The 57,091-nt window shown below is 59.9% G+C and carries 53 protein-coding genes, 1 tRNA gene and 1 pseudogene (2 of these 55 cut by a window edge); 25 read left to right on the top strand and 30 right to left on the bottom strand.

The features are described from left to right. The 4 genes from FHT77_RS09355 to FHT77_RS09340 form a co-directional block, all read left to right on the top strand. Nucleotides 1-796, top strand: the 3' portion of a protein-coding gene (locus FHT77_RS09355) for a DUF3419 family protein (RefSeq protein ID WP_183754553.1). It extends 449 nt beyond the left edge of the window; only the last 796 of its 1,245 coding nucleotides appear in the window; the start codon falls outside the window, past its left edge; its stop codon occupies nt 794-796. 50 nt (nt 797-846) lie between these two features. Then, the gene (locus FHT77_RS09350; RefSeq protein ID WP_183754794.1) at nt 847-1,464 is read left to right on the top strand and encodes a class I SAM-dependent methyltransferase; all 618 of its coding nucleotides are present in this window, start codon (nt 847-849) and stop codon (nt 1,462-1,464) included. Nucleotides 1,465-1,594: 130 nt separating this feature from the next. Continuing rightward, nucleotides 1,595-2,392, top strand: a complete 798-nt coding sequence (locus FHT77_RS09345; protein WP_183754551.1) for a GH25 family lysozyme — start codon at nt 1,595-1,597, stop codon at nt 2,390-2,392. Between the two features lie 83 nt (nt 2,393-2,475). After that, the gene (locus tag FHT77_RS09340; RefSeq protein ID WP_183754549.1) at nt 2,476-3,708 is read left to right on the top strand and encodes a lytic murein transglycosylase; all 1,233 of its coding nucleotides are present in this window, start codon (nt 2,476-2,478) and stop codon (nt 3,706-3,708) included. Between the two features lie 491 nt (nt 3,709-4,199). On the opposite strand, the gene metF is transcribed toward FHT77_RS09340, so the two are convergent. The 5 genes from metF to FHT77_RS09315 form a co-directional block, all read right to left on the bottom strand. After that, entirely contained in the window at nt 4,200-5,099 is a 900-nt protein-coding gene (metF, locus tag FHT77_RS09335) for a methylenetetrahydrofolate reductase [NAD(P)H] (protein ID WP_016554539.1), read from the bottom strand. A 4-nt stretch (nt 5,100-5,103) separates the two neighbouring features. Beyond that, a complete protein-coding gene (locus FHT77_RS09330; RefSeq protein ID WP_183754547.1) occupies nt 5,104-6,126 on the bottom strand; it encodes a metalloregulator ArsR/SmtB family transcription factor in 1,023 nt (340 codons plus the stop codon). Between the two features lie 168 nt (nt 6,127-6,294). After that, entirely contained in the window at nt 6,295-7,944 is a 1,650-nt protein-coding gene (gene ettA, locus FHT77_RS09325; protein ID WP_183754545.1) for an energy-dependent translational throttle protein EttA, read from the bottom strand. Nucleotides 7,945-8,075: 131 nt separating this feature from the next. Then, nucleotides 8,076-9,881 (bottom strand): hypothetical protein, encoded by a 1,806-nt coding sequence (locus FHT77_RS09320; protein ID WP_183754543.1) that lies wholly within the window; start codon nt 9,879-9,881, stop codon nt 8,076-8,078. Nucleotides 9,882-9,956: 75 nt separating this feature from the next. After that, complete coding sequence (locus FHT77_RS09315) at nt 9,957-10,694, bottom strand: ribonuclease T2 family protein (protein ID WP_183754541.1); 738 nt, start codon at nt 10,692-10,694, stop codon at nt 9,957-9,959. Between the two features lie 158 nt (nt 10,695-10,852). On the opposite strand from FHT77_RS09315, the gene FHT77_RS09310 reads away from it, so the two are divergent. Genes FHT77_RS09310 through FHT77_RS09295 form a run of 4 tightly spaced genes read left to right on the top strand, consistent with a single transcriptional unit; the run spans nt 10,853 to nt 15,631 of the window. Then, nucleotides 10,853-11,782 (top strand): alpha/beta fold hydrolase, encoded by a 930-nt coding sequence (locus tag FHT77_RS09310; RefSeq protein ID WP_183754539.1) that lies wholly within the window; start codon nt 10,853-10,855, stop codon nt 11,780-11,782. Between the two features lie 16 nt (nt 11,783-11,798). Further along, nucleotides 11,799-12,755: a DMT family transporter gene (locus tag FHT77_RS09305; protein WP_183754537.1), complete on the top strand. Its 957-nt coding sequence runs from the start codon at nt 11,799-11,801 to the stop codon at nt 12,753-12,755. Nucleotides 12,756-12,773: 18 nt separating this feature from the next. Beyond that, nucleotides 12,774-13,976, top strand: a complete 1,203-nt coding sequence (locus FHT77_RS09300) for a CaiB/BaiF CoA-transferase family protein (protein ID WP_183754535.1) — start codon at nt 12,774-12,776, stop codon at nt 13,974-13,976. Beyond that, nucleotides 13,973-15,631 carry a thiamine pyrophosphate-binding protein gene (locus FHT77_RS09295; RefSeq protein WP_183754533.1) on the top strand — a complete coding sequence of 553 codons (1,659 nt, stop codon included), beginning with the start codon at nt 13,973-13,975 and terminating at the stop codon, nt 15,629-15,631. Before FHT77_RS09300 ends, FHT77_RS09295 begins: the two co-directional genes overlap by 4 nt. A gap of 39 nt (nt 15,632-15,670) precedes the next feature. On the opposite strand, the gene FHT77_RS09290 is transcribed toward FHT77_RS09295, so the two are convergent. The 3 genes from FHT77_RS09290 to FHT77_RS09280 all read right to left on the bottom strand — a co-directional run bounded on the left by FHT77_RS09290 (nt 15,671) and on the right by FHT77_RS09280 (nt 17,336). Next, entirely contained in the window at nt 15,671-16,015 is a 345-nt protein-coding gene (locus tag FHT77_RS09290) for a RidA family protein (RefSeq protein WP_183754531.1), read from the bottom strand. Nucleotides 16,016-16,088: 73 nt separating this feature from the next. Then, entirely contained in the window at nt 16,089-16,427 is a 339-nt protein-coding gene (locus tag FHT77_RS09285) for a TIGR01244 family sulfur transferase (protein WP_183754530.1), read from the bottom strand. A 69-nt stretch (nt 16,428-16,496) separates the two neighbouring features. Continuing rightward, nucleotides 16,497-17,336, bottom strand: coding sequence for a DUF4432 family protein (locus FHT77_RS09280; RefSeq protein WP_183754528.1), 840 nt, complete (start codon nt 17,334-17,336; stop codon nt 16,497-16,499). 232 nt (nt 17,337-17,568) lie between these two features. Between FHT77_RS09280 and FHT77_RS09275 the strand changes: the two genes are divergently transcribed. Further along, a complete protein-coding gene (locus FHT77_RS09275) occupies nt 17,569-18,924 on the top strand; it encodes a L,D-transpeptidase (RefSeq protein WP_183754526.1) in 1,356 nt (451 codons plus the stop codon). A 68-nt stretch (nt 18,925-18,992) separates the two neighbouring features. Here FHT77_RS09275 and FHT77_RS09270 read toward each other — a convergent pair whose 3' ends face one another. The 6 genes from FHT77_RS09270 to FHT77_RS09245 all read right to left on the bottom strand — a co-directional run bounded on the left by FHT77_RS09270 (nt 18,993) and on the right by FHT77_RS09245 (nt 26,531). Beyond that, on the bottom strand, nt 18,993-19,706 hold the full coding sequence (locus tag FHT77_RS09270; RefSeq protein ID WP_183754517.1) for a ParA family protein: 714 nt from the start codon (nt 19,704-19,706) through the stop codon (nt 18,993-18,995). Between the two features lie 232 nt (nt 19,707-19,938). Continuing rightward, entirely contained in the window at nt 19,939-21,084 is a 1,146-nt protein-coding gene (locus FHT77_RS09265; RefSeq protein WP_183754515.1) for an iron-containing alcohol dehydrogenase, read from the bottom strand. After that, nucleotides 21,081-22,466 (bottom strand): aldehyde dehydrogenase family protein, encoded by a 1,386-nt coding sequence (locus tag FHT77_RS09260; RefSeq protein ID WP_183754513.1) that lies wholly within the window; start codon nt 22,464-22,466, stop codon nt 21,081-21,083. The genes FHT77_RS09265 and FHT77_RS09260 overlap by 4 nt, the downstream gene beginning before the upstream one ends. 105 nt (nt 22,467-22,571) lie before the next feature. Further along, nucleotides 22,572-23,939: a glutamine synthetase family protein gene (locus FHT77_RS09255; RefSeq protein WP_183754511.1), complete on the bottom strand. Its 1,368-nt coding sequence runs from the start codon at nt 23,937-23,939 to the stop codon at nt 22,572-22,574. 144 nt (nt 23,940-24,083) lie between these two features. Next, nucleotides 24,084-25,631: an amino acid permease gene (locus FHT77_RS09250; RefSeq protein WP_183754509.1), complete on the bottom strand. Its 1,548-nt coding sequence runs from the start codon at nt 25,629-25,631 to the stop codon at nt 24,084-24,086. A gap of 126 nt (nt 25,632-25,757) precedes the next feature. Beyond that, nucleotides 25,758-26,531 (bottom strand): N-formylglutamate amidohydrolase, encoded by a 774-nt coding sequence (locus FHT77_RS09245; RefSeq protein WP_183754507.1) that lies wholly within the window; start codon nt 26,529-26,531, stop codon nt 25,758-25,760. Between the two features lie 176 nt (nt 26,532-26,707). Here FHT77_RS09245 and FHT77_RS09240 point away from each other — a divergent pair, with 176 nt between their 5' ends. From FHT77_RS09240 to FHT77_RS09210, 7 genes are all read left to right on the top strand, one after another. After that, nucleotides 26,708-27,580 carry a MurR/RpiR family transcriptional regulator gene (locus tag FHT77_RS09240; protein ID WP_183754505.1) on the top strand — a complete coding sequence of 291 codons (873 nt, stop codon included), beginning with the start codon at nt 26,708-26,710 and terminating at the stop codon, nt 27,578-27,580. Between the two features lie 180 nt (nt 27,581-27,760). Next, the gene (locus FHT77_RS09235; protein ID WP_183754503.1) at nt 27,761-28,864 is read left to right on the top strand and encodes an ABC transporter substrate-binding protein; all 1,104 of its coding nucleotides are present in this window, start codon (nt 27,761-27,763) and stop codon (nt 28,862-28,864) included. A 72-nt stretch (nt 28,865-28,936) separates the two neighbouring features. Continuing rightward, nucleotides 28,937-29,830, top strand: coding sequence for an ABC transporter permease (locus tag FHT77_RS09230; protein WP_183754501.1), 894 nt, complete (start codon nt 28,937-28,939; stop codon nt 29,828-29,830). Then, nucleotides 29,827-30,615: an ABC transporter permease gene (locus FHT77_RS09225; RefSeq protein WP_183754499.1), complete on the top strand. Its 789-nt coding sequence runs from the start codon at nt 29,827-29,829 to the stop codon at nt 30,613-30,615. Before FHT77_RS09230 ends, FHT77_RS09225 begins: the two co-directional genes overlap by 4 nt. Before the next feature lie 14 nt (nt 30,616-30,629). Then, a complete protein-coding gene (locus tag FHT77_RS09220; RefSeq protein WP_016554562.1) occupies nt 30,630-31,691 on the top strand; it encodes an ABC transporter ATP-binding protein in 1,062 nt (353 codons plus the stop codon). A 139-nt stretch (nt 31,692-31,830) separates the two neighbouring features. Further along, entirely contained in the window at nt 31,831-33,165 is a 1,335-nt protein-coding gene (locus FHT77_RS09215; RefSeq protein WP_183754792.1) for an MFS transporter, read from the top strand. Nucleotides 33,166-33,216: 51 nt separating this feature from the next. After that, nucleotides 33,217-33,522, top strand: coding sequence for an NIPSNAP family protein (locus FHT77_RS09210; protein WP_183754497.1), 306 nt, complete (start codon nt 33,217-33,219; stop codon nt 33,520-33,522). Between the two features lie 56 nt (nt 33,523-33,578). On the opposite strand, the gene FHT77_RS09205 is transcribed toward FHT77_RS09210, so the two are convergent. The 5 genes from FHT77_RS09205 to FHT77_RS09185 all read right to left on the bottom strand — a co-directional run bounded on the left by FHT77_RS09205 (nt 33,579) and on the right by FHT77_RS09185 (nt 38,918). Next, nucleotides 33,579-34,580, bottom strand: coding sequence for an ABC transporter ATP-binding protein (locus tag FHT77_RS09205; RefSeq protein WP_183754495.1), 1,002 nt, complete (start codon nt 34,578-34,580; stop codon nt 33,579-33,581). 12 nt (nt 34,581-34,592) lie between these two features. Further along, on the bottom strand, nt 34,593-35,675 hold the full coding sequence (locus tag FHT77_RS09200) for a Gfo/Idh/MocA family protein (protein ID WP_183754493.1): 1,083 nt from the start codon (nt 35,673-35,675) through the stop codon (nt 34,593-34,595). Continuing rightward, a complete protein-coding gene (locus FHT77_RS09195) occupies nt 35,672-36,514 on the bottom strand; it encodes a carbohydrate ABC transporter permease (RefSeq protein WP_016554567.1) in 843 nt (280 codons plus the stop codon). The genes FHT77_RS09200 and FHT77_RS09195 overlap by 4 nt, the downstream gene beginning before the upstream one ends. 10 nt (nt 36,515-36,524) lie before the next feature. Further along, nucleotides 36,525-37,472 (bottom strand): carbohydrate ABC transporter permease, encoded by a 948-nt coding sequence (locus FHT77_RS09190; RefSeq protein ID WP_183754490.1) that lies wholly within the window; start codon nt 37,470-37,472, stop codon nt 36,525-36,527. 186 nt (nt 37,473-37,658) lie between these two features. Next, nucleotides 37,659-38,918, bottom strand: coding sequence for an ABC transporter substrate-binding protein (locus FHT77_RS09185; RefSeq protein ID WP_183754488.1), 1,260 nt, complete (start codon nt 38,916-38,918; stop codon nt 37,659-37,661). A 521-nt stretch (nt 38,919-39,439) separates the two neighbouring features. Between FHT77_RS09185 and FHT77_RS09180 the strand changes: the two genes are divergently transcribed. From FHT77_RS09180 to FHT77_RS09170, 3 genes are read left to right on the top strand one after another with little or no spacing between them, the layout of a single operon-like run. Continuing rightward, nucleotides 39,440-40,324 carry an N-acetylglucosamine kinase gene (locus FHT77_RS09180; protein ID WP_183754486.1) on the top strand — a complete coding sequence of 295 codons (885 nt, stop codon included), beginning with the start codon at nt 39,440-39,442 and terminating at the stop codon, nt 40,322-40,324. Further along, the gene (locus FHT77_RS09175; protein ID WP_183754484.1) at nt 40,321-41,085 is read left to right on the top strand and encodes a GntR family transcriptional regulator; all 765 of its coding nucleotides are present in this window, start codon (nt 40,321-40,323) and stop codon (nt 41,083-41,085) included. Before FHT77_RS09180 ends, FHT77_RS09175 begins: the two co-directional genes overlap by 4 nt. A gap of 49 nt (nt 41,086-41,134) precedes the next feature. Then, on the top strand, nt 41,135-42,010 hold the full coding sequence (locus tag FHT77_RS09170; RefSeq protein ID WP_183754483.1) for a protein phosphatase 2C domain-containing protein: 876 nt from the start codon (nt 41,135-41,137) through the stop codon (nt 42,008-42,010). An 89-nt stretch (nt 42,011-42,099) separates the two neighbouring features. On the opposite strand, the gene metH is transcribed toward FHT77_RS09170, so the two are convergent. Beyond that, nucleotides 42,100-45,873: a methionine synthase gene (gene metH, locus FHT77_RS09165; RefSeq protein ID WP_183754481.1), complete on the bottom strand. Its 3,774-nt coding sequence runs from the start codon at nt 45,871-45,873 to the stop codon at nt 42,100-42,102. Nucleotides 45,874-46,045: 172 nt separating this feature from the next. Between metH and FHT77_RS09160 the strand changes: the two genes are divergently transcribed. Both FHT77_RS09160 and FHT77_RS32220 read left to right on the top strand, forming a co-directional pair. Next, nucleotides 46,046-47,305 carry an AGE family epimerase/isomerase gene (locus FHT77_RS09160; RefSeq protein WP_183754479.1) on the top strand — a complete coding sequence of 420 codons (1,260 nt, stop codon included), beginning with the start codon at nt 46,046-46,048 and terminating at the stop codon, nt 47,303-47,305. A gap of 136 nt (nt 47,306-47,441) precedes the next feature. Beyond that, a pseudogene (locus FHT77_RS32220) lies at nt 47,442-47,867 on the top strand (FAD-binding protein); the annotation flags it as partial. Here FHT77_RS32220 and FHT77_RS32215 read toward each other — a convergent pair. Further along, nucleotides 47,835-47,918, bottom strand: a complete 84-nt coding sequence (locus FHT77_RS32215; RefSeq protein ID WP_409527442.1) for a hypothetical protein — start codon at nt 47,916-47,918, stop codon at nt 47,835-47,837. The pseudogene FHT77_RS32220 and the gene FHT77_RS32215 sit on opposite strands and share 33 nt — an antisense overlap. Here FHT77_RS32215 and FHT77_RS32210 point away from each other — a divergent pair. Next, complete coding sequence (locus FHT77_RS32210; protein ID WP_409527441.1) at nt 47,907-48,695, top strand: D-arabinono-1,4-lactone oxidase; 789 nt, start codon at nt 47,907-47,909, stop codon at nt 48,693-48,695. The two genes, FHT77_RS32215 and FHT77_RS32210, sit on opposite strands and share 12 nt — an antisense overlap. A gap of 112 nt (nt 48,696-48,807) precedes the next feature. Here the strand turns inward: FHT77_RS32210 and FHT77_RS09150 are convergent, their stop codons facing one another. The 3 genes from FHT77_RS09150 to FHT77_RS09140 all read right to left on the bottom strand — a co-directional run bounded on the left by FHT77_RS09150 (nt 48,808) and on the right by FHT77_RS09140 (nt 50,962). After that, nucleotides 48,808-49,299 carry a heme-degrading domain-containing protein gene (locus FHT77_RS09150; protein ID WP_183754475.1) on the bottom strand — a complete coding sequence of 164 codons (492 nt, stop codon included), beginning with the start codon at nt 49,297-49,299 and terminating at the stop codon, nt 48,808-48,810. A 286-nt stretch (nt 49,300-49,585) separates the two neighbouring features. Continuing rightward, nucleotides 49,586-49,969 carry a hypothetical protein gene (locus FHT77_RS09145; protein ID WP_183754473.1) on the bottom strand — a complete coding sequence of 128 codons (384 nt, stop codon included), beginning with the start codon at nt 49,967-49,969 and terminating at the stop codon, nt 49,586-49,588. 249 nt (nt 49,970-50,218) lie between these two features. Continuing rightward, the gene (locus tag FHT77_RS09140; RefSeq protein ID WP_183754471.1) at nt 50,219-50,962 is read right to left on the bottom strand and encodes an SIMPL domain-containing protein; all 744 of its coding nucleotides are present in this window, start codon (nt 50,960-50,962) and stop codon (nt 50,219-50,221) included. Nucleotides 50,963-51,117: 155 nt separating this feature from the next. Between FHT77_RS09140 and FHT77_RS09135 the strand changes: the two genes are divergently transcribed. Next, nucleotides 51,118-51,193, top strand: a tRNA-Ile gene (locus tag FHT77_RS09135). A gap of 409 nt (nt 51,194-51,602) precedes the next feature. Next, entirely contained in the window at nt 51,603-52,445 is an 843-nt protein-coding gene (locus tag FHT77_RS09130) for an SDR family NAD(P)-dependent oxidoreductase (protein ID WP_183754469.1), read from the top strand. 174 nt (nt 52,446-52,619) lie between these two features. On the opposite strand, the gene FHT77_RS09125 is transcribed toward FHT77_RS09130, so the two are convergent. The 4 genes from FHT77_RS09125 to FHT77_RS09110 all read right to left on the bottom strand — a co-directional run bounded on the left by FHT77_RS09125 (nt 52,620) and on the right by FHT77_RS09110 (nt 54,504). After that, nucleotides 52,620-52,862 (bottom strand): hypothetical protein, encoded by a 243-nt coding sequence (locus FHT77_RS09125; RefSeq protein WP_183754463.1) that lies wholly within the window; start codon nt 52,860-52,862, stop codon nt 52,620-52,622. A 97-nt stretch (nt 52,863-52,959) separates the two neighbouring features. Further along, complete coding sequence (locus FHT77_RS09120; RefSeq protein ID WP_183754461.1) at nt 52,960-53,157, bottom strand: hypothetical protein; 198 nt, start codon at nt 53,155-53,157, stop codon at nt 52,960-52,962. A gap of 769 nt (nt 53,158-53,926) precedes the next feature. Further along, nucleotides 53,927-54,112, bottom strand: a complete 186-nt coding sequence (locus FHT77_RS09115; RefSeq protein ID WP_183754459.1) for a hypothetical protein — start codon at nt 54,110-54,112, stop codon at nt 53,927-53,929. Between the two features lie 203 nt (nt 54,113-54,315). Continuing rightward, a complete protein-coding gene (locus FHT77_RS09110; RefSeq protein WP_016554582.1) occupies nt 54,316-54,504 on the bottom strand; it encodes a hypothetical protein in 189 nt (62 codons plus the stop codon). Nucleotides 54,505-54,812: 308 nt separating this feature from the next. Here FHT77_RS09110 and FHT77_RS09105 point away from each other — a divergent pair, with 308 nt between their 5' ends. Further along, nucleotides 54,813-55,832, top strand: a complete 1,020-nt coding sequence (locus FHT77_RS09105; protein WP_183754457.1) for an alcohol dehydrogenase — start codon at nt 54,813-54,815, stop codon at nt 55,830-55,832. A gap of 383 nt (nt 55,833-56,215) precedes the next feature. On the opposite strand, the gene FHT77_RS09100 is transcribed toward FHT77_RS09105, so the two are convergent. Together FHT77_RS09100 and FHT77_RS09095 are read right to left on the bottom strand one after the other, a co-directional pair. Beyond that, nucleotides 56,216-56,785: a hypothetical protein gene (locus FHT77_RS09100; RefSeq protein WP_183754455.1), complete on the bottom strand. Its 570-nt coding sequence runs from the start codon at nt 56,783-56,785 to the stop codon at nt 56,216-56,218. A 207-nt stretch (nt 56,786-56,992) separates the two neighbouring features. Beyond that, on the bottom strand, nt 56,993-57,091 hold the end of the coding sequence (locus FHT77_RS09095) for an efflux RND transporter permease subunit (protein ID WP_183754453.1). 3,054 nt of this gene lie beyond the right edge of the window; the window shows 99 of its 3,153 coding nt (coding positions 3,055-3,153); its start codon lies beyond the right edge, outside the window; its stop codon occupies nt 56,993-56,995.

Raw genomic sequence — 57,091 nt, 5'->3', positions numbered from 1 at the left:
TAGCCGCAAGTTCGGTCGCCGGCGCGTCACCGTCTTTGACCGCAATATCTACGAAACCGGTCTGCTCGGACGGTTTATCGGCGCCGCCCATCTTCTCGCCCGCCTGCACGGCGTCGACCTCACGGAGATGACAAAGGCCCGTTCGCTGCGCGAGCAGCGCCAGTTCTTCGATGAGAGGATCGCACCTCTGTTCGACAAGCCGGTCGTGCGCTGGATTACCGGACGAAAGAGCTCGCTGTTCGGCCTTGGCATCCCGCCGCAGCAGTACGACGAACTGGCAAGCCTCGCGGCAGATCAGTCGATCGCCCCGGTTCTGCGGCATCGGCTTGAGAAGCTTGCCTGCCACTTCCCGATGCGGGAGAACTACTTTGCCTGGCAGGCCTTCGGGCGCCGCTACGCCCCCGAAGGCGAAGGCCCGCTTCCGACCTACCTCGAGCCTGTAAACTACGAGGTGATCCGAGCGAATGTCGATCGCGTCAACGTCCATCACGCCAGCTTCACCGAGCTTCTCTCTGGCGAGCCCGCTGCCTCGCGCGATCGCTATATCCTCCTCGATGCGCAGGACTGGATGACAGATGAGCAGCTCAATGATCTCTGGGCAGAAATCAGCCGCACCGCCCGTGAAGGCGCCCGCGTTATTTTCCGCACGGCAGCCGAAAAGAGCATCATCGAAGGACGCCTGTCGCCAGCGATCCGCAATCAGTGGACCTACATGGAGGAACGTTCGCTCGAGCTGACGGCGCTCGATCGCTCGGCAATCTATGGCGGCTTCCATATTTACAGGAAGACGGCGTGAGCGGGGTCGACACGAACCCGGTGGCCAAAGACGACGGCCATGCCGCCCTGATGGACGGCATGTACCGCTACCAGCGCCATATCTATGACTTGACGCGCAAATATTACTTGCTTGGCCGTGATCAGACGATCCGCAATCTGAATGTACCGGCCGGCGGCACGCTGCTGGAAGTCGGTTGCGGCACCGGTCGGAACATGGCGCTGGCCCATAAGTATTATCCGCAAGCTCGGCTCTACGGCCTCGACATCTCACAGGAGATGCTGATCTCCGCGCGCAAGACATTCGAGAGCAAGGCCACGATCCCGGACTTCCGCGTCGCCGACGCGACGGCATTCACGCCTCGCGAATTTGGCGTCAGCGGATTCGACCGGATCCTGATCTCTTATGCGCTTTCTATGATCCCCGACTGGGAGTGCGCCGTCGACTCAGCCCTTGCCGCTCTTGCCGCCGGCGGCGAGTTGCACATAGTCGATTTTGGCCAGCAGGAGCGACTGCCGGGCTGGTTCGCGCACTTTCTCAGGGCATGGCTGCGAAAATTTCACGTCTCGCCGCGCGCCGATTTGCGACAGGTTCTCGAGTCTCAAGCCTCTGAAAATCAAGCACGACTAATATTCGAAACCATTGGCGGCGGGTATGCCTGGCGGGCTGTCATTGTGACCAAACCTTGACATTTCGCTTGAAACTAACCGAATTTTTACGTTGATATGGGAAATAGAGGGGACATTCCTCGCTGGACACGTCTTTCACGAAGGTCGAGCTGTGGGGCAAAAAATCCATTCGTTTCGCGACGGAACACCTATGCGCCGGCTTCTGTTTTGCGTTTTGCCGTTGGCTGTCATGCTCGCCGGATGCACGTCATCGGGCTATGACTATCTCGAAACGGCGTCCGTAAAGCCGAAAACGCGCTTCAAGGACACCGACCCCCAGGACTTCGGAGCAAAGCATCCGGAGCAGCAGCCGATCCACGGCATCGACGTTTCCAAGTGGCAGGGCAATATCGACTGGCAGACGGTCAAGGGCTCTGGCGTTGCCTTTGCATTCATCAAGGCGACTGAAGGCAAGGACCGCATCGATCCGCGCTTCAACGAGTACTGGCAGCGCGCCCGCGCCGTCGGCATTCCTCACGCGCCCTATCATTTCTACTATTTCTGCTCGACGCCGGACGAACAGGCTGACTGGTTCATCCGTAACGTGCCAAAGGAATCGATGCGCTTGCCGCCGGTCCTCGACGCTGAATGGAATGCGGAATCGAAGACTTGCCGCCTTCGCCCGGATCCGGCGACGGTTCGCGCCCAGCTTCAGCGCTTCATGGATCGCCTCGAGGCCTACTATGGCAAGCGGCCGATCATCTATACTTCGGTCGACTTCCACCGCGACAATCTCGTCGGCTATTTCCAGGATTATCACTTCTGGGTTCGCTCCACCGCCAAGCATCCCGAGGTCACCTATGCCGACCGCCGTTGGGCCTTCTGGCAGTACACGTCGACGGGCGTCATCCCCGGCATCAAGGGACCGACGGACATCAATGTTTTCGCCGGATCGACGCAGAACTGGCACAACTGGGTGGCGGCGGTATCGAAGGACACAAATTCTTAGCAACGTCCGTCAGTCTTTCTTGCTTCCGTCACAATCATTTGGGAAATCGACTGAAATTCCATTTGATGACGAGGATCGAAACTATGTACCGCTCGCCCGCAAGCCGCACGGCACTTGCACTCCTTTTTGCCGCTGGTCTCGCCACCGGCGCCGCCGCAGAGACGCCGGCATCGAGTGCACCGGCTTCGCAGGCAGCAGCCCCGGCATGTGACGGCGACCTCTCCGACTTCCTCGCCGGCGTGAAGGCCGACGCAATTGCCGCCGGTGCATCGGCCGAGGCCGCAGACAAGGCGCTGGAAGGCGCGCAGATCGACCAGAAGGTCTTGAGCCGCGACCGCGCTCAAGGCGTGTTCAAGCAGACCTTCCTGGAGTTCTCGCAGCGCACGGTCAGCCAGGCTCGCCTCGATATCGGCCGCCAGAAGATGAAGCAATATGCGGATGTCTTCGCCCGCGCCGAGCAAGAGTTTGGGGTGCCCGCTGGCGTCATCACCGCCTTCTGGGCCATGGAAACGGATTTCGGCGCCGTGCAGGGCGACTTCAACACCCGCAACGCCCTCGTGACCCTCGCCCATGATTGCCGGCGGCCAGAGTTGTTCCGCCCGCAGCTGATTGCCCTCATCGAAATGGTTCAGCATGGTGACCTCGACCCGGCAACCAACACCGGCGCCTGGGCGGGAGAGATCGGTCAGGTCCAGATGCTGCCGCGCGATATCGTTGCCTATGGCATGGACGGCGACGGCGATGGCCACGTGCGCCTCAAGCAGAGCGCTCCTGATGCGATTCTGACGGCAGCAAAGTTCATCCAGCATCTCGGCTTCCAGAAGGGCCAGCCGTGGATCCAGGAAGTCACCCTTCCCGAAGGCCTGCCCTGGGAGAAGTCGGGCATCGGCGGTCCCCTGACGGCCGGCGAATGGTTTGCCCTCGGCGTCAAGCCGCGAGATGGGAACACCAACTTCGGTAACCTGCACGCCGACTTGATCCTGCCGCAAGGCCGCCTCGGACCGACCTTCATCGCCTACCCGAATTTCCAGATCTATCTCGAATGGAACAAGTCGTTCATCTACACGACGTCGGCAGCCTACTTCGCGACCCGTCTTGCTGGTGCGGAGACCTACCTCAAGGGCACGCCGGAGCAGGGTCTTTCCAACGACCAGATGAAGGAACTGCAGACCAAGCTCGGAACCCTCGGCCACGACGTCGGCAAGGTCGACGGCATCCTGGGTTCGGGCACGCGCGTAGCCATCCAGAAGGAGCAGCAGCGTCTCGGCATGCCGGCCGACGGCTGGGCAACACCGACACTTCTGAATTCCCTGTGATTACTGATTCAGCACGCTTAAAGCCGGGTCTCAGACCCGGCTTTTTCATTTGTTCCATGGTTTCAGAGACTTCGCCTAGCCTTCATCTTGCCGCATGTGTGAAGGCGGGATCGCTGACTTTAACGCCAAGTTAAAATCTGTGAATATTTTTCCGTCGCAATTTTACCAGTGATTTCATCACGTTGCCCGCAAGCCAGCATTGTCGATGTGACATTTTCGCCGCAGTGCAGTATAAAATCTGCTTTCCAAGCGACACATTCGCGACATATTATCGCGGCGTTAACGCAAGGAGACAGACATGGGACTTACACAATCCTTGAATGTCCTTTTGGTCAGCGCGGCGTTTGCATTCGTATTGACAATGCTTTTCATCTAAACGTCGTGCCGATTGAACAGTGCCGAGACTCCTGAGTAGCGAAACAGTTCAATGAATCGGAAAAGCGCATCCCACGGAGATGCGCTTTTCTTTTTGTCCTCTAATCTGGGCCAGCCTACGCGGCAGCGCCGGCCTTTCTGGCCCCTTCCCGGGTAAAGCCGAGATTGGTCAGCACTGCCGACACGAGAGGCGAGCGATTCATCGTATACAGATGGAAATCGGTGAGCCCGCGACGAGCGAGGTCTTCGATCTGCTCGGCCGCAACCTCGGCGGCAACCTTTGCTCTCTCTTCCGGCTTGTCGTCGAAGCCCGCAAAGCGCTCATCCAGAAACGCCGGTATCACGGTGCCGCAAGCGCCGGCAAACCGCTTCAGCTGCGTCAGGTTTTGGATTGGCATGATACCCGGCACAATAGGAATATTGACGCCGGCAGCCCGCACCTTTTCCAGATAGCGCTCGAAATTGTCGTTGTCGAAGAAGAACTGCGTCAGCGCGCGGGTCGCGCCGTTGTCCGCCTTTTGCTTCAGCATATCGATGTCGGCGGCGGTATCACGGCTCTCCGGATGCTTTTCGGGGTAGGCCGAGACCGAAATCTCGAAGTCGCCGATTTCACGCAGTCCGGCAACCAGCGCTGCTGCATTCGCATAGCCGCCGGGATGCGGCTGGTAGGGTGCGCCGACGCCGCCAGGGGCATCGCCTCGAAGCGCAACGAAGTGCTTGACGCCAACCTTGCGGAAGCTGTCGATCACGCTGTGCGTTTCGTCCTTCGTCGCGCCGACGCAGGTGAGATGCGACGCCGTGGCAAGCGGGGTTTCGGCGAGGAAGCGCGACACGGTCGCCAACGTTGGTGCCTTGGTAGTCCCACCGGCGCCATAGGTCACCGACACAAAGTCCGGGTTCCAGTCCTGCAGCTCGTTGACCGCGTTCCACAGCTGTCCTTCCATCTCTTCCGACTTCGGCGGAAAGAACTCGAAGGAAATGCCGATCTTGCGGCGCGCGTCGCTGTTCAAAGCCATTTCATTATCTCCCGGCAAGTATGGGTTCGGCGCCTTCACTCACGGCTGAGGCCATGAGGCGCCGAGGGTCGCGCGCAAGCCAAACAGTGACGGTGAGCCCCTGCCCGCTTTGATGACCCGGGTGAAGATCGACGACCTGCTCGACATCCAGCCCGGCCTTGCGCAGCCAGTCGGACATCGACTGATGCGAGAAGCCGAGGCGAACATGCGCGTGCTCGTCGCGAAGGTATTCCAGCCCGTGTGGGGCAAGATCGATGATAAGCAGCCGTCCGCCTGGCCGCAGCATGCGCGCGGCCTCGCCGATTGCGATCTCCGGCTGATCGAAGAAATGCAGCACCTGATGGATCGTCACCACGTCGAAATCCTGCGCCTCGAACGGCAGATTCAGGATATCGGCGTGACGAACGGATGCCTTGGTGATCCCTGACTTGTCGAGGTTGGCGCGCGCCACGCTCAGCATGTCGCGGCTGGCGTCCACGCCGATCGCCCGGCGATAGAGGCCAGATAGAAGCTCGAGGATGCGTCCTGTCCCGGTGCCCAGATCGAGAAGCGAGTCGATCGGCTGGCTGCCGAGCAACCGTATGACGGCGGCATCGACCTCTTCATCGGCGGCGTGCAGGCGGCGAAGCTCGTCCCATTCCGCCGCGTTGCGGCTGAAATAGGCCTGTGCGCGCTCGGCCCGCTGACGCTTGACCGTCGCCAGCCGTTCGCTGTCGCGAAGGACGACGGGGTCGTTCTCGGAGGCATGCGCCAGCAGGCTGCGCACGAAAGCGGCCGCTTTGCCATCCTGCCGAAGGCGGAAATAGGCCCAGGCGCCTTCCTGGTAGCGGTCGATCAGATCCGCTTCGCCCAGCAGCTTGAGGTGACGAGAAATACGCGGTTGGGACTGGCCAAGGATTTCCGTAAGATCGGTCACGGTCAGGTCGCCCGCCGCCAGCAGAGCCAGAAGACGCAGACGCGTCGGCTCGCCGGCCGCCCTGAGGACGTCCACCAAAGCATCCAATCCAAGTCTGATAGGCTCACCCATACCCGATCCAATCAACATATAAAGATATCTTTATGTGATTTGAATAGGTGTGGCAAGCTGGAATTCCATCCATTCACGAAATTAGCTGCTCGGATCACGACATAGGTGCGCGCAAAAAAAGCCCCGGCGAACCGGGGCTTTCATAGAGCTGGAGTCGCTCTTTGGCGATCAGCGCGTCAGGCGCTTATAGGTCACGCGGTGCGGATTGATCGAGTCGACGCCGAGACGGCGCATCTTGTCCTTCTCGTAGTCCTCGAAGTTGCCCTCGAACCATTCGACATGGCTGTCGCCTTCAAAGGCGAGGATATGCGTCGCCAGGCGGTCGAGGAACATGCGATCGTGGCTGATGATGACAGCGCAGCCGGCGAAGCTTTCGAGAGCGTCCTCGAGGGCTGCGAGCGTTTCGGTATCGAGGTCGTTGGTCGGTTCGTCGAGGAGGATGACGTTGCCACCCGCCTTCAACATCTTGGCCAGATGGACACGGTTGCGCTGACCGCCGGAAAGCGTGCCGACCTTCTGCTGCTGGTCGCCGCCCTTGAAGTTGAAAGCCCCGCAATAGGCGCGCGAGTTCACTTCGTGCTTGCCGAGCTTGATGATGTCGTTACCGCCGGAGATTTCTTCCCAGACGGTCTTGTTGCCGTCGAGCGCATCGCGGCTCTGGTCGACATAGCCGAGATCGACAGTCTCGCCGATCCGGATGTCGCCGCTATCGGGCTTCTCTTGGCCGGTGATCATGCGGAACAACGTCGTCTTGCCGGCGCCGTTCGGACCGATGACACCGACAATGCCGCCGGGCGGCAGCTTGAAGGTGAGGTTTTCGATGAGCATCGTATCGCCATAGCCCTTGGTGAGGTTCTCGGCTTCGATGACCACCTGGCCAAGACGCTCGCCAACCGGGATGACGATCTGCGCATCGCCGGGGCGACGGGCCTCTGCCGCCGCGACCAACTCGTCATAGGCACGGATACGCGCCTTGGACTTTGCCTGGCGGGCCTTCGGGCTGGCGGCCATCCATTCCTGCTCGCGGCTGATCGCCTTCTGGCGGGAGGCCTCTTCGCGGCCCTCCTGCTGCATGCGCTTGGCCTTCGATTGAAGATAGGCGGAGTAGTTGCCCTCGTAGGGGATACCGCGACCACGGTCGAGTTCGAGGATCCAGCCCGTGACGTTGTCGAGGAAGTAGCGATCGTGGGTGATCATCAGGACCGAGCCGGGGTACTGGCGCAAATGTTTTTCAAGCCAGGCAATCGTCTCGGCGTCGAGGTGGTTGGTCGGTTCGTCGAGCAGCAGCAGGTCGGGCTGCGCCAACAAAAGGCGGCAGAGCGCTACACGGCGCTTTTCGCCGCCGGAGAGCTTCTCGACCGAAGAGTCGCCTGGCGGGCAGCGCAGCGCGTCCATGGCCATTTCGACCTGGCTTTCGAGGTCCCAGAGGTTCTGGCTGTCGATGATGTCCTGGAGCTTCGCCCCCTCTTCCGCCGTCTCGTCGGAATAGTTCATCATCAGCTCGTTGTAGCGATCGAGGATCGCCTTCTTTGGAGCAACCCCCTCCATGACGTTCTCAAGGACCGTCTTGGAAGCATCGAGCTGCGGTTCCTGTGCGAGATAGCCAAGCGTCGCACCCTCGGCGAGCCACGCCTCGCCGGTGAATTCCTTGTCGAGACCAGCCATGATGCGCAGAACGGTCGACTTGCCGGCGCCGTTCGGACCCAGGATACCGATCTTGGCGTCCGGGTAGAAAGAAAGGTGGATATTCTCCAGCACCTTCTTGTTGCCGTACGCCTTGTTGAGGCCGGCCATATGATAGATGAACTGACGTGCCATTGATTGTTCGCTCCGCGGCGGGATTTAAGTTTGCCGCTATGTAGGCGAATTGGGCTCAAGGAGCAACGCGCGAAGGCTAAAAACCAGAGGCTTTTGTGGCCTTGCGGACATTTTGTAGAGGGACGGCGTCACTACCAAAGCTTCGCGTGATCTATGCGAAAGAGTTGGAAATCGCTCGGCTTCGCATAGGGAACCCTCTCGAGACCCGGCCAACTTTTCCCAGCCGCCAAGGCCGCATAGAGCGGAGCCTGCCGTAGATCGGCCGCCAGCGGAAATCGGCATACAGCCACATAGTCGAAGGGCTCCAACGCCGCGCGGCGGACCGCCGCGTCAGACGAGGTGAAGGCCTCGAACATGCGTCTCATACCGGGCGACGCACGGTGGAATGGCACTGCGCCGACAGAAAATCCTGCAGGACGTGCGAATAACACGCGCAACGCGATGCCCTGAGGAAGCGCAATTCGTCCCGCGGCGACCGAATTCAGAACACCGAAATCCTCGCCGTCGCAGTCGCTGGCCGTCATGTAATCGACCGCATCGAATACGTGCATCGGCGGTCGGATGACAAGGCAAAGAACCGCTGGTGCAAGAACGGATGCAAGGGCAAATCCGACAGCCACTCGCACTCCTCGCGTTGGCGATCGGGCATTTAGATAATAGGCAATCGCCGCTGGCAGAAACGGCGGTATGAGCGCAATCGGAAAGCGGATGTTCCGCAAGACGTCAAACGTCAGAAGCAGGGAGGCGAGACCCACGGCGAATGCAACCCCCACGCCGAATTTTTGCTGTCGTATCTGCGCGGCGACGTAAGGTGCAGCCAGAAGGGCACCGCAAGTGGAAAGCGCCAACAGCGCAACGGTGGAGTATTGCGCACTCTCGTAAAGGTAGAGGAAGCTGTTCTCCTGCCAAATGCGAGAGAACCAAAACGCGCGCGATACCGGATCGATCATCTGATAGGGGCCGCCGAGACAGCGTGGAAAATACCACGCAGCCAGGCCAAGGATGAATGCGCTTGACAGGCCCAGCCATAGGATTTTTGCGAAGATCGATGAGCGATCCGGCACCACCCAAACCACGCAGGACAGGGTGGCGGACATTCCGATCAACAAAAACAGATAGGGTGCGGAAAAGGCATCGCATTGCGTCGAAACGATGCCGTCCGGGCCAATGAAGGCAAGCGCGGCAGCAACGGCGACGGCACTCATTGCGGGACCGCTGGCAATAATCATCGCCCGCGCTTCCCTGACGCCGGCAATGTAGCAGAGGACCAGCCCGGCGTAGGCAACAACGACCAGCGGCAGGCATTCCAGTCCGATGACGACGGAGAGCGCCGCAGCGCCCCCCACGAGCGCGCCGCCCAACCGATCCCAGCGAACAAGACCGGACACCATAAGCATCATCGCGACCAGTTGGCCATCGTGGTGGTCAATGCGGCCCGGCGAGAATTCGAACACGGCAACCGCCATGAGAATTGTCATCAGCATCAACATCAGCAACGACGACAAGCGCGACGTCGGCTGATCGGCCATCAACCGTTTCACGGTGGACGCAACCGGCAGGCAGAAAAGGGCGAGCATCAACGGCGGCCAGATGCGGAAAGAGAAGGAGATAGCCTGATCGATGGGCATGAACGGCCGCAGCAACGTCGCTATTGCCGCGTAAGGTAGATCGATCAATCTCGACCAGGGCGAAACGTAAGCTTCGGGCATTGAAATGAACGGCAGCGTAAGATCGAACCACCGACCATCCGGCGACATCAGATACCGGATCTGCAACTCACGCATCTGGTCATCGAGATCACCGAGGAACAGCACCCCGTCGGCGAGATCGAACAGAACAATGGCAAGCCCTGTGATGTAGACTGTGAGAAAGGTGCGCAGAAATGGCCTGCTGTCAGGCAAGACCTTCAGGTCGGCTCGCGATAGAACTGCATCCATTCCGCACTCGCCCCAGCAAACAGCGGCCAGACATTAGTCCAATCCGATTAATATTCGGCTACATGAGCAAAAACACTAAAACCCAGCAGCGTCCACGACGCCCTGATCGCAGCCGAACGAGGTTCGCCCTGCCCCTTGAATGAGCTCGCGCAGGCTCGCTCCGCCATTCGAGGTGGCGTCCTCCGATAGGCCGATCGTGAGCTCGTCAATGACGCGGCCTCCGCCGCCGGCGCGCCGACAACTCATCTTGACCCGATCGCCGGCGCCCGGACCGAAGCTCTTGTCGAACGCAGCCTTGATCGCCGCCGCTGTCAGCGACTTGCCGACGTTGGCCGCGAAGAGATCGCGGACTGTCGAGGCATTCAGCTCATCGATGAGGCGAACCGACGTCGCAAAATAGTCGTCGGCACTCATCTTTGTGCAAGTACCGTGTTTGATCCACTCATGGCGCTCCAACCCGGATTGCGTTCCGGGCATCGCCTTCTCAAGCGCGGCTTTGGTCTCCGCCGAAAGCTCTACCTCAGGCAGTTTCTTCCAGTTGCCTTCCTTGTCCGCGGTCCGCAGCGTGCCAGAGACGTCGCAATAGTCCTTGCGCATCGGCCAAAGCCCGTGCAGCGAGAAATTGGTCGCATCAAACCTGTCCTTGGTCTGACTGCTGCATTCCGGCTTGCGCTGGTTGGTTTCACAGAAGGCCGGTTGCCAGCTGGCTGCCAAAATGAAGCGCGTCCTTCCACCCACATCCTGGGCTCCGGCTACGCCAGCAGCCGTGATCGCAATCAGGAATAAAGCCGTGCGCAGAAATGGATTACTCATCTTCCTCCCTCCCAGGAACAATTCATGAACAAGAAATCATGGTGGGTCTGTTTTCACAACCCTCAATCCCTAGGGTGCTAAAATCCCGTCGCATAAATATTTAGACGTGTTGCATTTCACGATCGATCTGGTCTTCTCCCGTCAACGGGAGGATGTGGATGTTTGCAGATACGCAACGCCTTGAAACGGCGAACGCCTCGCTTGCCTTTCACCATCAAGCAGCGCAGTCCGAGGCACGCGGGATTATCGTTGTTTCCCATGGTTTGGCAGAACACTCCAAGCGCTACGCGCGTTTTGCCGCAGCGATGGCGGCCCGTGGTTATCATGTTTTTGCCTTCGATCACCGCGGACATGGCGAGACGACTGCGGCAGATGCTCCGATCGGACGCTTTGCCCGCCGCGATGGTGTCAGGCAGGTGATCGATGACGTCTCTGCCGTACGCGACCGCGCTGTGGCACAGTATCCCGGCCTGCCAGTCATCGTTTTCGGGCATTCGATGGGAGGTCTCATCGCGCTGAATGCTGCTGTGACCCATCCCGAGAAATATGACGCCGTCGCCGTATGGAACTCCAACTTCAACCCAGGCGTCGCAGGGCGGGCAGCACAAGCGATCCTGCTGGCCGAACGGGCCTTGAAGGGCTCCGATGTGCCAAGCGGCATTTTGCCGAAGCTCACCTTCGGCACGTGGGGAAAGTCCATTGCCAATCGTCGAACGGAGTTCGACTGGTTAAGCCGCGACCCTGTCGAGGTCGACAAGTATATCGCCGACCCGCTGTGCGGCTTCGATGCCTCCGTTTCCCTCTGGCTCGATATCTTCGAACTGACGTTTCGCGCGCCGCAAACGCCGCATCTGGACCGTCTGTCGAAGCAGACACCGATCCATCTTGTTGGTGGCGGGCAGGATCCGGCGACGGATGGCGGAAAAGCGGTGATCTGGCTTTCAAACCATTTGAAAGCGCATGGCTTCTCCCGTATCACGACACAGATATATCAGGACATGCGCCACGAAACGCTGAACGAAATTGGAGCGGACGCGGCCCTCGCTGCATTCGCCGACTGGTGCGACGAAGCGATCGCAAGATCCTGAACTGAAGGATTTCGCGATGAGCCATGGTATTTCTTCCCGTCCCGTTTCTGCTTCAGAGGTTTCGACCGGCATTCTGCTGATGTTCCTGTCGGTGCTCGTGTCTCCGATCATCGACATCTTCTCCAAGCTCGCGATCGCCACGATTCCCGCGGCGGAAATCACGGCCGCGCGGTTTGTGGTGCAAGCGCTATGCATGTTGCCGATCGTTGTCTGGCGCGGAAGCTGGAAGGGCTTCTCGTGGCGTGCCAACATCTTTCATGCCATCCGCGGCGCCATCATAACGATCTCCATGGTGTCCTTTGTCACGACGCTGAAGTACATGCCGGTTGCAGACGCCATCGCGATATTCTTTGTCGAGCCGATCATATTGACGATCCTGAGCAGCATCTTCCTCAAGGAAACGATCGGTTGGCGCCGCTATACGGCTTGCGGCGTCGGCTTCTTCGGCGCCATGCTGATCATTCAGCCAAGCTTCCAGGAGGTCGGCTACGTGGCGCTCCTCCCCGTCGTCAGCGCCTTCTGCATTGCCATCTTCGCCTTGATGACACGCGTCCTTTCGCACCGGGAAGACCCATGGGCGATGCAGTTTCAGATGGGCGTCTGGGGTTTGCTGTTCTGCGCCATTCTGCTCGCACTCGGCAACGGCACGGGTTCCGACGTCTTTGACTCGGTGATGCCGGATGGCCGTGGCTACCTCTACCTGCTCGGCGTCGGCGTCACGGCGGCCATTGCCGGCATCTTCGGTGTCTATGCCTACCGCGCCGCGCCCGCCTCGACGTTGGCGCCCCTTCAGTATTTCGAGATCGTGTCAGCAACCATCTTTGCCTGGCTGGTCTTCGGCGACTTCCCGGATGCGCTCAAGTGGCTCGGCATCTTCATCATCATCGCCTCGGGGCTGTACATTATATGGCGCGAGCGGCGCTTTGCATCGAAGCCCGTATCCGATACACCTCAATCGGCCCTGGCGCCCTGATCTGCTCGTGGGAGGAACATGACGGACAATCAGCCCCAAAAGCCGCCGCTGTCGGGCATCCGCGTCATCGAGCTCGCACGCGTGCTCGCGGGCCCATGGGCCGGCCAGATGCTGGCCGATCTCGGCGCCGATGTGATCAAGGTCGAAAACCCGGATGGAGGCGATGACACCCGGCACTGGGGCCCGCCCTTTGTCGAGGGTGCCGACGGAGAAAACCTTTCCGCTGCCTACTATCACTCTGCCAACCGCGGCAAGCGCTCGATCACTGCCGATCTGAAGCGCGAGGAAGACCAGGCACTGGTTCGCCGCCTCATCGCCACGGCCGATGTGGTCATCGAGAACTTCAAGCTCGGCGGGCTCGTGAAATACGGCCTCGACTACGAGAGCCTGAAGAAGATCAACCCGAAGCTTGTTTATTGCTCGATCACGGGTTTCGGCCAGAACGGTCCCTATGCCAGCTTGGCAGGCTATGACTATATCGTTCAGGGCATGTCCGGCTTCATGTCGATCACCGGCGAACCGGACGGACAGCCGATGAAAGCGGGCGTCGCGATCGCCGACATCTTTACCGGCATTTATGCGGTCGCAGCCATCGAGGCAGCGCTGATTCACGCACAGAAGACCGGCGAAGGGCAGCTGGTTGATATGGCGCTGCTCGATGTCCAGTCAGCCGTGCTGGCCAACCAGAACATGAACTACCTGGTCTCCGGCCGCGCCCCGACACGGCTTGGGAACGCGCATCCGAATATCTCGCCCTATGAAGTCGTCCCCGCCGCTGATGGCTATCTGATTCTCGCGGTCGGCAACGATGGCCAGTTCCGCCGCCTATGTGCGATCCTCGGCCTCGAGGGTACTGCTGACGATCCACGTTTTTCGACGAACAAGGCGCGCGTCGCGAACCGTGACGAGGTCCGCAGGCTCGTTTCCACCGAAACGTTGAAATGGCAGAAAGCCGACCTTCTGAAAGCGTGTGAGGCCAACGCCGTTCCGGCCGGTGCGATCAACACCATCGAAGAAATGTTTGCGGATCCACAAATTGAGGCGCGTGGATTGCGGGTAGATCTCGCCGACGCAAAGGGTACGGTCATTCCCGGCGTCAGGACGCCGGTCGTGCTGGCGCAGACGCCGTTGCGTTACGAGCGGCCGAGCCCGCGGCTGGGAGAACATCAGGAGGAGGTTCTGGCGGAACTCGCCGAACTGGAGGGGAAAAGACCATCATGAAAAAGACTGGCGGAGAACTGATCGTCGAGGCCTTGAAAGCAAATGGGGTGAAACGCCTCTCCTGCGTGCCCGGCGAGAGTTTCCTTGCCGTACTCGACGCGCTCTACGATAGCGACATCGACGTGATGGTTTGCCGCCAGGAAGGCGGCGCGGCCATGATGGCAGACGCATGGGGCAGGCTCACCGGCGAGCCCGGCATCTGCATGGTAACCCGCGGTCCGGGCGCCACGAATGCCACCGCGGGGCTGCATATCGCCAGACAGGATTCCGTTCCAATGATTCTGTTCATCGGGCAAGTCCAACGCGACGCGAGAGAACGCGAGGCCTTTCAGGAGGTCGAGTTCCGCCGTGCGTTGACTGAGTTCAGCAAGTGGGTGGGCGAGATCGACGACGCGGCACGCATTCCGGAATTCGTCACCCGCGCCTTTGCACTTGCAACATCCGGTCGCCCCGGCCCCGTCGTCTTGTCACTACCCGAAGACATGCTCCGAGACGAGGTGGAGGCGCCGCGCGCCAAGCGCTATTCGCGTGTCGAAGCTCATCCCGGCCGCCGCCAGATTGACGACTTTTACTTGCGGCTACTGAAGGCCGAGCGACCGATGGTTATCGTCGGCGGCACGCGTTGGGATGGGGATGCGGTTGCCGACCTGAAAACCTTCTCGGAACGCTTCGCGCTCCCTGTCGGCTGCTCGTTCCGTCGGCAGATGCTGTTCGACCATCTGCACCCGAACTACGCCGGGGACGTCGGCATCGGCATCAACCCCGTATTGGCGAAAGAGATCAAGGAGAGCGATCTGCTGATCCTGCTGGGCGGACGGATGTCGGAAATGCCCTCTTCCGGCTATACGCTGATCGACATCCCTTACCCGCAGCAATCACTCGTCCACGTTCATCCGGATCCGTCAGAGCTTGGCCGTGTCTACCGACCCGACCTCGCAATCAGCGCGAGCCCGAGCGACTTCGTTGCGGATCTTGCTGATCTTGAGGCACCCAGCGAACTCAGATGGGCGGAACGAACAGCACGGATGCATCAGACCTACATGGCATGGTCGACGCCACCACAAACCGGGCCCGGCCCGGTCCATATGGGACCGATCATGGAGTGGATCGAGGCAAACACGCGCCCAGACACGATCTTCACCAACGGTGCCGGCAACTATGCCACCTGGCTGCACCGCTTCCATCGCTTTCGTCAATTCAACACCCAAGCGGCGCCGGCGTCCGGCTCCATGGGTTACGGCCTGCCCGCCGCAGTCGCCGCCAAGCAGCTTTTCCCCGACCGCGAGGTCGTCTGTTTCGCCGGAGACGGCTGCTTCCTGATGCACGGCCAGGAATTTGCAACCGCCGTGCGCTATGACCTGCCTATCATCGCCATCGTCATCAACAACGGCATCTACGGCACCATCCGGATGCATCAGGAGCGCGAGTACCCAGGGCGCGTCAGCGGCACCGATCTGACCAACCCGGACTTTGCCGCCCTTGCACGCGCTTATGGTGGCCATGGGGAGACGGTCGAGACGACGGAAAGCTTCGCAGCCGCTTTCGAGCGTGCAAGGGCGAGCGGCAAACCCTCGATCATCGAGGTAAAGCTCGACCCGGAAGCCATTACGCCGACGCGCACGCTGTCCGAAATCGCCCAAACAAAAAGCCGGTGAGCGAAACTCACCGGCCTTACAAATCGCGGTGCCGTCGACTTAGTCGAGGGCGGCCGTAACTGTGAACTCGACCTTGTACTTCGGCGCAGCAAGCTTGGCTTCGCTGGTTGCGCGAGCCGGCGTGTTCGCCGGATCGACCCAGGCTTCCCAGGCAGCGTTCATTTCTGCGAAGTAGGACATGTCGGAAAGATAGATCAGCGTCTGCAGGATCTTCGACTTGTTCGAGCCGGCTGCAGCAAGCAGACGATCGACTTCGGCGAGCGCCGACTTGCACTGTTCCGTGACGCTTTCGCCTTCGCCCACCTGGCCAGCGAGGTAGACGGTGTTGCCGTGGATGACTGCGCCGCTCATGCGGGCGCCGACGTCGATGCGCTTGATTGTCATGATTGTCTCCTATTGACGAAATGAAAGACGCCGCTGGATTGAAGCGGCGTCGAACCTGGATCAGTGATCAGTACTATGCGCGGATGTGGTGCGTCTTCTGATAGATCGCGGTCGAACGCGCGCCGGAACGGCAATAGCCGAGCATCGGACGCGGAAACTCGTCCAAGGCATCGACCATGCCCGCAATAGCCTCCTCATTGACGCCCATAGGGCCGACCGGCACATGCGCGATATCGAGACCGAGTTCCTTGGCGCGCGCTGCTACCAGCGCAAAAGGCGTCTGGTCGGGGCTTTCATCGTCCGGACGATGGCAGACGATCGATTTGAAACCCAAAGCCTTGATCTGGTCGATATCCTCGACCGAAATCTGCCCGGAAACGGAGTACTCGTCGTCGATCTGGCGAATGTCCATCGCTAATCCTCCTGAAATCGTGGGGTGAATGACTACGCCGCCCCATGCGCAGCGTCAACCGCAGATCACTCAAACGAAGGCGAAGCTGAGCGCATAATCGCGGCTCTCGCCGGGCTTCAGCATGACGAATTCGCCCGCCGCTTCCAACTCGGAGCGTGATACCCATCGATGCGACACCGGCTCGATGCCGAGAACATCGACAGGCGTCTTCTGATTGCGCCAGACCTGCAGGTGCGGCAGCGTCTCGGCAAGAATTCGCACTCTGAGAACCCTGCCACCAGTGGCAGCAATCGGGCCAAGCCGCACCTCGGCGAAGCCGCCTTCCGTTGCCGGCGCCTCCACGCAGAAGATGCCGCCCGGTTCCTCGCCGAAATTCCAAGGGAAGCCACCGCCATCGAGCATCTGGCCTTCGAGTCGGGTGCCCGCGTCGAACCACTTCCCACTGATGTTCATATGGTACATCAGGAAGGTCGGAACGACCTTGTCGCTCGTGTTGACGACCTTGTCTCTGAGGCTGACTTCGCCTGTCCCGCCGTGGATGAACCAATGGCGCTCGATGCGCACCGGCAAGCCTTCGACGGTTACGATATCGATGTCCGCCCTGCACTCGGCATTGCCATTCTCGAACTTCGTCCAGAGAACTTTGGCTGCATGGCCGGGGCCTGATCCATGCAAGGGATATACCTTCCCGTCGGCGCGGCCGGGTATGGGCTCACGATGACGGATATGATCCGGTCCGCAGGTAAAGAGGAAGCCCTGCACGGAATGCGAAATGCGCGAATCGCCGTCATCCGGAACCGCCTCCTTGGGAGCAACATCGACGCCGTTGACAACACATCCGCCGACATCCATCAGCGACGTCTCGTCAAGCATCAGTTTCGGCCCCTTAGCGGCGGCAAACTCGATCATCGTCCAACTTCCTCCCGTTCTGACCACCTTTGCACGGTTATGTCGCGCCGCCGAATTCGTCAATCGCGACCACACGCTGAGCGCACCGGAACCGACCCATGCCCCCAAATGTTTATGACCAAAGGAAAAATCACGGAGTTTTTATCTTTTGTTCAGCACGATTTCATAAATTCCACACTAGCGTCAAAATTCGCAGGTGTGTGTCGGCCAAGTCACTGAAGGGTCTAAAGACGTGAATCGCTTTGTAATATCGGGATTGTCTGCCGCAGCAGCCCTGCTGGCCATCGCTGTCGCGGCACCCTCTGCCGAGGCGCAGCAGTTTTATAATGGTCGCCAACGTGACGTCGTCTTCGTGGCGCCAAACGGTGATATCCTCGACTACATCCCTTCGGGCGCAGCCTACGCACGCGACCGGCGCGGCAACCGTGTCCTCATCGATCCCTACGGCAATGTGATCGCAACCGAGATGCGTGCGCGTGGCTACTACCCGCGCCCGCCGGTGCGCGACGCCTACAATGGCGATGGCTACTACGGAGACGATCCGTACGGCGATGCCCGTTACTCCGAACGCGGTGCAGTCACCGGCTCGATCCCACGCGACGCTGCGATCGACCGACAGCCGCTTGACGATCAGCCTTACCCGCCGGGCGGCGATAACTATGCGTCCATCGAGCAGGATCAGCAGACACCCGAGATGTTGGAGCCGAAGCCGCCCCAGGAGCCGGTGATCACGCTCAAGAACAAATCGAAGTCCGAAATTGTTGCGCTGCAGGTTTTCCTTGATCGCGCTGGCGTGTCTCCCGGCGCCATCGATGGCCGCATGGGCGCGAACGTCACCAAGGCAATCTATGCCTACCAGCAGATGGCCGGCGAGACGCTTGACCCCAACAACACCGATGCCATTCTCGAGCAGTTGCGGATGACGGGCGGTCTACCGCTCGTCAGCTACACGATCACGCCGGCGGACGCCGCCGGCCCTTACGTAGCGGAAATCCCGGAGGACTACGCCCACAAGGCCGCCATGTCGTCTCTCGGCTACACTTCGACAACCGAGATGCTCGCCGAGCGCTTTCACATGGACGAAGGTTTCCTGAAGGAAATCAACCCAGGCGTGGATTTCACCGTCCCCGGCACAATCATCAAGGTCGTTAATCCGGGCGACGCAAAGGCTGGAGCAGTTGCGCGCATCGTGGCAGACAAGGGCCGCAAGCAGGTCTTCGCCTATGACAACAGTGGCAACTTGATCGCCGCTTACCCGGCCTCGATCGGATCGACGGACACGCCCTCGCCCTCCGGCACCGTGACGGTCGAGCGCGTCGCCTTGAACCCGGGCTACACCTACAATCCGAAGATCAACTTTCAGCAGGGCGCCAACGACAAGATCTTGAATATCCCACCGGGTCCCAACGGACCTGTCGGCACGGTCTGGATGGCGCTCTCGAAGCCGACCTACGGCATCCACGGAACGCCGGAGCCGTCGAAGATCGGCCGCACGCAGAGCCACGGCTGCATCCGTCTCACGAACTGGGATGCCACCGAACTGGCGAAGATGGTCAAGCCCGGCGTCACGGTCGAATTCGTCGATTGATCCCAGGCGGCACCAACCAGAAAAAATGCGCCTCTACGGGCGCATTTTTCATTTGTCGATCAGGTTATTCAAGCGGCAGAGCGGATCAGGGGGCCAGTACTGCGCGCCGGCTCCGGCAGTTTGACGGGTACCTTCGCCATGATCTCTTCAGCAAAGCAGCGAGCGTTCTCGCGCGCCTTGTCGAGGTTGCTGACACGGGCTGGATCGAGGGAATGCAGCGTACCGCCGCAGTCGAAGAGATCGCGGAAGGCTGAGCGTTCGATGATCGCAGTATCGAGCACCGGCACCTGACGCTCGCTCAGCAGCGACTTGACGATCGAGAGTGCCCGCGTCGTTACCATCGAGTTGACGCGCGTGAGGACAACCGAGTGCCCGATGCGGATACCCGCCTTCTCATCGAGATATTGCAGCAGTTCGAGCACCTGCGCACCGCCGCGCGCGTCCATCGCGCACCCCTGGATCGGGATCAGCACGTGGTCTGAAAGCCCGATGGCCGTCGCCAACAGCGGATTGCGCGCGCCTGGGAGATCGATGATGAAGTAGTCCGTATTGTGCTTGTTTTCCGAAATGTGCAGCGGCAGGGACGCCGATGTGACGAAGTCGATCACCGAGATGTTGGGCACGTGGCCGGACACCTCATGCCATCGCGTGATCCAGTGCTGCGGATCGGCATCAAGGATGGTCACCCGATAACCTTTTTGGGCAAGCTCAGTGGCGAGGAGAAGTACGGCTGTCGTCTTGCCGGCGCCGCCCTTGGTGTTTGCGAAAGTGATGACTGGCATGGTCGGTCCTCGAAGGGAAAATGTGAGCCTCTCGATGGCTCTGTCGCGCACTCTCGGAAGCATCGTGCGGTTAATGCATCCTTTCTAATCATGGTTAACAACTTCTAAACGCGACACCTGAAATTGCGGCCAGCATTTCTTGCACTCAGGCACAATCACGACGCCATGAACGAAAAAGGCCCGGAAAGCCTAGGCTTTCCGGGCCAGTTCAGGTCCGCCTTCTTCTCTAAGTTCAGAAGCAATCCTTAAAGAGTGCCTTGGTATTTTCGAGCGTCATCTTGACCGGATTGCCGCCAGCGCTCGGATCTTCTATCGCCATGGCCGAAAGCTCATCGATTCGGTCGGGCTTGATTCCCATCGCAGAAAGGCTATCGGGAACGCCAAGTTCAGAGCGAAGCTGCAGCACGTAGTCGTAAAAACCGTCGAAACCGCCGGAAATGCCGAGATAGGCAGCAGCGCGCGCGATCTTCTCCTCGATCGCCGAACGATTGAACCGAAGCACCGCCGGCATCACGACGGCATTCGTCATGCCGTGATGCGTGTTGTAGACCGCCCCGATCGGATGCGACAGCGCGTGGATGGCGCCAAGCCCCTTCTGGAACGCGACCGCACCCATGGCTGCGGCCGACATCATGTTGGCGCGGGCTTCGAGATCGGTGCCTTCCTTGTAGGCGCGCGGCAGGTATTCCTTGGCGAGACGCATACCCTCAAGCGCGATGCCTGCCGACATCGGGTGGTAGAAAGGCGAAGAATAGGCTTCCAGGCAATGCGCGAAAGCATCCATGCCGGTGCCGGCGGTGATGATTTTCGGCATTCCGACAGTCAGTTCCGGATCAGCGATGACAACGCCCGGCAGGAACTTCGGATGGAAGATGATCTTCTTCACATGCGTTTCGGAATTGGTGATGACGCTGGCGCGACCGACTTCCGAGCCGGTGCCCGCCGTCGTCGGCACCGCCACGATCGGCGCGATGCCTTCAACGCTGGCACGCGTCCACCAGTCGCCGATATCCTCGAAGTCCCAGACGGGCCGCGTCTGGCCGGCCATGAAGGCGACGCACTTGCCGAGATCGAGGCCCGAACCGCCGCCGAAAGCGACGACGCCATCGTGGCCACCGTCCTTGAAAGCCTTGACACCAGCTTCGAGGTTCTTGTCATTCGGGTTCGGATCTACGTCAGCGAAGATCGCGCGACCGAGACCTGCGTCTTCGAGAATGTCGAGTGCCGTCTGGGTGATCGCCATCGACGCCAGACCGCGGTCGGTGATCAGCAGCGGGTTCTTCATGCCGAGGCTCTTGCAGGCGTCCGCCAGTTCCTTGATGCGCCCCCGACCGAGCTTGAAGGCTGTCGGATAGCTCCAGTTGGCTGTGATGTTCATGCTGTGACTTTCTTCAGATGGTAGGATTTCGGACGCGTCAAGTTTTGGAAGCCGATGATCGACAACGAGCCGCCACGGCCGGTTTCCTTGACACCGGTCCAGCAGAGCGCCGGGTCGAGATAGTCTGCGCGGTTCATGAACACCGTGCCGGTTTCGATCTCGCGACCAAGCCGCCCTGCCCGCTCCGGATCCTTCGTCCAGAGCGAAGCCGTCAGGCCATACTGGCTGTCGTTCATCAGGGCGATTGCCTCGTCATCGCTTTTGACCTTCATGATGCCGACAGCAGGGCCGAAAGTTTCTTCGCGCATGAAGGCCATCGAGTGATCGACGTTGACGAGGATTTGCGGCGCAAGATAAGCGCCACCATCGTCCTGCGGAAAGAGCTTCGGATCGACCAGCGCCTTGGCGCCCTTGGCGACCGCGTCTGCGATCTGCTCGCGGACCACTTTGGCGAAACGCTTGTTCGCCATCGGCCCGAGCGACGTTTCCGGATCAAGCGGATTGCCGAGCTTGTAGTTCGACACCCAAGCGACCGACTTCTCGACGAAGCTGTCGTACAGCGATTCATGCACATAAATGCGCTCGATACCGCAGCAGCACTGACCGGAATTATAGGTCGCGCCGTCCATCAGCGTATCGACCGCTGCATCGAGGTCGGCGTCTTCCATAACGTAGCCCGGATCCTTGCCGCCGAGCTCGAGGCCAAGACCGGTAAACGTGCCGGCCGCCGCACGCTCCATCGAGCGCCCGCCTTCGACCGAGCCGGTGAAGTTCACGAAGTTGAAGCTGGCGGCGGCAATTAGCGCCGACGTCGTCTCGTGGTCGAGGAATACGTTCTGGAAGACGTCCTCGGGAACGCCGGCCTCGACGAACGCCTGCACCAGCCGCTCCCCGACAACAAGCGTCTGCGACGCATGCTTCAGAACAACGGTGTTGCCCGCCATCAGCGCCGGCGCGATCGTGTTGATCGCTGTCATGTAGGGATAGTTCCAAGGCGCCACGACGAAGACGACGCCATGCGCTTCGCGCTCGATGCGGCGCTCGAACTTGTCGCTCTCTTCGACGACCAGCGGCGCCAGCGCATCGGCCGCAATCGAGGCGACGTAGTTGGAGCGCTCGTTGAAACCCTTGTACTCACCGCCGTAGCGGATCGGTCGGCCCATCTGCCAGGCAAGCTCCGGCACGACGACGTCGGACATTTCATTTAGCCGCGCGACGCCCTTCAACACCAGCTGAACGCGCTGTTCCAGCGGCCGCTTTGCCCAGGCCTTCTGCGCCTTGCGCGCACGCGCCACCGCGTCTTTCGCCGCCTCCAGCGAAAGCGCCGGGCGTTCGGCGTAAACCGATCCGTCGATCGGTGAAATGCATTGGATCATTCCCATGATCTTCATCCTATGTTTTGGCATGCCGAAACCGGCGGACGCCCCAAACAATCTCCCGAGATATGGAAATCGTGTGACGGGACGCCGTCCGGCCTTGGCTACGCTTTATGCTCTTTCGAAACCGCGCGCCACTTCCCAGTCGGTAACGCGACGATCGTATTCTTCCTGCTCCCACTCGGCAGCACGAGTATAGTGGTCGATAACGTCATCGCCGAAGGCGCTACGCAGCATCTTCGATTCCGTCATGGCAGCGGTTGCTGCACGCAGGGTGCGCGGGATCTCGCGGACGCTGCGAGCGCCGTAGGCGTCGCCGACAAACGGCGACTCCAGCTCCGTCTTCTTCTCGATACCCTCGATGCCGGCAGCGAGCAGTGCCGCAAACGCGAGATAAGGATTGAGGTCCGAGCCGCCGACACGGCACTCGATGCGGATCGCGCGGGTATCGTCGCCGCAGAGGCGATAGCCGGCCGTGCGGTTGTCCTTGCTCCAGATCGCCTTCGTCGGCGCGAACGTGCCAGCCATGAAGCGCTTGTACGAGTTGATGTAAGGCGCGAGGAAATAGGTGATCTCGCTGGCGTGTGCGAGAAGACCGGCCACATAGTTATTCATCAGCGGTGACATGCCGTACTTGCCGCCTTCGTCGTAGAAAAGCGGTGTCTTACCGTCGGCGCTCCAGAGGGACTGATGGATGTGCGACGAGCTACCAGCGGCATTGTAGTGCCACTTCGCGAGGAAGGTGATCGCCCTGCCCTTCGACCAGGCGATCTCCTTGCAGCCGTTCTTTATGATGGAGTGGCGGTCGGCCATGGTAAGCGCGTCGGCATACCGGACGTTGATTTCCTCCTGGCCCGCCGACGCCTCACCCTTCGAGTTCTCGACCGGAATACCGGCGCCTTGCAATCCGGTTCGGATTGCCCGCATGACCTCCTCTTCCTTGGTCGTCTGGAAGATGTGGTAGTCTTCGTTGTAGGCGCTGGCGAGCTTGAGGTTGCGATAACCGGATGCGTGTGCAGATTCGTAGGTCTGGTCGAATAGGAAGAATTCGAGTTCCGAGGCCATGAACGCCTTCATGCCCATGTCTTCCAGTCGCTTGACCTGCTTTTTCAGGATCGCGCGCGGCGAATGCGGTACTTCTTCATGCGTGTGGTGGTCAAGGAGGTCGCAGAGCACGAGCGCGGTGCCTTCGAGCCATGGAATACGGCGCAGCGTCGAAAGATCGGGCTTCATCGTGTAGTCGCCATAGCCTTTTTCCCAGCTTGTCGCCTTGTAGCCGGACACGGTTTCCATCTCCATGTCGGTGGCAACGAGATAGTTGCAGCTATGCGTTTCCTTCCACGCGCTTTCCAGGAAGTATTCGGCCTGAAACCGCTTGCCCATCAGGCGGCCCTGCATGTCCACCTGACACGCCAGAACCGTATCGATGCGCCCATCGGCTACATCCTGCTTGAGATCGTCGAGGGTATAGATGCTCATGGTGAATCCGCCTGAACTTGGGAACTGAAATCGGTGCAACGAAAGAGCATGCCGTGAAACGAGTGAGCCGCCCTGATGCGTTTTCGTTGATCCGGAGAACGGGGCCGCTATTGCGGCCCCGGAGTCGGAGGGGAAGTCGAAACCTCAGGCTTCGCCGACGGCCTTTTCGGCCGCTGCGATCTCCGCCTGACGACGCGCAACTTCGTCGCCGATCGGCGGTCCCTTGAAGCGGCGGTTTTCGAAACCGAACCATACGATCGCGGTCAGCACGAGGAAGCCGACGGTGATGTAGAGAGCCCAATCGTTCGGAGGCTGGATGCCAAGGACGAAGATCAGCACCATCGCGAGGATCGACAGGATCGCGAACAGCTTGAACATGCCTTCGCCGAGGTTCCACGGCCCCATCTTGTCCCACTTCGACGTGCCCCAGGCAAAGAGGCCGAGGGTGATCGGGATCGCGAAGGAGAAGAACAGGAAGATGACCGTGCACGATACGACGATCGTGTAAACCGGCGTCTCACCGATCGAAACGAGCGACGAGCCCCAGACGAAAAGTACGGCGAGGATCGATCCGGTCCAGATGGCCGCGACCGGAGTACGGTACTTCGGGCTGACCTTCGACAGTGCCTTCGATGCAGGCAGCCCGCCGTCACGCGAGAAGGCGAAGATCATACGCGAGACCGAGGTCACCGTTGCCAAGCCGCACAGCCACTGGCTGACGAAGATGGCGAGGTAGAGCAGATCCTTGACGACAGGGTTCACCTGGCTATCCATCGCCCAGAAAAATACGTTCCAGCCCTGTTTGGCTGCATCGTCCATGTTCGGCAGCATCAGTACGAAAGCGCACAGCATGATGTAACCGAAGAGCGCCGACCACAGGACCGAGGAGACCATGCCGCGTGGCACGGAATGCGCGGCCTTGACCGTTTCTTCCGAGGTATGCGCCGAAGCATCGTAGCCGGTGATCGTGTAGATTGGCAGCAAGAGACCGAGCAGGAATACCCACGCGCCCGAAGTCGACGGCCAGACATTGCCACCCGCTTCGCCGGAGTAATTGGCGAAGGTGAAAAGCCGACCAATGTCATAGGACGGTGCTGCCAACAGGCAGACAGCGGCCAGTACGATCGCCGTCGCAAAGATCAGATAACCGGAGAAGTCCGTCAGCTTCGCCGTCAACCCAATCCCCATGTGGTTCACAAGCGCCTGCGCACCGGTAATGATAACCAGGAAGACGATGCGGACCATCGTGGTGTCTGTCAGGCCGAAGTAGCTTGTCCCGAAGGCGCCCATGAAGAAGTAATAGGTGCCGACGTTGATCGCGCCCAGAACGGTGACGAGACCGAGCAGGTTGAACCACGCGGTTACCCAGCCGGTGAAGCGGTTGCCGAGGATCGAGCCCCAATGGTAGAGGCCGCCCGCGGTCGGATAGGCCGAACTGATCTGCGCCATCGCGACAGCGAACACCAGCGAGACGAAGCAACCGACCGGCCAACCGATGCCGATCGCCGCACCGCCGGCACCCGCCGTGGCTTGCGCCAGTGAGTTGATACCGCCGGAGAGGATGCAAATAATGGAAAACGAAACGGCAAAGTTCGAGAACGAGCTCATCCGCCGTTCCAGCTCCTGGGCGTAGCCCATGGAGTGCAGGATATGCATATCCTGCTTCTTGTCGTGATCCGTGTAATCGGACATGACTTCCCCCTGTTTAGCAATCATCCGCGGGATTGCGGATGATCATCCAGTGCCAAAGTGCCCGTGACGTTTTCGCCTACGGGCGGATCGCAGTTAGACTGCTCCCTGGGGTCTTTTTCTTCATTGTCAGGCGTCCAGGCTTTGCTGGAGAAGCCCTGTCAGATAGTCGGCCACGACCCCTTGACCGTCTTCGTCTGAGATGAGGTCGTTGCGGACCTCGATCATTACATTGCGGAGCCCATTGGACAGCCCATGCAGGATCAGCGTGTGGGTCACGCCATCCGCAGGGCCATAGGGCTCGTTGCGTTCGATTTTGTAGAGAGGCGAGCCGGACGATGCGGCGTTCAAAACGCTGTTTGCAAAGCGGCTGTCTTCGTCGTGCAGTATACCAATTTCCACAGCGCGCGTCTTGCCGTGGTACACCGGAGTGAAGCTGTGGACCGTTGCAATCACCGTCTCCTGCCCCCTCGCCTTACGATCGCGAATCAGTGCGCGAATGGCGTCATGGAAAGGAATATACAACGCTTCTGTCCGCGCGAGGCGTTCTTCCCCGCTGAGATGGGCATTGCCCGGTATCTCGTAGACTTCGCTCTTCTCAGGCATGGCTCCGGCCGACTCCGGTGGCCTGTTGCAATCGTAGATCAGCCGAGAAAATCGCTGGTAGATGAGCGTGGCATCGAGAGCCTCCGAAATCCCGCGGGCCACGGCCAAAGCGCCTGGATCCCAGGCAATATGACTTTCCAGCGCTTCATCGGAGAGACCGAGTGTTCCGTACCGCTCAGGCAGCAATCGGGATGCATGCTCGCAGATCACCAGCAACGAGCTCCTGCCGTTCGGTCGCTCGACCGAAACGCATTCGCCTTCCGCTTCGCTTAGGACCTTGAACTGAGCAGCCACCACAGGCGCATCCCGATCATTAATAAAATATGTATAAGAAAAGAATTCTTCACGTTTCGACGACTGTCAAGCGCACTCTGAAAATTTCTTTTCATGACAGTAGTTGACATGGATTGTGACAGCGTTGTTAACTTTCAGTGGGAAAGTGGCACAAGACCAATCCCGGGAAGCATGATCGCGTGACCGCTGCGTCGAAGACAGTTTCGGACGTAATCCATTCGCATTTTGGCACGCTGACGCGGGCTGAAAAGCAATTGGCTGAGAGCCTTTTGGACAACTACCCTGTCTCCGGACTGGGAAGCATAACGACGATTGCTGAGAACGCCGGTGTGTCAACGCCAACGGTCGTGCGCATGGTCCAGAAGCTTGGGTTCAAGGGCTATCCCGACTTTCAGGCGCACCTCCATCAGGAAGTCGAAGCAACGATTTCAAACCCTATCGCCAAGCACGACCGCTGGGCCTCCAATGCGCCGGGCACGCATATTCTGAACCGCTTTGCCGACGCGATCATGGGCAATCTGCGCCAGACGCTGAGCGCGCTCGATACAGCGACGTTTGACAGCGTCGCCTCCCTCCTCTCCGACCGCAAGCGCGGCCTCTATTTTGTCGGCGGACGCATCACCGGTGCGCTCGCCGAATACTTCTTCACGCATATGCAGGTCATTCGCCCGAACACCGCTCTGCTCTCATCTAATTCGAGCAGCTGGCCGCAATACGTCCTCAACTTGAATCCCGGCGACCTGTTGGTCATCTTCGATATCCGCCGCTACGAGCAGGAGATGGTCAGCCTCGCGACCGCGGCCCGCAAGCGCGGAGCCGAGATTGTCGTGTTTACGGATCAATGGGGATCGCCTGCCGCCAAGCTCGCGCGCCACACGTTTCGTGTGCAGATCGAGGCCCCGTCGGCCTGGGATTCATCAGTCGTCACTCTCTTTATTGTCGAAGCGCTGATCGAAGCCGTTCAGAGTTCGACATGGGACGAAACGAAAGAACGCATGAAAACGCTGGAGGGTCTGTTCGAACAAACCAGGCTCTTCCGTAAACTCAGTTAGGAGGGAAAATACGACAGGGAGATGACAGGCCGCGCTTGAGTGAACAACGTGTCGTAAATGAAACACCGCCGCCAACTGCCTGCTATACAAAGAAAAAATAAGGTCATCAAACTGTCACGAAAGCTTCACGTAACGTCAGTAACAGCATCGTCAGACACTGAACCACGAAGGAGAACAACAGTGATCTCTAATATTTCTAGAATTCTTTCACTTTCTACTGCAATTGTTGTTGCTTCGACTGCAATCGCAGCCGCTGAACCGAGCGCTGAACTCATCGCTGCCGCCAAGAAGGAAGGTACGCTGACCACCATCGCGCTTCCGCACGACTGGTGCGGCTACGGCGACGTCATTGCCGGCTTCAAGGCCAAGTACGGTCTCGAAGTCAACGAGCTGAACCCGGACGCCGGTTCGGGCGATGAAATCGAAGCCATCAAGGCCAACAAGGGCAACACCGGCCCGCAGGCTCCAGACGTGATCGACGTCGGCCTCTCCTTCGGTCCGTCAGCAAAGGCTGACGGCCTGATCCAGCCCTACAAGGTCTCCACCTGGGATTCGATCCCGGATAGCGCCAAGGATGCTGACGGCTTCTGGTACGGCGACTACTACGGCGTCCTCTCGTTTGTCGTGAACACCGACATCGTCAAGGAAGTCCCGAAGGACTGGGCCGACCTGAAGAAGTCGGACTACGCGAACAGCATCGCCCTCGCTGGTGATCCGCGCGCGTCGAACCAGGCTGTCCAGGCAGTTTACGCCGCAGGTATCGCAGCCGGTGAAAAGGATGCGACCAAGGCTGGTGAAGCCGGTCTCGCCTACTTCGCCGAACTCAACAAGGCCGGCAACCTTGTGCCTGTCATCGGCAAGTCGGCCTCGCTCGCTCAGGGTTCGACCCCGATCGTCGTCGCCTGGGACTACAACGGCCTGTCCTGGCGCGACACGCTGAAGGGCAACCCGCCGGTTGAAGTCGTCGTTCCGGCATCGGGCGTTAACGCTGGCGTCTACGTCCAGGCGATCTCCGCCTTCGCTCCGCATCCGAACGCTGCAAAGCTCTGGATGGAATACCTCTATTCGGACGAAGGTCAGCTTGGCTGGTTGAAGGGCTATTGCCACCCGATCCGCTTCAACGACCTCGCAGCCAACAAGAAGATCCCGCAGGAGCTTCTCGACAAGCTGCCGCCGGCTGCTGCCTATGAAAAGGCCGTCTTCCCGACGCTCGACGAGCAGGCTGCTGGCAAGGCTGCCATCACCGGCAAGTGGGACAGCGTTGTCGGCGCGAACGTTAAGTAATCTTTGACACAAGGCCTCTCCGCCCTCGGGCGGAGAGGTTTCGTTTTCATTGCCCCGATAAGGCTGTCGTCTATGAGCACCGTTTCAACATCCGTGGTCACGACCACGTCCATGATAAACCGCGACAAGATCGTAGACTGGCTCGGCATCGCACCGTTCATGATCTTCGCGTTGCTGTTCCTTATCGTGCCGACGCTTTATCTCGTGGCAGGCGCCTTCCTGACGCCTGAAGGCAATCTGACGCTCCAGAACATTGCCGACTTGTTCACGCCGTCGATCCTGAGCGCCTACTGGATCAGCATTCGCGTTTCGGTCGCCTCCGCCCTCGGCGGTGCGCTGATCGGCTTCTTTCTCGCCTGGGCCATCGTCCTCGGCGGCCTCCCAAACTGGGTCCGCTCGGGACTTCTGACTTTTTCCGGCGTTGCTTCAAACTTCGCCGGCGTGCCGCTTGCTTTCGCCTTCCTCGCCACGCTTGGGCGCACCGGGCTCGTCACGGTATTGCTGCGCGATTGGTTCGGCTTCAATCTCTATTCCACCGGCTTCAACCTACTGAGCTTCTTCGGGCTCACCCTCACCTACATGTACTTCCAGATCCCGCTGATGGTGCTGATCCTGACGCCGGCTCTCGACGGCATGAAAAAGGAGTGGAAGGAAGCCGCGCTGATCCTCGGCGCCACCAACGGCCAGTATTGGCGGATGGTCGCCTTCCCGATCCTCTGGCCGAGCCTGATGGGCACGACGCTGCTGCTCTTTGCAAATGCTTTCGGTGCCATCGCGACCGCCTACGCGCTGACCGGTAGCTCGCTGAACATCGTGCCGATCCTGCTCTATGCGCAGATCCGCGGCGACGTTCTTCACAATGCCAACCTCGGCTATGCGCTGGCGCTAGGCATGATCGTCATCACCGGCCTCTCCAATCTCCTCTACATCCTGCTGCGCATGCGCGCTGAACGGTGGCAAAAATGAAGACTTCACGCCTTGGAGCCTGGATCGCCATTGCGTTCGGCTCGATTTACTTCCTTCTGCCACTCATCGCCACGATCGAATTCTCGCTGCGTATGCGCCGCGGCACATACAGTTTCGACGCCTACGCCTCGGTTTTTTCCGATGCGCAGTTCCGCGAAACCTTCGGCTATTCGATGCTGATGGCGCTGTTGACGATCATCTTCGGCATGCTGCTTGTGGTACCGACCGCCTACTGGGTGCGCCTGCGCCTGCCGCAAATCCGCCCGGTCGTAGAATTCATCACGCTGCTGCCACTGGTTATCCCGGCGATTGTGATCGTCTTCGGCTATCTCCGAATGTACAATTCATCCTCGATCCTGCCGCTAACGGGATCGACGTCAGGCACCAACGTCCTGCTCGTCCTTTCCTACATGACGCTGTCACTGCCCTACATGTACCGTGCGGTCGACACGGCGATGCGCGCAATCGACGTCCGCACCTTGACGGAGGCGGCCGAGAGCCTCGGCGCCAGCTGGACGACGATCATGTTCAAGTGCATCTTCCCGAACGTCATGAGCGGCGTGCTCTCGGGCGCCTTCATCACGCTTGCGATCGTCATGGGCGAATTCACCATGGCCGCTCTCCTCAATCGCCCGGCCTTCGGCCCCTACCTGCAGCTGGTCGGCGCTAACCGCGCTTACGAGCCGTCGGCGCTGGCGGTCATCGCCTTCTCGATCACCTGGCTCAGCATGGGCCTGCTCAATCTCGCCTCCCGCTTTCACCGAGCCGCTCCGGCCAAGTCGTAAGGTATCTGGTTTTCATGGCTTTCCTCGAACTCGCAAACCTCAAGAAATCCTTCGGCGCAACGCAGGTCGTGCATGACTTCAACATGCAGATCGAGAAGGGTGAATTCATTTCCTTCCTCGGCCCCTCGGGCTGCGGTAAGACGACCGTCCTGCGCATGATCGCAGGCTTCGAAACGCCCTCCGCCGGCCGCATCGCCATCGGCGGCAAGGAACAGAACAATCTGAAGCCGAACAAGCGCAATATCGGCATGGTTTTCCAGGCTTACGCGCTGTTTCCCAACATGACAGTTCACGACAACGTAGCCTTCGGCTTGAAGGTCGCCGGTGAGCAGGCAACCGAAATCGATCAGCGGGTAAAGGAAATGCTCGGGCTGATTAAGCTCGACCACCTCGCCGATCGCTATCCCTATCAGCTCTCAGGTGGACAGCAGCAGCGCGTGGCGCTGGCACGTGCGCTGGCGGTGCGCCCACAGGTGCTGTTGCTCGACGAGCCGCTGTCTGCCCTCGACGCCAAGATCCGCGTATCACTGCGCGAGGAAATCCGCGCGATCCAGCAGAAGCTCGGCATCACCACTGTCTTCGTGACGCACGACCAGGAGGAAGCCCTGTCGATCTCCGACCGCATCGTCGTCATGAACGCTGGTCGCGCCGACCAGATCGGAACACCCTTCGAGATCTACAACACGCCGGCCACGCGCTTCGTCGCCTCCTTCGTCGGCACGCTCAACATGATCGAGGCCAAGGTCGTCGATCCCGCCGTCAACCGTATCCAGATCGGCGATCAGGGGGTCACGCTGAAGCAGTCCGTCGCGGCTTTCAAAGCGGGCGATACGGTGTCTCTGGCGCTACGTCCGGAAGCCGGATCGTTGGCCGAGAGCGCACCATGCGACACGAAGCTGACCGGTCAGGTCGTCTCCGCGCACTTCCTCGGGTCGGTTATCCGCACCCGCATGAACGTCGGCGGCAACGTCATTTCCTTTGACATGTTCAACAGCCCCGGCGTAACGCCGCCACAAGCCGGAGAAACCGTAACACTCCGTTTCATGGCAGCGGACCTGCTCGTCATCCGAGACTGAGCGCGCCCTAACCTTTGCGGTTTTGCCACACTCGTTTCCGCATTTCCGGCGCCATAGCTGAGGCGCCGGAAATTGCTTGAAATGGCGACGTCGATGCGCAACGACGGCTGAAACGTTTTCGTTAAGCAAAGTCAGCATGATGTCTCCTATCACGACAGCCTCCGCGCCTCGCCGCCTCACCTCGCAGGATTTTCGCACACTCGGTCTTTCTGCTCTCGGGGGTGCGCTTGAGTTCTACGACTTCATCATCTTCGTCTTCTTCGCGGCGGTGATTGGTAAGCTGTTCTTTCCAGCCGACATGCCGGAATGGCTGATAACGATCCAGACGTTCGGGATCTTCGCCGCTGGCTATCTGGTTCGTCCGCTCGGCGGCATCATCCTCGCCCATTTCGGCGACCTCTTTGGCCGCAAGCGCGTTTTTGCCTTCTCGATCCTGCTTATGGCGCTCTCGACGCTCGGCATGGCGGCGATGCCGACCTATGCGACCATCGGCATTGCCGCTCCGATCCTCCTTGTGCTCATGCGCATCCTGCAAGGTGCGGCGATCGGCGGTGAAGTGCCCGGCGCTTGGACCTTTGTGGCCGAACACGTTCCTTTCCGCCGGGTCGGTTTCGCCTGTGGCTTTCTCTGCTCCGGCCTGACGCTTGGCATCCTGCTCGGATCCTTCGTCGCAACGATCATCAACTCAGTCTTCACGCCAGATGATGTCGCCGCCTATGCATGGCGCATCCCTTTCTTCCTGGGCGGCATCTTCGGCCTCGTTGCCGTCTATCTGCGCCGCTGGTTGCAGGAGACACCGATCTTTGCGGAGATGAAGCAAGCCCGCTCACTCGTTCCGGAGTTGCCGCTGAAAGCCGTGCTGCGCGACTACCCGCGCGGCGTTGTCATCTCCATGCTGCTGACATGGATCCTGTCGGCCGGCATCGTCGTGACCACGCTAATGACAGCGACCTTCCTGCAGAAGCTCTATGGCTACACCGCTCAGCAGTCGCTTGCGGCCACCAGCTTCGGTACGCTCTTCCTGATCTTCGGAACCGCTGCTGCCGGCGCAATCGTCGATCGGGTTGGCTCAGGACGCTTCTTTGTTGTCTCCAGCATCTTCTTTGGTGCGGCAACCTTCGCCTTCTATACCTACGCGGGCGTTTCGCTGACTGTCCTCTTCACGCTCTACGCTATCATGGGGCTTTCAGTCGGCATGGTTGGAGCAGTACCCTACGTCATGGTCCGCGCCTTTCCGGCCCGCGTTCGTTTCAGCGGCCTCTCCTTCTCCTACAACGTCTCCTATGCGATTTTCGGCGGCCTGACGCCTCTTGCAGTCGCATCGCTGCTGCCAATCAATCCGATGGCTCATGCCTACTACCTGCTCTTCATCGCCGCCCTCGCCTTCGTGCTAGGGCTCTATCTGATCGCCAAGGGAGACAGCGTTGAGGCAGACGTCGGCATCGAGGAACTCACCGAGCGCCTCGCCGCCTAGCTGTCGGAGGCGTGTGGCCACCGTCCGGCTTTGCTTCAAAGGAATGCTTCAATGATTACTTGCTATCTGCGTTACACGATCGACCCATACAAGGTCGCCGAATTCGAGGAGTATGCGCGCCTCTGGATTCCGATCGTCAATCGAATGGGAGGCACGCATCACGGCTATTTCCTGCCGTCCGAGGGCGCGAACAACATTGCCATTGCGTTGTTTTCGTTCTCGAGCCTCGCGACCTACGAAGACTATCGCACGCGCATGGCAAGCGATCCCGAATGCCAGGCCGCGTTCGATCTCGACAAACGAAATCGCAGCATCATCAGCTACGAGCGCAGTTTCATGCGCCCTGTGCTTGGCTGATCGATGGAAATGGAAAGCCCCGCTCTATGGCGGGGCTTTCAGTTTGACGTCGGCCTCTAGCGGATTGCCTGGTCATTGGCATCGAACCGATGCATGTGGCCCGTGTCCGGCGTCGCATAGACGATCTCATCCGGCTCGTACTTGTGCTCCCCGAAGAGCCGCGCCGTGATCAGGCCGCACTGCTCGGATTCGAGATAGATGATCGTGTCCGCGCCAAGATGTTCGACGTGGACGACCTTCGCCCGCCATGTGCCCCGCTCGCGCGAAAGGGTCAGATGCTCTGGGCGGACGCCGACGGTCTTTGCGCCCGCATCGCCAACCTTGTCACCCGGAATGAAGTTCATCATCGGCGAACCGATGAATCCCGCAACGAAGGTGTTTGCGGGACGGTTGTAGAGCTCCATTGGTGAACCGACCTGCTCGATCGCGCCGGCATTCAGCACCACGATCTTGTCGGCGAGCGTCATCGCCTCGACCTGGTCGTGGGTGACGTAGATCATCGTCGCCTTGAGGCTGCGGTGCAGCCGGGCGATCTCAAGACGCGTCTGAACACGCAAGGCGGCATCGAGGTTCGACAGCGGCTCGTCGAAAAGGAAGAGCGCCGGCTCGCGCACGATCGCCCGGCCAATGGCGACGCGCTGGCGCTGACCACCAGAAAGCTCCGCCGGGCGCCGCGCGAGATATGGTTCAAGCGACAGCATCGAGGAGGCCTTCTTGACGAGCGTCTCGATCTCGTCCTTCGGCGTGCCGGCCTGCTTGAGGCCAAGGCCCATGTTGTCCTTGACCGTCAGGTGCGGATAGAGCGCGTAGGACTGGAACACCATCGCGATGCCGCGCTTGGCGGGAGGCGTCAGCGTCTCGTCCTTGCCATTGATGAGAACGGCACCCGAGGTGACGTCTTCCAGTCCGGCAATGCTGCGCAAGAGGGTAGATTTGCCGCAACCCGAAGGTCCGACAAAAATGACGAACTCGCCGTCCTTGACCTCCAGATCGATGCCCTTGAGCACCTCATGCGTGCCGTAGGTCTTGCGGATGGATTTGAGTTGAAGCGATCCCACTAGTCGTATTCCTTACAGTTTGACCGGCTCTTGGAGCCTGACGGCCTGGCCGATACGCACGCTTTCGTCGGCGGCGAGGCAGATGCGCAGCGAAGCGACGGCGTCTGCCATGTGGCGGTTGAGGTCGATGTCCTCGCGAATGGCCTTCAGCATGAAGGCCTGCTCGCGGTCGCAGAGTTCCTGATGGCCGGGCTCGCCCGCCATCGTCATGTCCTGGTCCGGTCGGATGAACTTGCCGTCAGGTCCCGTCTCCGCGGTGTGCAGGCGGATAACCGAGGTCTTGGTGTGAGCGTCGATATCGTCGGACTTGGCGTTCGGGTCCATGACGATCGAGACCGATCCGTTCGGCGACATGATGTCCTTCACGAAGAACGCCGTTTCCGAGATCATCGGCCCCCAGCCGGCCTCGTACCAGCCGACGGAACCATCCTCGAACAGCACCTGAAGTTGGCCGTAGTTATACATGTCGGGTGCAATTTCGTCGGAGAGCCGCAATCCCATCCCTCGCACCTCCACCGGCTTGGCATCGGTGATCTGGCACATGACATCGACATAGTGCACGCCGCAATCGACGATCGGCGACGTCGTCTGCATCAGCGATTTGTGCGTCTCCCACGTCGGACCACTGGACTGCTGGTTGAGATTCATACGGAAGACATAAGGGCCACCGAGCTTGCGCGCCTCTTCTATCAATCGCATCCAGGATGGGTGGTGGCGAAGGATGTAGCCGATCACCAGCTTCCGGCCAGCCTTCTTTGCCGCCGCGACGACGCGCTCAGCATCGGCGACAGTTGTCGCCAGCGGCTTTTCGACGAAGACATCGCAACCTGCCTCGAAGGCAGCGACCGCGTAGTCGGCGTGGGTGTCAGAATAGGTGCAGACCGCGCAGAGATCCGGCCTTAACTCGACAAGTGCTGCCTGGAAATCCGAATAGATCTCGTAGCCCCGCAACTCCTCAGGCAGCTTTGGCTTGGAGCGGTTGACCAGCCCGACAATCTCGAAACCGGGATTGTTGTGGTAGGCCAACGCATGGCTGCGTCCCATATTGCCGAGGCCGGCGACGAGAACGCGGATTGACTTGTCGGACGCACTCACTTGACCGCTCCCGAAGTAATGCCGCGGATCAGTTGCCGCGAGAAGATGACGTAGAGAACGAGGATCGGCAGGATCGCCAACGAAAGTGCCGCAAGCACTGCGTTCCAATTGGTCACGAACTGACCGATGAAGATCTGCGATCCGAGGGTGACCGTCTTCGTTGCTTCCGACGGCGCCAGGATCAAGGGGAACCAGAGATCGTTCCAGATTGGGATCATGGTGAAGACGGCCACGGTCGCCATTGCCGGGCGTACCAGCGGCAGCACGAGGCGGAAGAAGATCGAATACTCCGAGAGCCCGTCGATACGGCCGGCATTCTTCAGGTCGTCGGAGACGGTCCGCATGAATTCCGACAGGATGAAGATCGCCAGCGGAATACCCTGCGCCGTATAAACGAGGATCAGCGCCGTCAGCGTGTTGACGAGGCCGGCTGCCACCATCCCCTGCAGGATGGCGACCGTGCCGAGGCGGATCGGGATCATGATGCCGATCGCCATGTAAAGACCCGTCAGCGTGTTGCCCTTGAACTTGTATTCGGAGAGAGCGAAGGCGGCCATCGCGCCGAACAACAGCACGAAGAAGATCGAAACGACCGTGACGATGAAGCTGTTCTGGAAATAGGTGGCAAAGTCACCCTGCCCCAGCACGGTCTGGTACCCGACAAGGCTGAATGTGGAGGGCGTCGGCACCTGCATCGGCGAACGGAAGATCGCGTTGCGGTCCTTGAACGAGTTGATGATAGTCAGGAACACCGGGAAGATGGCAACCAGCGTATAGCCGATAAGTGCCAGGTGAACGAGACCGGTGCGGATTGGGGATGTGCGTGCTCTGTTGGACATGACACCCTCCTCAGAACTGGTACCGGCGCATGCGCCGCTGGATGGCAAAGAGATAGAAAGACACGCCGGCGAGGATGATCAGGAACATCACTGTCGCGATCGTCGCCCCCATCGAGCGGTCACCGAGCTGCAGCTGGAAACCGAAGAACGTGCGATAGAGCAGCGTACCAAGGATGTCGGTCGACATATCGGGCCCGGCAAGCGCACCTTGCACTGTATAAACCAGGTCGAAGGCGTTGAAATTTCCGACGAATGTCAAGATCGAGATGATGCCGATCGCGGGCAGGATGAGCGGCAGCTTGATCTTCCAGAATTGTGCCCAGCCGGTGATGCCGTCGCACTCGGCGGCTTCGATCACCTCTTCCGGGATGCTGAGAAGCGCTGCGTAGATCAGCATCATCGGAATGCCGATGTACTGCCAGTTCGAGATCAGCGACACGGCGATCAGTGCCGGTCCGGATTGTCCGAGCCATGGAGCGAAGAGCGACTTCATGCCAACAAGGCTCATCAGCCACGGCGCAACGCCCCAGATCGGCGACAGGATAAGCTTCCAGATGAAGCCGACGATCACGAAGGAAAGCAGTGTCGGCAGGAACATCGCGGTGCGGTAGAACGCCACGAAGCGCAGCCGCGGCGTCGACAGCAGCGCGGCCAGCGCGATGCCGATCGGATTCTGCACGCACATGTGAATGAGGAAGAAGATGAAGTTGTTGACCAGCGCGTTCCAGAAGTCACGGGCCCAGCGGGCATCGCCGAACAGCACCTTGTAATTCGCGAGACCGACGAAGGCAGGCGCGCCATCGACCGTGTTGTAGAACGAAAGCCTCAGCGTTTCGATCAGCGGCAGGATCATGATCGCCGAGTAGACGATGAATGCCGGGAAAAGAAAGACGCCGATGTGCCAGCGCACGGGGCGCTTGATGGGAACGACATCGACAGCGGATAGGGCTTCGCTCATGGCTTTTGCCTGTTCTTCTTGGCGGCGCCTCTGGCGCAGCGCATCTGACACGGCGGGCAGAACGCCCTTTCCTCTAATCGTCTCCCCGTCCCCTCGGGTTTCGAAGGCGGCGGGGAGAGGAAAAGCGGATACGAAATTGGCTTTGAGCCGGAGTGAGGGACGGCTGACGCCGCCCCTCGGCTTTCATTACTTACCTGGCTTGTACCAGCCGTCGAGGCCCTTCTGGAGCTTGTCGGCAGCTGCCTGCGGGGTGTCGGTGCCGTTGATGACGTTCGCCGACTCAATCCAGGTCTCGTTTTCGAGGTTTGGCGTGCCGCGCCCGAGGATCTGATAGGTCGAACGGATCGTCGACTTGTACGGGCCGCGCCAGGAAACGAACTCCTGAGCCAGCGGATCGCTCATCTTGACCGGGTTGGAGTTCAGGCTGAAGAAGCCCGGCAGCGAGTTCGCGTAGATGTCGGCGAATTCGCCGGACGCAACCCATGACAGGAACTTCTTGGCTTCTTCGGCATGCGTGCTCTTGGCATTCAGCGCGACGCCAATATCCGGATGGTCGGAGATGTAGCCCTGGTCGCCAGCCTTCGGAACCGGTGGCGGGAAGGCGCCCATCTTGAACTGCGCCTGGCTGTTGAACAGCGCGATTTCCCAGGAACCGGCCGGGTAGATCGCCGCACGACCGAGCGTGAAGAGGTTCTGGCTATCCGAATAGGTCTGAGCTTCGAAGCCATCGCCAAGGTACGGCTTCCACTTGGCGAGCTCTTCATACGGCTTGACCCAGTCGGCATCCGTCAGCTTCTGCTTGCCTTCGATCAGCGCCAAACGACCGTCTTCACCCTTCCAGTAGTTCGGGCCGATGTTCTGGTAGCCCATGGTTGCGGCTTCCCAGAGGTCCTTGGTGCCCATGGCGAGCGGGATATAGGTGCCGTCCGCCTTGATCTTCTCCAGAGCTGCGAAGAACTCATCTTCCGTCTTCGGAACGGAGATGCCGAGCTTGTCGAAGGCGTCCTTGTTGTAGATGAAGCCGTGGATGACCGAAGCCATCGGCACGCAGAAGGTGGATTTGCCGTCATCGGTCGACCAGGCAGCCTTGGCAACCGGCGTGAAATTCTCCATGCCGGACAGGCTCGTGAGATCGGCGAGCTGCTGCTTCTTGAAGAGTTCAAGAGACGTATCGAACGGACGGCAGGTGATGATATCGCCAGCGGATCCCGCATCGAGCTTGGCATTCAGCGAAGCGTTGTATTCCGTCGGCGCGGTCGGCGAGAAGACGATCTTGATGCCCGGGTTCTTGGCTTCGAACGCCGGGATGATCTTTTCCTGCCAGATCTGCAGGTCGTCGTTACGCCAGCTTTCGACCGTCAGCGTGACGTCGGCGGCATGAGCGAAGCCGATGGATGTCAGCAGGCTCGAAGCCAGCAGGAAGCCTTTCAGTGCAGTGTGTCTCATTTCCCTCTCCTGTTTTGAGCGCCGATAAGGCGCCGTTCTTGACCTGAAACGAACGACTGCATGCACGAGGTGACACGCAGCGCCCCATTGAGGGCCGTCAACAACTGCCGGCCCGAAAGCTCGATCGGCACGACAGGCAAACACCCGTCGACCAGACAGCGTACCCGAACAAGAAACCGATCCGGCACAGCCATGAAAGGGAAAACTGATGGCAAGAACGGCTTGAGGGCGACAAAGCCGCCACGGCCGAATCTGCATTTCATCAAGTAGCCCGGCTTATCTCTATCCTGCCGGCTCATTGCTGCTCGATGCGCTGTTCCCTTTGAGCGAATTAAGGCCAAAAAAATACCAATTGTCCAGCCAATTTTAACATCTGGACGACAGAAATGCCGCATTAAAAATTTTATCATTAAAAATCAAATAGATAAAAAGATGAAATTTCAGGGAGCTTTGGACTTGGTAAATGGTATTTTTTTGGTATTGTATGAAAAACAAGGGGAATGGCGGACTTTGGTGGCCCTATGACAGAATTCACGATCGGCATCGACGGCGGCGGCTCCAGCTGCCGCGCCGCAGTCACGGATGCAACGGGACGCATCCTGGGCCGCGGCACGGCCGGCCCGTCGAACATCCTCTCAGACCTCGACAACTCGCTGCTGAATATCGTTGCGTCCGCCAAGAACGCATTGAGCGACGCCGGCCTCTCCCCCGAAACCGTTTCCAGTGTCGCTGCCGTCATTGGCGTCGCCGGCGCGAATGTGGGTGATTATGCCGAGCGCATCGAGCGCGCCCTTCCCTTCGCCAGACGCCGCGTTGTCACCGATGCAACGACAGCCCTGCAAGGAGCTCTCGGCGATTCCGACGGCGTGATCGGCGCCTTCGGTACCGGTTCCGTCTACAATGCGCGTCGCCACGGAAAGCTCTATGGCATTGGCGGTTGGGGCTTCGTTGTCGGCGACCAGGCAAGCGGCGCCCGCCTCGGCCGCGACCTCTTGGAGCAGTCTCTGCTTGCCCACGATGGTGTTCGCCCCTCCTCGCCGGTCACTCAAACTGTCATGGCCGAGTATGGCGACGATCCGGAGCGCGTGGTCGAGTTCGCCCATGTATCCCGTCCGAATGACTTCGCCCGCTATGCGCCCGTCGTTTTCGAGGCTGCCGCCAAGGGCGATCTGGTTGCAACGGCGATTGTGCAAAACGCAGTGGCATCGATCGGCGAGAGCCTTGATGCCTTGCTCTGGCCGGAGTGCGAGGCAATCTGCCTGCTGGGCGGGCTCGCGAAGGCTTATCGCCCCTGGCTTGCAGAACGTCACGTCGCGTTGCTGCGCGAGCCGAAAGGTGACGTCCTGCAGGGCGCTATCGATCTCGCAGTGAAGTTTCTGCACGAGGAAGGAACAGGCGCGGCATGACCGACGATTTTGCAAGCCTCCTTTCTCCCGAACGTCTTCAAGCTGGCGGCACTGGTCCGCTCTACGTCAAACTGCGCCGAACTCTGGAAGATGCCATTCGCACGGGCACTCTCAGCCACGGCGATGCCCTGCCGCCCGAACGTGACATCGCGGGATTTGCGACGGTCAGCCGGGTGACTGTGCGCAAGGCGATCGATGAGCTTGTTGCTGACGGCCTGCTGGTTCGCCGCCATGGCTCTGGCACTTTCGTGACGAAGCCGGTGTCGAAGGTCGAGCAGCGTCTCTCGCAGCTCACCTCGTTTACCGAGGATATGGCGCGTCGAGGCATGACCTCGCGCTCCGAATGGCTGCACAAGGGCATTCATACGCCCTCGCCGGATGAAATGATGATTCTCGGCCTCGCGACGGATGTCAGGGTCTCACGCCTCAGCCGATTGCGCATCGCTGATGACCAGCCGCTGGCTATCGAAAACGCCAGCGTCTCTGGAGAATTCCTGCCCGATCCCTTTGTCGTGACAACGTCGCTTTATGCCGAACTCGAGCGCCGTCAGGTCCGCCCGGTCCGCGCCGTCCAGCGGATTTCCGCTACCAACATGAAGGAAGCCGACGCCCATCTGCTCGGCGTACCCGTCGGCGCTGCAGGGCTGTCGATCGAGCGTATCTCCTATCTCGGCTCGGGCCGAGCGGTTGAATTTACGCGCTCGCTCTATCGCGGCGATGCCTATGATTTTGTCGCCGAACTGACGATCGGCGTGCCGTGATGCCTGGTCGCATTGAAGAGACGGCGAATGGCGTCTATTCCATGTACCCATGACAGCTCGCATCACACTCCTCGACAGCATCTCCGATCCCGGAAATCCCGCAAAGCCGAATGACGACAGCTTCGGCTGCAACGAGTCCTGCGCCTTCGTCATCGACGGTGCCACGGGGCTCGGCGACCGCCAATATATGGATGTGGCGGGCAGTGACGCCGCCTGGATCGCCCAGCATTTCGCTCGCGGCTTTGAGGATCAGATTACTCGTGAGTCCAGCATCTCGGAGGTTGCGCGCGGCCTCTCGGTCGCAGCCCGGGCAGCTTTTCTCCGACACAACGAGAACGTGCCGCGTTATGCCTGGCCATTGACAGCATTCGCGATGCTGCATCAGACACGCGATGGCTTCTACTTCATCGGCCTCGGCGACTCCAGCGTCTTCCTGCTACAGGAAGACGGCTCCGCCACCATGCACATGGCAATCCCGGGTGCCTATCAATATGAGCAGAACCAAGCGCGAAAACACATTGCGCGCACAGGCGGCATCACGAAGGAAGGTGGCGCGCTCGGCAATACCGAGACCCTCGCCTTGTTGCGCCAGCACCGCGAACGGCAGAATACGCCGGAGAGCGGGGTCTGGACCCTCGGCCTCGTACCGGAGGCAGCCGACCACCTGATTTCTGAACGGCTGGATGTCGGGCGCAAGGCGCACGCAATTGTCTGCAGCGACGGCCTTTCGGATCTCGCGGTCCTTTACGCAGCCTATGATTCAGCGGGTCTCGTACGCACCGCGCGCGACAAGGGCTTGCGGCCAATGCTTGATGAACTCAGGCACTTCGAACGCGAGATCGATCCCGAAGGCCTCCGCTACCCGCGCTACAAGCAGAGTGACGATACCACCGCCCTGCTTGTAGAATTGACGCCTGACGCCTGAGACAACTTTCGCTTCAGAATCAGTGCTTTGCGCCGAACACCTGAATCAATCAATGCAGCCGTTGAATCAAATACTGAAGACGCAGCCAATCAGGCCGCGTCCTCGATCTCCTCGTCGCGCTTGCGCGGCACGTAGTTAAGAACCGGCCCAAGCCAGCGCTCGACCTCCGCAACATCCATGCCCTTGCGGTTTGCGTAATCCTCGACCTGATCCCGCTCCACCTTGGCGACGCCGAAGTAGTAGGAATCGGGGTGGCCGATGTAGATGCCGGAAACGGAAGAGCCCGGCCACATCGCATAGCTCTCGGTGAGCGTCACCCCAGCCGCCTTCTCCGCATCGAGCAGGCCGAACAGCGTCTTCTTTTCGGTATGGTCAGGCTGTGCCGGGTAACCCGGTGCCGGGCGGATACCGGCATATTCCTCGGTGATGAGCTGCTCATTGCTGAGATGCTCGTCCTTGGCGTAGCCCCAGTATTCGCGACGTACCTGTAAGTGCATGCGCTCGGCGAAGGCTTCGGCGAAGCGATCGGCCAGCGCCTTCACGAGGATCGACGAATAGTCGTCGTTGGCGCGTTCGAAGCGTTCCGCAATCGCGACTTCCTCGATACCGGCCGTGACGACGAAGCCGCCGACATAGTCCTGGACGCCGCTATCGACAGGTGCGACGAAGTCCGACAGCGCAACGTTCGGCCGGCCGTCACGCTTCGACAACTGCTGGCGCAGCGTGAAGAAGGTGGCAAGCTCGTCCTTGCGGCTGTCGTCCTTGAACAGGCGGATATCGTCGCCAACCGCGTTCGCCGGCCAGAAGCCGATGACTGCGCGCGGATGGAACCACTTCTCGTCGATGATCTTCTTGAGCATCGCCTGCGCGTCAGCCCAAAGCGCACGAGCCGCCTCGCCCTGCTTCTCATCCTCGAGAATGGCAGGGAACCGGCCACGCAACTCCCAGGTCTGGAAGAACGGGGTCCAGTCGATGTACTTGGCGATATCAGCCAGATCGTAGCCGTCGAACACCTTGGTACCTAGGAAGCTCGGCTTGGTCGGCTTGTAAGCCGCCCAATCGACCTGCTGCGCGTTCTCACGGGCGCGGGCGAGCGGCAGACGCACCTTCTCGGCCTCGCTGCGGGCATGCGCAGCCGCCACCTTCGCATATTCAGCGCGGATGTCGGCCACGTAGCCGTCGCGATTGTCAGGCGAGAGCAGCGTGGAAACGACGCCGACTGCGCGACTGGCATCGGTCACGTAGACGGCCTGGCCCTTGTTGTAGCCCGGATGGATCTTGACCGCGGTGTGGACGCGGCTCGTCGTCGCTCCACCGATCAGCAACGGTAGATCCAGTCCCTGGCGCTCCATCTCAGCGGCAACGTGCACCATCTCGTCAAGCGACGGCGTGATCAGGCCGGAGAGACCGATGATATCGACCTTCTCGGCAACGGCGGTCTCGAGGATCTTCGTCGCCGGCACCATGACGCCGAGGTCGATGATCTCGTAGTTGTTGCAGGCGAGCACGACGCCGACGATGTTCTTGCCGATATCGTGGACGTCGCCCTTGACGGTCGCCATCAGGATCTTGCCGGCAGCCTTGCGGTCGTCGCCGCCGTTCTGGCGCTTCTCCTCTTCCATGTAAGGGAGGAGGACGGCCACAGCCTGCTTCATCACGCGCGCCGACTTGACGACCTGCGGCAGGAACATCTTGCCGGAGCCGAACAGGTCGCCGACCACGTTCATGCCGGCCATCAGCGGGCCTTCGATGACGTGAAGCGGACGCTCGGCCTTCCGGCGCGCCTCTTCGGTATCGGCGTCGATATATTCGGTGATGCCGTTCACGAGCGCATGCTCAAGACGCTTTGCCACCGGCCATTCGCGCCACGACAGATCCTGCACACGGCCTTCGCGCGCAGCCCCGCCACGGAATTTCTCGGCGACCTCGAGCAGCCGCTCGGTCCCATCAGGACGGCGGTTGAGCACCACGTCCTCGCAGGCCTCGCGCAGTTCCGGATCGATCTGGTCGTAGACCGCCAGCTGGCCGGCATTGACGATACCCATGTCCATGCCCGCCTGGATGGCGTGGTAGAGGAACACCGCATGCATCGCCTCACGTACCGGCTCATTGCCGCGGAACGAGAAGGACAGGTTCGAGACGCCGCCCGAAATATGCACCAACGGCATGCGCTCACGGATCGTCCGCGTCGCCTCGATAAAGTCGACGCCATAGTTGTTGTGCTCTTCGATACCAGTCGCGACTGCAAAGACGTTCGGATCGAAGATGATGTCCTCTGGCGGGAAGCCCGCCTTTTCGGTGAGGATCTTGTAGGCGCGCGTGCAGATCTCGACCTTGCGCTCGTAGCTGTCCGCCTGCCCCGTCTCATCGAAGGCCATGACGACCACAGCAGCGCCATAGGCATGCAGCAGTTTCGCCTGCGCCAGGAAGTTCTCTTCGCCTTCCTTCAGCGAGATCGAGTTGACGATCGGCTTGCCCTGGACCCGCTTCAGGCCGGATTCGATGATCGAAAACTTGGACGAGTCGATCATGACCGGCACGCGGGCGATATCCGGCTCGGCAGCGATCAGGTTCAGGAACTCGACCATCGCCTTTTCGGAATCGATCAGGCCCTCGTCCATGTTGATGTCGATGATTTGCGCGCCGTTTTCCACCTGGTCGCGCGCGACGTCGAGCGCCGCCGTATAATCAGCATTGGTGATCAGCTTGCGGAATTTCGCGGAGCCCGTGACGTTGGTGCGCTCACCGACGTTGACGAAGGGAATGTCCTTGGTCAGCTCGAAGGGCTCGAGGCCAGACAGCGACATGAACGGCCGGTGCTCGGGAATCGGGCGTGGCTTGTACTTCGCCACGACCTCGGCAATCGCCTTGATGTGCTCCGGCGTCGAGCCGCAGCAGCCGCCGACGATGTTGACGAGACCCTCGCGGGCGAACTCGTCGATCTGCGCCGCCATAAGTTCCGGCGTCTCGTCATACTGGCCGAACTCGTTCGGCAGGCCGGCATTCGGATAGGCGCAGATGAAGGTATCGGAAACGCCCGACAGTTCCTGCAGGTGCGGACGCATGGCGTTGGCGCCAAGCGCGCAGTTGAGACCGATCGTGAACGGATTGGCGTGACGCACCGAGTTCCAGAAGGCCGTCGGCGTCTGGCCGGAGAGCGTGCGGCCGGAAAGATCGGTGATCGTGCCCGAGATCATGACCGGCAGGCGAATGCCCTTTGCGTCGAAGCGCTCCTCGCAGGCAAAGATCGCGGCCTTGGCGTTCAGCGTGTCGAAGATCGTCTCGATCAGGATAATGTCGGCGCCGCCATCAATCAGGCCGTCGATCTGCTCCGCATAAGCTGCCCGCAGGTCATCGAAGGTGACGGCGCGGAAGCCCGGATTGTTGACATCGGGAGAGATCGAAGCCGTGCGGTTGGTCGGGCCGATGGCGCCGGCGACGAACCGGCGGCGGCCATCTTCACGCTCGGCGCGGATGCAAGCGCGGCGCACGATCTCGGCGCCTTCCTTGTTCAGCGCATAGACCTCGCCTTCCATCGCGTAGTCGGCCTGGGCGATCCGCGTCGAGGAGAAGGTATTGGTCTCGAGAATATCGGCGCCGGCCTTGGCGTATTTGTAATGGATCTCTTCGATCGCGTCCGGCTGCGACAGGATCAGAAGGTCGTTGTTGCCCTTCTGGTGGCAGGCACAGCCGATGAAGCGGTCGCCGCGGAAATGGTCTTCATCGAAGCCCAGACCCTGGATCTGCGTGCCCATCGCGCCATCAAGAACGAGGATGCGTTCGCTCGCGGCTTTCTTGAGCGCAGCAAACACTTCACTACCGTCGCGCTTTGCCCCTTCGGAACCAAACAGAGTATCAAACACGGGCGGACTCCTTGACGTCGTTGCAGACCAGATGGTCCAATCACATAAAGATATCTTTATGTCAATATATGCCCGTCATGTGGCGGCTTTGCGGCGCTTGGCAGATGACAGACTCGGGCGGCCCCTATATAGGCGGTTGCGAAGGCTTTGTGCACGAAATCGGAGGAGTATCATGGCACCTGCAAACGGCGACGCCGCGCTCGGAAACTGGACCACCCGGACCTACCACCGCAACTGGCTGCTTGCACAGGCAAACGGGCTCTTCGATTTCTTTCAGCACAACTCCATCAACCCGAAGGGCGGCTTCTTCGATCTCGACGACACCGGCAAGCCGCTCGATGCCGCCGCCCAGGTTCGTCCGATCCACATAGCGTCGCGCGCCGTCCACTGCTTTGCGATCGGCACCCTGCTCGGTCGCCCGGGCGCATCCGACGTCGTCGACCATGGCATGCAGTACATCTGGAACCATCACCGCGACACCAGGAACGGTGGCTACTTCTGGTCGCTCGATGACAACGGCCCCATCGATTCAAACAAGCAGGGCTACGGTCACGCCTTCGTGCTGCTTGCCGCGTCCTCCGCCAAGACGGTCGGCCATCCGCTGGCCGACGGCATGCTCGCCGACATCACCGAAGTCCTGAACACCAAGTTCTGGGAAGCCAAGCACGGCGCCATCGCCGAGGAGTTCACCGCCGACTGGCAGCCGCTCGACGGCGGAAACTACCGCGGCCAGAACTCCAACATGCATCTCACCGAAGCGCTGATGGCTGCCTTCGAGGCGACGGGTGACCGCGATTATCTCGCCAAGGCCGAAAGCATCGCCGACCTCGTCATCCGTCGTGCGGCCGGTTCCGTCGGCTGGCGTGTCGGCGAACATTTCACCACCGATTGGAGCCTCGACAAGGACTACTACCACCCGAACGAAATGTTCCGTCCGGCAGGTACGACGCCCGGCCACTGGCTGGAATGGGCACGTCTTCTCCTGCAGCTCTGGGTGCTCGGCGGCAAGAAGCAGGAATGGATGCCAGATGCGGCCAAGAGCCTCTTTTCGCAGTCGATCGCGCTCGGTTGGGACGACGACAAGGGTGGCTTCTTCTATACGCTAGACTGGGACGACAAGCCCGCCAAGCGCAACAAGCTGTGGTGGCCGGCCTGCGAAGGTGCCGCTGCCGCGCACTTCCTGAACGGGCATCTGCCGAGCGACTACCACGAGGAACACTACCGCAGGATCTGGAACGTGATCGAACGCTCGTTCATCGACCACAAGAACGGCGGCTGGCATGAGGAACTGACAGAAGACCTCGTTCCCTCACACAGCCTGTTCCCGGGCAAGGGCGACATCTACCACGCCCTGCAGGCATGCCTGATCCCCCTCTTCCCGGCAAATGGCAGCCTGACCAAGGTCATCGCGGAAGCGGGCGGCAAAATCTGATTTGAGCAAGCGCCACCTCCTTGGCGCTTGACCATTATTTTCGAGCGCAGGCCACGACGCTGGCCCACTGTCGCCAAGCGACGACAAGCAGCCGGAATGATTGTGCGCTGAAAAACAGATCGGTGCGAGGTTTTGTATGACGTTTATCCCAACGGCCAATTGGGCGGCCAGTTTTCACTATGGATTCCGAGACTGCCTATACCCGTCTTCCCTGGACGCGGTTTGCGAAATCGTGACGCGATCGCCAAAGATAAAGACGCTGGGATCCGGCCACTCGTTCAATGCGATCGCGGATGGCGAAGTTGCCCTGTCACTCGCCAATCTGCCAATCAACCCTCTCGTCGAGGGTGACGGAACGCAAGTTTCAGTTGCCGGTCATTGCACCTATGGCGAGCTTGCGCTTTTCCTCCGTCGCCATCGTCTGGCCGTTCACAACCTGGCCTCCCTACCCCACATCTCCATCGCCGGAGCGATCGCAACAGCGACGCACGGCTCGGGCAATCGGAACGGCAATCTGGCGACGGCGGTCTCAGGACTCGAAATTGTCTCTGGCGACGGCCGCCTGATGAAAGTTGCTCGCGGCGATGCTGATTTCGCCGGCATGGTCGTGCACCTCGGCGCCCTTGGTGTCGTTACACGTGTGACGCTTGACGTTCAGCCGGAGTTTCAGGTCGCGCAGTGCGTCTACGACGGATTGGCTTGGGACAAGCTCTTGGCTAACCTCGATGAAATCATGGCTTTGGGTTACAGCGTCAGTGTGTTCACCCAATGGGGCCAGCAAGCGGGGTCGATCTGGGTCAAGAGAACCGCATCAGCCGATGAGTGGCCTGCCGCCATCCACGGTGCAACGCGCGCAATGGTCAACAGGCATCCGATAAGCGGATTGGAGGCGCAAAACGCCACCGAACAATTGGGGCAATACGGGCGCTGGTCCGACAGGCTTCCGCACTTCAAGATGGGCTTCACGCCGAGCAACGGCGAGGAGATACAGTCCGAGTTCCACATCCCACGGGAATACGGAGCGGCTTCCATCGACGCTCTGCTGTCGATCCGTGAGAAGTTTGCCCATCTGGTGCAGGCGGCCGAGTTCCGGACAGTTGCGGCAGATGAACTATGGCTCAGCCCGCAATATCGCCGCGACACGCTCTCGATCCACTTCACCTGGACTCGGGATCAAGACGCGGTGAACGCGGCTGCGAGGCACATTGAGCAGGCGCTGTCGCCCTTCGCGCCCCTGCCACACTGGGGCAAGGTTTTCACGGGCCACCACGTCGGCGGCAAATATGAAAAGCTTGCCGAATTTGCCCACCTCCGAGACCGGATGGATCCGGAGCGGACGTTCTCCAACCCGTGGTTGGAAACCGTCGTATTCGGCTCAGGTGAAGGCTAAGCGCTGGCCGCGAACGAGGTTTGGCTCGACCTGATCGAACTGCAACTTTCTCCGGAAGGGATCGCTGGCAGCACAGAGCTCGCGCTTCAAACTACGCCAGCTGGAATGGCAATCATGCCAGGCGCAACGCGTCGAGATCCTTCGCCAGCATCAGGGCGAGCGCCTCGACCACAAGGTTGTGGTCGTCGCGCTGTGGCAAGCCGGAGACGGTGACTGCTCCAATGCAGCCGGTGCCCTTTACATTGATCGGAAAGCTGCCGCCGTGTGGCGCATAGTCGGCATCCAACAGGCCGTTGTCGGCAACCGTCTTGCCCTTCTGCTTGAGGTCGAGGCCGATTGCATAGCTGCTTCTGAAATAGCGTAGCACCAGGTTGCGCTTGCGCCGTACCCATTGAACGTTATCCGGCGTAACGCCCGGGAGCGCGGCATAGAAAACCGGCATTGCATGCAGCGTGACATCGATCGCGACGCCGAGACCGCGTTCGCTCGCGAGTTCCTGCAGGAGCCTGCCGAGCTGCCATGCCGTCGTGAGATCGAAGGTGTCGAAGCTTAGCAGCCTCTCCTGGTCGGCGATCCGTCCGAGGTCTTCATCGGGCATGGTCATGTCTGTTTCCTCTCCTGCAATGCTTTTTTCTGAACAAATGCAAGCGGAAGGGAAAAGTAAAGCAGAATCGTGGCGACACCCGAGAGCTACAGGAGAGCATTGTGAATGATCGCGGATTGTCGGCATCGCGGTCTAGTGCAGTCGTATCGGCACCGGCCACAAAATGGATTGACGCACCACATAACGCGGCGGGGGCCGGCGCAGACAATTGCGCCGGCCCCAAGCAGTCCTTCATGCCCCTGTGATTTTCATGCCGGAAGCGCGACGGATCACCGCAGTCCGCCACTCAACTGTCGGCGTGGCGTTCAGCCGTCTGTTCCGCAACGGCGGCGATTTCAGGCACGCCGTTGGCCAGAAGGCGCTTGCGAACCAGGACGCCCATGACGCGGGCGGCGGTCGAGAAACTCATTTGGTCGAGCGGTCCCTCGCCTTCCCAAGGCTTTGTCAGCCGTTCGGTGACGGCCCCGACGATATTCATCGGAACGATATCGTCGCATTGACGCATCGCTTCAAAGACCTGGCTGATGGGAACAACGCGTCCTTCGAAGGTGACGATTGGTTCCGTGAGTTCCGTATCCCACTCTTCGAAGGCATAGAGTGCTTCGCGGAAGAGTTCCTGAAGGGTGAACGGGGCGTGTCCATTGTGAAGCGGCGGCAAGGCATTCGTCATGTCTGTCTCCTCTTTAGGGCTAGTGCCATTCCTCCTTTTCGGCCGGGCAGCTACGTGGGAAGCAGAACTCAGGTTTCCCCTGCGGGACCGAATAACACGATCTATGTTATAGTGTAATATATGCGTGAGAAAGCCTTTTATCGGCCTCACGGTTCCCGCGCGCCGTAGAAAAGAAATAGGCCATTGATATTGCAGCGAATATCAATGGCCGTTTAATCTCAAATGGAAGGCGGCCGAGCCACCCGACGATCATTGCGCGATCGAAAACGTCACGTTGACGGTAATGTTGTAGCTGGTCTCACCGCCCTGGATGGGAACGGCTGAGTCGGCCCCCTCCTTCATCATTGCTGCCCGAAAAACCGGCACCGGCTGCGGGCGCGGCAGGGTCTCGGTGATCTCGACCACGCGGCCGAGCTTGACATCGGCGGCTTCGGCAAGCGTCTTCGCCTTCGCGATGGCATTGGCAACGGCATTCTTGCGTGCCTCCTCCATCGCTTTCTCCGGCTTGTCGTTGGTGAACTGGATGTCGCCGCCCTGGTTGACGCCGAGCGTAACCGCCTCGTCAAGGATGGCGCCGAGCTTGGACAGGTCGCGGACACGCACACTCAGCGAATTGGACACCTGGTATGCGATCAACTCCGGGGGCTTGGGCTGGCCATCGTTGGATTGCGGATAATTGAATTGCGGTTGCACGGAAAAGCCGGAGGTCTGGAGATCCCGCTCGGCAATGCCCGCCTTTTTCAGCGCAGCCAGCACCTCGCTCATCGCCTTATTGTTCGCGTCGAGCGCTTCACGTGCGGTTTTTGCCTGCTTCACAACGGAAAGGTTGAGCACCGCCATGTCGGGCGCTACGCTGGCCTGGCCCTCGCCGCTAACGGAAATCACGGGCTCGCGAGACTGGGAATCGGCAGCCAGCGTCGGCAGTGCCGTGGCAGCAGCGGTCGGAAGGCTCAGCAGAAGGCTGAAGGCGATTGTTCTGGTGTTAGGCAACACGATATTTCACTCCGTGATTGTGAACTCTCGCTTGTCGTCTTGCCGATTGATTGTGAAGCTATTGCGGCGGTCCCTTGTGACCGCTGCAGAATTGCGTTAGAGCGAAACCCGTTCCGGGGAACCATTGCGCCGGACACGGCAGCGACGTTGCCGCCGGGCCTGTAGCTCAATGGTTAGAGCCGGCGGCTCATAACCGCTTGGTTGGGGGTTCGAGTCCCTCCGGGCCCACCATCCAATTGTTTTCATTACGTTATTTCGAAAGGGCCCAACGTGGGCCTTACATCACAACCTTCTCTCTATTGGTGCAGACGCGAAAAATACACTTTATGGTTGTTGCGCACGAAAATGCGCTGGTTGGGCCCATACGAGAACATGCGGGAAACATGGGTCCAAACGGCCCAACAAAAAGTGAATAAAATCAAAAAGGATGGAGTCCCCTCCGGGCCCACCACTCTCTTCAGGGTTTTCGCCGCGCCTGCGCGCTTCGCCTGTGCCATTTTGGGCGGCGGATCGAAACCCATGCGCTGCCTCAATACGAACGTCCAGATCGGCCAGGATGGAGTGGCCCTCACGCGCTGTCGTTGACTGTTCAAACGCGCTCGCGCACAAAAGCTCCCGAGCAAGAGGGAGGCTATCCGACATGAAAGATGTCGTCGCACTGGTGACGGGCGGCAGCCGTGGCGTCGGCCGCGGGATTGCGCTTGCTTTGCTCACCGAAGGAGCCACGGTACACGTTACCGGCAGGACGTTTTCCGAGGTAGAGGGGGGTCCCGAGGATAACCGCGCGGGATCGCTCCAAGGGCTCGAGCTGGAGGCCGCGAACCTACCCGGACGAGTTGTCATTCATCACTGTGACCACAGCAACGACGCCGAAACCGAGCGTGTGGCCGCGGGGATCCGAGCCGGTGGCGGGCTGGATATTCTGGTGAACAATGCGTGGCCCGGCTATGAAGGCATGGTCGAGGATGGCGAATTCACCTGGCCTCGACCATTCTGGGAGCAACCAAGCCGGCGATGGGACGCCATGATCGGCACTGCACTGAAGGCTGCTTTCATGATGTCGCGGGAAGTGGCGCCGATGATGATCTCAACCCATCGCGGTCTAATCGTCAATATTTCATTCTGGGCAGCTCAACTCTACGAGGGGAATGCGATCTATGGAATCGCCAAAGCTGCTGCCGACAAGATGGCCGCAGATTTCGCACACGAGCTGCGTCCCCACAACGTCGCCGCCGTCGCACTCTATCCCGGTCTGGTCCGCACTGAAGCGGTCATGCGGAACGCAGATTATTTCGACTTGTCCAACTCCGAGTCCCCCAGGTTTATCGGGCACGTCATTGCCGGACTTTGGCGAGACCCTGCGCTGATGTCGAAATCCGGGCACGCCTTGGTCGCAGCAGAGCTGGGCCGGCAATACGACATAGCTGACATCGACGGCTACCGACCTGTTCCCCTCACAGCGGCGGACTTTGCAAAGAGCTGAACTCGCGTCTGCCTTTGCACAGCCTCGACGGCCTGTCCGCTACCGCGTCGTGCGCATAGATCGGCGATGTCGAGCACCCGGAAAAGTTTGAGCCGCCTCATCGTTTCGGCGCCTCTCGTTTGGGCGACCCCCTGTGTAAACGGCACCATAGCAATGCTGAGTCGGCCGTTGGGACTAGTGGACAACCGGGGATGCCGGAGCGATGAAAACATCCACGGTTGCCAGAGGAAACCGCGCGATCAGCATACCAGTGAGTTCCTCCTGGGTGCGATGACCGCGATTGAAGAGGTCGAGCGCCGCGCTGCAGATCATCTCCGATCTCTTGTCGTCCGGTTTGGCCTTGTAATGCCTGTACCAAGACTGAACGGACAGCGAGAGCACGGCCAATTCGGTTTCAAGGATACTCGTGACTAGCATTCCTGATCTCCCCCAGATTAAGGCGACCGCTTTACAGCCCCTCATTTGTAAGCCTGCAATCTCTGTTGAGCCGATGCCGAAGATTCCGGCTTGGCATTCAGTGTGAAGCGACGGCGCGACGACCGCTGGACGCGAGATGTTCAGTGATCGCGCGCCGGATTTCCGTGACCGTATCGAAAAGCTTGTTGTCGAGGTCAATGACACTGAACCGGACCGCGATGAACTTGAGGCGGTTTTCGACGGGAACCGCAATCCCGACTTCCTGACCGTTGAATACGACAGCTTGCTTTCGCATAGACAAACCTCGGGCGTGGGCGCACGCACCATCGAGCAATTGGATCAAGGATTGACGGCGGAGTCAGCTTGTCGTCGTCGGTCGGTATCGGATCGACACGAGATCACGCACTCGTTGAGCCGTTGCGAAGAAACGAAGTCGTAGAAACAACGTCATCACCCTCCTCGAGTGAGGTCAAAGCGCCGCGGAGTGCTGCCGGAAGTACTGTTAGTGGGAACTGCCCTATGAAGTGAACGTATTCGAGAAAACCAAGGCAAGCAACTGATTTTTGTGATTTTTTAGCATTTCGAATCATATGACAATTACCGCATGTGCGAAGCCGAAATGACGTACGTGCGTCGCTCATACACAAGAGTTCGAAGGAACGAAGGACCGCCATCTCGGGCGGAAAGCCTCCCATTGAGACCAGGTCCAGGCTTCGTCACCGGTAAGAATTGGCGACCAGCTGCGCTTCCGCCAATCGATCAACTGCCTGAACGGCAAAAATGCGGGCCTCTTTTTTGTGGACACGCCAGGAACAAAATCCGACCCACTGTGTTTTGGCTATGCTTTGGGAAGTGAAACCCCTCAAAGTGCAGGTCGCGCCTCTGCCCCCGCACCCGCGACTGCGGGGCTTTTTCTTCGCTTGCCGTATATGAGGGGAAACTTGCCGATCTACACGCGTTTGTTGTGATCGGCCCCCTTTCTGGATGAGAAACTGAGCCTTCAGATGGATCTCGGCGAGGCATTCAAAGCTTAAGGACCGTATTAGCTATTAAGAGTTCTAAACCTAGGTCACGTCGGTGCGATCAACGTCGATCGCAATGCCACGGCTGAGGGCATCCTCCTGGCGAGCCGTAGGGCCTTGGTCGATACGATAGATGACGAGCTCATAGACCGCCGTTCTTCGGCGCGAGGCGATTCCGCGCGCAAAGCAAAGTGCAAAAATCAGCTCGATGAGTTCGCTCTCCGGCATTGCCTCATTCTCGCTTGCGATCAGAAGACATCCAATTGGCGCAAGAACAAACATCGAAACATCAGCAAAGACGCAAATACAAGTCCGCCTGCGCTCCCCTAGTTTTCGTTGGGTCGATCCTGGAGCCGACCCCAGCCTCTCCCGGATCGACGAGCGTACGGTTGGCGCCTTTTGGCGAATTGGTTCCGACCGTACGCTGCCGATTACTGTTGGTGCTCGGATGCAGCATCAAAATCGGTGACGATGCCGTGACGCAACGCCTCTTCCTCGGCTGCTCGCAACGCCTGCTGGATAAGCAGTATGACAAAATCGTAGTCAGGACTTTCCCAGGATGCCATTTCGCGGGCGACGCCCAATGTAAAGATCAGTTGCTGCACAATTGTCTCGGTCACGACACGACTCCAGTAGGCCGGGCAATTCTAGACGACCTGAGAAAACGCAACTATCGCAACGATCCCGTGATCTTGTGAGAGAAAACCACCACGCAGTTGGTGGGAATGTACCATTGACCTCCGACAGGGCGGCACGCTGGATTTGGTTGACCCACGCCAGCCGAAACCCTGCCCTATGCTCGGTTGGGTGAGCGGATTGAAGAACACCTCCACCGCACTAGATGCGGCCACGCATGCGAAAGCCTGCCGCGGTGATACGATTGGCAATGCCTGGTGAACGTGAGGTAACGAAATCTGAGGAGGATTCCATGCCGAGCATGCGCGCTGTCGAAGTAAGAAATGCCAATGCGCCTTTGCAACTGGTCGAACGCGAGATTCCGACCCCCGCTGCCGGCCAGGTCTTGATCAAGGTTCAAGCGTGCGGAGTCTGCCATAGCGATGCCTTCACTGTATTGGGAGCCTTTCCCGGCATCGCCTACCCGCGCATACCGGGCCACGAGGTCGTCGGCGTTATCGACCAAGTCGGCGAACGCGTGCCGCGTTGGAAGGCGGGCCAACGCGTCGGAGTTGGCTGGCACGGCGGTCATTGTGGGCACTGCTCCTCCTGTCGCCGGGGCGATTTCGTGACCTGTGAGACGGCACAAATTCCGGGGATCAGTTATGACGGCGGTTATGCGGAGTATATGGTCGCACCGTTTGAAGCCTTGGCCGTAATCCCCGATGAACTCAATGCCGCCGAGGCCGCGCCCCTTCTGTGCGCCGGGATCACCACTTACAACGCATTGCGCAACAGCGGCGTTCGGGCGGGCGATACGGTTGCCGTGCTTGGTGTCGGCGGGCTCGGCCACCTTGGCGTGCAATTCGCCGCGAAAATGGGCTGTCGCACGATCGCCATTGCGCGGGGTGCCGACAAGGAGCCATTGGCGCGTGAGCTCGGAGCTCATCGCTATCTTGACAGCACCACGCAGGATGTCGCCGCCGAATTGAGCAAGCTCGGCGGAGCCCGCGTGATCCTGTCGACCGTCACCAACTCACAGGCGATGAGCGCGGTGCTTGGTGGATTGGCAGTCAATGGCAAGATGATAGTGCTTGGCGCTTCATCCGAGCCGATTGAAGTCTCGCCATTCCTCTTGATTGGCGGTCGTCGCGGAATTCAGGGATGGCCCTCTGGGACATCGAGCGACTCGGAAGACACGCTCGCATTCAGCGCTTTCGCCAACATTCGTCCGATGATCGAAACCATGCCGCTGGAGCGGGCCGCAGAGGCTTATGAGCGAATGATGAGTGGGGCGGCGCGGTTCCGGATGGTCATAACAACCGGCAAATAGCTGAGCTTGGGCGCGTTCGAAAATTCGCGTTTGCATGCGAGAGCGGGAGAGCCGAGAGGTCAGCCTACCCGCGGTGATCCTCTCGAGCCCTCAGGGACCCGAAGGTACCCCTGTGCGTCCTTTTTGGCGGAAGGACAACAATAACTTAGGCTGAGTGAAGCTACTTGGGAAGTTGGACAAAGGTCCGATCGAAAAGAGGGAGGCTGAAGGAGGGTTGGTCCGCGACATCCTAAAGCCTCCCTCATCCTTCGGGGCAGAAGGACAAGGGTCAGTTAGTGCCGACAGTCCGCTTGGCTAGTCGGACTTAGGTCTGACGACTTTGTGACCAAGCTGCGAATCGGGCGCATCTGCGCACCGGTTTCGGAAATGGGACACGCGACGAATTAGAGCCCGTGGGCCAAGACCTTCTGGCAGCCTGGCGACAGGCGAGACATGTTCTCCCTCAGGCAGGCGATGCCGCGGCCGCCACCGAGCGGAACAGCGCGGCAGTAAGATCGGAAGTCCGGCCCGCACGCCTCGCGGGCAATGACCATCTCCTCGCGCGGCGAAAGTTCCGGCGCGGCTGCGGCAGCAGGCGCGGCGGCCTTGGGCGTGCCGCTATCCGGCGTTGCTGGGGCTGTCGATGCGTCGGACGATGATTTCGGAGTGGCGGCCTTGCCGCTTCCGCCGAGCGCGCTGATCGCCTGCTTGCATCCGGACGACAGTGACGCCTCATGCTGCTGCAGGCAGGCAAGCGCTTCCTTGCCGCCCGGCGTGACGCCGGAGCAATTCGATAGGAAATCGGTGCGGCAGGCGGACTTGATGGCGTTGCGCTGCGCATCCGTCGGCTGTTGCGCAACTGTCGTGCCCGCAAACAGCGTGACTGCGCAAAGCAGCGGCAGGCCAAGTCTCGTTCTCCAAGTGGCGCGTTTCGCGGATGAGACATCCAATGATGACGACGAGAAATCCTTCATAGTTCCTCTCCCTGCGGAAATCACAGTGTCGACCATGTCGGCATCGTGAGGCTGCTTCTGGGGCCCCCTTCGGGAGGGCGCCCTTGCTATCCACGGCACAGAGGATCGACCACGATGGGCTCGCCTCTGTCTGGGACAACAAAACCTCAATTGTGGGCGTCAGTGTTGCTCAATGACCTGACAGTCGCGTCTCTGACGCCACGGCATTTATGTCTGCGTATCCGGTACTGCCGCAGTGCGGCGCTTTCGATATTCCTCGAAGCGTTGCAGGACCACATAGAAGGACGGCACCAGCAAAACCGCTAG

It is taken from the genome of Rhizobium sp. BK181 (assembly GCF_014193305.1).
Classification (GTDB): domain Bacteria; phylum Pseudomonadota; class Alphaproteobacteria; order Rhizobiales; family Rhizobiaceae; genus Rhizobium.
Note: the sequence above shows the minus strand (reverse complement) of the source record. Positions and strands in the feature narration are given on the sequence as shown.

What these genes read in the sequence shown, in the direction of transcription:
- FHT77_RS09350 (WP_183754794.1), top strand. Translation starts at nt 847, where the DNA reads ATGGACGGCATGTACCGCTACCAGCGCCATATCTATGACTTGACGCGC.
- FHT77_RS09345 (WP_183754551.1), top strand. Translation starts at nt 1,595, where the DNA reads ATGCGCCGGCTTCTGTTTTGCGTTTTGCCGTTGGCTGTCATGCTCGCC.
- FHT77_RS09340 (WP_183754549.1), top strand. Translation starts at nt 2,476, where the DNA reads ATGTACCGCTCGCCCGCAAGCCGCACGGCACTTGCACTCCTTTTTGCC.
- metF (WP_016554539.1), bottom strand. Translation starts at nt 5,099, where the DNA reads ATGGCTTTGAACAGCGACGCGCGCCGCAAGATCGGCATTTCCTTCGAG.
- FHT77_RS09330 (WP_183754547.1), bottom strand. Translation starts at nt 6,126, where the DNA reads ATGGGTGAGCCTATCAGACTTGGATTGGATGCTTTGGTGGACGTCCTC.
- ettA (WP_183754545.1), bottom strand. Translation starts at nt 7,944, where the DNA reads ATGGCACGTCAGTTCATCTATCATATGGCCGGCCTCAACAAGGCGTAC.
- FHT77_RS09320 (WP_183754543.1), bottom strand. Translation starts at nt 9,881, where the DNA reads ATGGATGCAGTTCTATCGCGAGCCGACCTGAAGGTCTTGCCTGACAGC.
- FHT77_RS09315 (WP_183754541.1), bottom strand. Translation starts at nt 10,694, where the DNA reads ATGAGTAATCCATTTCTGCGCACGGCTTTATTCCTGATTGCGATCACG.
- FHT77_RS09310 (WP_183754539.1), top strand. Translation starts at nt 10,853, where the DNA reads ATGTTTGCAGATACGCAACGCCTTGAAACGGCGAACGCCTCGCTTGCC.
- FHT77_RS09305 (WP_183754537.1), top strand. Translation starts at nt 11,799, where the DNA reads ATGAGCCATGGTATTTCTTCCCGTCCCGTTTCTGCTTCAGAGGTTTCG.
- FHT77_RS09300 (WP_183754535.1), top strand. Translation starts at nt 12,774, where the DNA reads ATGACGGACAATCAGCCCCAAAAGCCGCCGCTGTCGGGCATCCGCGTC.
- FHT77_RS09295 (WP_183754533.1), top strand. Translation starts at nt 13,973, where the DNA reads ATGAAAAAGACTGGCGGAGAACTGATCGTCGAGGCCTTGAAAGCAAAT.
- FHT77_RS09290 (WP_183754531.1), bottom strand. Translation starts at nt 16,015, where the DNA reads ATGACAATCAAGCGCATCGACGTCGGCGCCCGCATGAGCGGCGCAGTC.
- FHT77_RS09285 (WP_183754530.1), bottom strand. Translation starts at nt 16,427, where the DNA reads ATGGACATTCGCCAGATCGACGACGAGTACTCCGTTTCCGGGCAGATT.
- FHT77_RS09280 (WP_183754528.1), bottom strand. Translation starts at nt 17,336, where the DNA reads ATGATCGAGTTTGCCGCCGCTAAGGGGCCGAAACTGATGCTTGACGAG.
- FHT77_RS09270 (WP_183754517.1), bottom strand. Translation starts at nt 19,706, where the DNA reads ATGCCAGTCATCACTTTCGCAAACACCAAGGGCGGCGCCGGCAAGACG.
- FHT77_RS09265 (WP_183754515.1), bottom strand. Translation starts at nt 21,084, where the DNA reads ATGAACATCACAGCCAACTGGAGCTATCCGACAGCCTTCAAGCTCGGT.
- FHT77_RS09260 (WP_183754513.1), bottom strand. Translation starts at nt 22,466, where the DNA reads ATGGGAATGATCCAATGCATTTCACCGATCGACGGATCGGTTTACGCC.
- FHT77_RS09255 (WP_183754511.1), bottom strand. Translation starts at nt 23,939, where the DNA reads ATGAGCATCTATACCCTCGACGATCTCAAGCAGGATGTAGCCGATGGG.
- FHT77_RS09250 (WP_183754509.1), bottom strand. Translation starts at nt 25,631, where the DNA reads ATGTCCGATTACACGGATCACGACAAGAAGCAGGATATGCATATCCTG.
- FHT77_RS09230 (WP_183754501.1), top strand. Translation starts at nt 28,937, where the DNA reads ATGAGCACCGTTTCAACATCCGTGGTCACGACCACGTCCATGATAAAC.
- FHT77_RS09225 (WP_183754499.1), top strand. Translation starts at nt 29,827, where the DNA reads ATGAAGACTTCACGCCTTGGAGCCTGGATCGCCATTGCGTTCGGCTCG.
- FHT77_RS09220 (WP_016554562.1), top strand. Translation starts at nt 30,630, where the DNA reads ATGGCTTTCCTCGAACTCGCAAACCTCAAGAAATCCTTCGGCGCAACG.
- FHT77_RS09215 (WP_183754792.1), top strand. Translation starts at nt 31,831, where the DNA reads ATGTCTCCTATCACGACAGCCTCCGCGCCTCGCCGCCTCACCTCGCAG.
- FHT77_RS09210 (WP_183754497.1), top strand. Translation starts at nt 33,217, where the DNA reads ATGATTACTTGCTATCTGCGTTACACGATCGACCCATACAAGGTCGCC.
- FHT77_RS09195 (WP_016554567.1), bottom strand. Translation starts at nt 36,514, where the DNA reads ATGTCCAACAGAGCACGCACATCCCCAATCCGCACCGGTCTCGTTCAC.
- FHT77_RS09190 (WP_183754490.1), bottom strand. Translation starts at nt 37,472, where the DNA reads ATGAGCGAAGCCCTATCCGCTGTCGATGTCGTTCCCATCAAGCGCCCC.
- FHT77_RS09185 (WP_183754488.1), bottom strand. Translation starts at nt 38,918, where the DNA reads ATGAGACACACTGCACTGAAAGGCTTCCTGCTGGCTTCGAGCCTGCTG.
- FHT77_RS09180 (WP_183754486.1), top strand. Translation starts at nt 39,440, where the DNA reads ATGACAGAATTCACGATCGGCATCGACGGCGGCGGCTCCAGCTGCCGC.
- FHT77_RS09175 (WP_183754484.1), top strand. Translation starts at nt 40,321, where the DNA reads ATGACCGACGATTTTGCAAGCCTCCTTTCTCCCGAACGTCTTCAAGCT.
- FHT77_RS09170 (WP_183754483.1), top strand. Translation starts at nt 41,135, where the DNA reads ATGACAGCTCGCATCACACTCCTCGACAGCATCTCCGATCCCGGAAAT.
- FHT77_RS09160 (WP_183754479.1), top strand. Translation starts at nt 46,046, where the DNA reads ATGGCACCTGCAAACGGCGACGCCGCGCTCGGAAACTGGACCACCCGG.
- FHT77_RS32210 (WP_409527441.1), top strand. Translation starts at nt 47,907, where the DNA reads ATGGTCGTGCACCTCGGCGCCCTTGGTGTCGTTACACGTGTGACGCTT.
- FHT77_RS09150 (WP_183754475.1), bottom strand. Translation starts at nt 49,299, where the DNA reads ATGACCATGCCCGATGAAGACCTCGGACGGATCGCCGACCAGGAGAGG.
- FHT77_RS09145 (WP_183754473.1), bottom strand. Translation starts at nt 49,969, where the DNA reads ATGACGAATGCCTTGCCGCCGCTTCACAATGGACACGCCCCGTTCACC.
- FHT77_RS09130 (WP_183754469.1), top strand. Translation starts at nt 51,603, where the DNA reads ATGAAAGATGTCGTCGCACTGGTGACGGGCGGCAGCCGTGGCGTCGGC.
- FHT77_RS09125 (WP_183754463.1), bottom strand. Translation starts at nt 52,862, where the DNA reads ATGCTAGTCACGAGTATCCTTGAAACCGAATTGGCCGTGCTCTCGCTG.
- FHT77_RS09120 (WP_183754461.1), bottom strand. Translation starts at nt 53,157, where the DNA reads ATGCGAAAGCAAGCTGTCGTATTCAACGGTCAGGAAGTCGGGATTGCG.
- FHT77_RS09115 (WP_183754459.1), bottom strand. Translation starts at nt 54,112, where the DNA reads ATGCCGGAGAGCGAACTCATCGAGCTGATTTTTGCACTTTGCTTTGCG.
- FHT77_RS09105 (WP_183754457.1), top strand. Translation starts at nt 54,813, where the DNA reads ATGCCGAGCATGCGCGCTGTCGAAGTAAGAAATGCCAATGCGCCTTTG.
- FHT77_RS09100 (WP_183754455.1), bottom strand. Translation starts at nt 56,785, where the DNA reads ATGAAGGATTTCTCGTCGTCATCATTGGATGTCTCATCCGCGAAACGC.